Annotated in this window: 41 protein-coding genes and 1 tRNA gene (2 of these 42 only partly in view); 21 read left to right on the top strand and 21 right to left on the bottom strand. The window is 39.8% G+C overall.

Features of this window, described 5'->3' with window-relative positions; translation table 11 throughout:
- Both NSTC731_RS13400 and NSTC731_RS13395 read right to left on the bottom strand, forming a co-directional pair.
- Positions 1–1,707 carry the 5' portion of a toll/interleukin-1 receptor domain-containing protein gene (locus NSTC731_RS13400; protein ID WP_445631239.1) on the bottom strand. 153 nt of this gene lie to the left of the window's left edge, so 1,707 of the gene's 1,860 nt are visible here — the first part of the coding sequence; it begins with the start codon at positions 1,705–1,707; its stop codon lies beyond the left edge, outside the window.
- Positions 1,708–2,022: 315 nt separating this feature from the next.
- Positions 2,023–2,751: a Bax inhibitor-1/YccA family protein gene (locus tag NSTC731_RS13395; RefSeq protein WP_445631238.1), complete on the bottom strand. Its 729-nt coding sequence runs from the start codon at positions 2,749–2,751 to the stop codon at positions 2,023–2,025.
- A gap of 507 nt (positions 2,752–3,258) precedes the next feature.
- Between NSTC731_RS13395 and NSTC731_RS13390 the strand changes: the two genes are divergently transcribed.
- Positions 3,259–4,044 carry an RNA polymerase sigma factor SigF gene (locus NSTC731_RS13390; protein ID WP_445631237.1) on the top strand — a complete coding sequence of 262 codons (786 nt, stop codon included), beginning with the start codon at positions 3,259–3,261 and terminating at the stop codon, positions 4,042–4,044.
- 51 nt (positions 4,045–4,095) lie between these two features.
- Here NSTC731_RS13390 and bchD read toward each other — a convergent pair whose 3' ends face one another.
- Positions 4,096–6,120, bottom strand: coding sequence for a magnesium chelatase ATPase subunit D (bchD, locus tag NSTC731_RS13385; RefSeq protein WP_445631236.1), 2,025 nt, complete (start codon positions 6,118–6,120; stop codon positions 4,096–4,098).
- Between the two features lie 91 nt (positions 6,121–6,211).
- On the opposite strand from bchD, the gene NSTC731_RS13380 reads away from it, so the two are divergent.
- The 4 genes from NSTC731_RS13380 to rnc all read left to right on the top strand — a co-directional run bounded on the left by NSTC731_RS13380 (position 6,212) and on the right by rnc (position 8,980).
- The gene (locus tag NSTC731_RS13380; protein ID WP_445631235.1) at positions 6,212–6,799 is read left to right on the top strand and encodes a Uma2 family endonuclease; all 588 of its coding nucleotides are present in this window, start codon (positions 6,212–6,214) and stop codon (positions 6,797–6,799) included.
- 43 nt (positions 6,800–6,842) lie between these two features.
- Positions 6,843–7,451: a hypothetical protein gene (locus NSTC731_RS13375; protein WP_445631234.1), complete on the top strand. Its 609-nt coding sequence runs from the start codon at positions 6,843–6,845 to the stop codon at positions 7,449–7,451.
- Positions 7,452–7,911: 460 nt separating this feature from the next.
- Positions 7,912–8,202 carry an HNH endonuclease gene (locus NSTC731_RS13370; protein ID WP_445631233.1) on the top strand — a complete coding sequence of 97 codons (291 nt, stop codon included), beginning with the start codon at positions 7,912–7,914 and terminating at the stop codon, positions 8,200–8,202.
- A gap of 91 nt (positions 8,203–8,293) precedes the next feature.
- A complete protein-coding gene (gene rnc / locus NSTC731_RS13365; RefSeq protein ID WP_445631232.1) occupies positions 8,294–8,980 on the top strand; it encodes a ribonuclease III in 687 nt (228 codons plus the stop codon).
- Positions 8,981–9,130: 150 nt separating this feature from the next.
- Here rnc and ftsH2 read toward each other — a convergent pair whose 3' ends face one another.
- From ftsH2 to NSTC731_RS13320, 9 genes are all read right to left on the bottom strand, one after another.
- Entirely contained in the window at positions 9,131–11,017 is a 1,887-nt protein-coding gene (gene ftsH2 / locus NSTC731_RS13360) for an ATP-dependent zinc metalloprotease FtsH2 (protein WP_445631231.1), read from the bottom strand.
- 511 nt (positions 11,018–11,528) lie between these two features.
- On the bottom strand, positions 11,529–12,023 hold the full coding sequence (locus NSTC731_RS13355; RefSeq protein WP_445631230.1) for a hypothetical protein: 495 nt from the start codon (positions 12,021–12,023) through the stop codon (positions 11,529–11,531).
- A gap of 351 nt (positions 12,024–12,374) precedes the next feature.
- Entirely contained in the window at positions 12,375–13,820 is a 1,446-nt protein-coding gene (gene gltX / locus NSTC731_RS13350; protein WP_445631229.1) for a glutamate--tRNA ligase, read from the bottom strand.
- Between the two features lie 132 nt (positions 13,821–13,952).
- Positions 13,953–14,026, bottom strand: a tRNA-Asp gene (locus tag NSTC731_RS13345).
- Between the two features lie 110 nt (positions 14,027–14,136).
- A complete protein-coding gene (locus NSTC731_RS13340) occupies positions 14,137–15,651 on the bottom strand; it encodes a serine/threonine protein kinase (RefSeq protein ID WP_445631228.1) in 1,515 nt (504 codons plus the stop codon).
- 101 nt (positions 15,652–15,752) lie between these two features.
- Positions 15,753–17,375 carry a serine/threonine protein kinase gene (locus tag NSTC731_RS13335; RefSeq protein WP_445631227.1) on the bottom strand — a complete coding sequence of 541 codons (1,623 nt, stop codon included), beginning with the start codon at positions 17,373–17,375 and terminating at the stop codon, positions 15,753–15,755.
- A gap of 325 nt (positions 17,376–17,700) precedes the next feature.
- Positions 17,701–18,885 carry an esterase-like activity of phytase family protein gene (locus NSTC731_RS13330; RefSeq protein WP_445631226.1) on the bottom strand — a complete coding sequence of 395 codons (1,185 nt, stop codon included), beginning with the start codon at positions 18,883–18,885 and terminating at the stop codon, positions 17,701–17,703.
- A 209-nt stretch (positions 18,886–19,094) separates the two neighbouring features.
- On the bottom strand, positions 19,095–20,555 hold the full coding sequence (locus NSTC731_RS13325; protein WP_445631225.1) for a TM0106 family RecB-like putative nuclease: 1,461 nt from the start codon (positions 20,553–20,555) through the stop codon (positions 19,095–19,097).
- 704 nt (positions 20,556–21,259) lie between these two features.
- Positions 21,260–21,613 (bottom strand): hypothetical protein, encoded by a 354-nt coding sequence (locus tag NSTC731_RS13320; RefSeq protein ID WP_445631224.1) that lies wholly within the window; start codon positions 21,611–21,613, stop codon positions 21,260–21,262.
- A 558-nt stretch (positions 21,614–22,171) separates the two neighbouring features.
- Here NSTC731_RS13320 and NSTC731_RS13315 point away from each other — a divergent pair.
- The 3 genes from NSTC731_RS13315 to NSTC731_RS13305 all read left to right on the top strand — a co-directional run bounded on the left by NSTC731_RS13315 (position 22,172) and on the right by NSTC731_RS13305 (position 24,292).
- The gene (locus NSTC731_RS13315; RefSeq protein ID WP_445631223.1) at positions 22,172–22,567 is read left to right on the top strand and encodes a hypothetical protein; all 396 of its coding nucleotides are present in this window, start codon (positions 22,172–22,174) and stop codon (positions 22,565–22,567) included.
- A 657-nt stretch (positions 22,568–23,224) separates the two neighbouring features.
- On the top strand, positions 23,225–23,566 hold the full coding sequence (locus tag NSTC731_RS13310) for an NINE protein (protein ID WP_445631222.1): 342 nt from the start codon (positions 23,225–23,227) through the stop codon (positions 23,564–23,566).
- A gap of 21 nt (positions 23,567–23,587) precedes the next feature.
- Entirely contained in the window at positions 23,588–24,292 is a 705-nt protein-coding gene (locus NSTC731_RS13305; RefSeq protein ID WP_445631221.1) for a helix-hairpin-helix domain-containing protein, read from the top strand.
- Here the strand turns inward: NSTC731_RS13305 and NSTC731_RS13300 are convergent.
- Positions 24,289–26,934 (bottom strand): ATP-binding protein, encoded by a 2,646-nt coding sequence (locus NSTC731_RS13300; protein ID WP_445631220.1) that lies wholly within the window; start codon positions 26,932–26,934, stop codon positions 24,289–24,291. The genes NSTC731_RS13305 and NSTC731_RS13300 overlap by 4 nt on opposite strands.
- 625 nt (positions 26,935–27,559) lie before the next feature.
- Between NSTC731_RS13300 and NSTC731_RS13295 the strand changes: the two genes are divergently transcribed.
- The 6 genes from NSTC731_RS13295 to NSTC731_RS13270 all read left to right on the top strand — a co-directional run bounded on the left by NSTC731_RS13295 (position 27,560) and on the right by NSTC731_RS13270 (position 39,878).
- Complete coding sequence (locus NSTC731_RS13295; RefSeq protein WP_445631219.1) at positions 27,560–29,812, top strand: glycoside hydrolase family 65 protein; 2,253 nt, start codon at positions 27,560–27,562, stop codon at positions 29,810–29,812.
- A gap of 579 nt (positions 29,813–30,391) precedes the next feature.
- Positions 30,392–33,202: an ATP-binding protein gene (locus NSTC731_RS13290; RefSeq protein ID WP_445631218.1), complete on the top strand. Its 2,811-nt coding sequence runs from the start codon at positions 30,392–30,394 to the stop codon at positions 33,200–33,202.
- A gap of 829 nt (positions 33,203–34,031) precedes the next feature.
- On the top strand, positions 34,032–36,122 hold the full coding sequence (locus tag NSTC731_RS13285; RefSeq protein ID WP_445631217.1) for a hydantoinase/oxoprolinase family protein: 2,091 nt from the start codon (positions 34,032–34,034) through the stop codon (positions 36,120–36,122).
- A 126-nt stretch (positions 36,123–36,248) separates the two neighbouring features.
- Positions 36,249–37,076: a YwqG family protein gene (locus NSTC731_RS13280; protein WP_445631216.1), complete on the top strand. Its 828-nt coding sequence runs from the start codon at positions 36,249–36,251 to the stop codon at positions 37,074–37,076.
- Between the two features lie 124 nt (positions 37,077–37,200).
- Positions 37,201–38,016 carry a TrmH family RNA methyltransferase gene (locus NSTC731_RS13275; protein ID WP_445631215.1) on the top strand — a complete coding sequence of 272 codons (816 nt, stop codon included), beginning with the start codon at positions 37,201–37,203 and terminating at the stop codon, positions 38,014–38,016.
- A gap of 275 nt (positions 38,017–38,291) precedes the next feature.
- A complete protein-coding gene (locus NSTC731_RS13270; RefSeq protein WP_445631214.1) occupies positions 38,292–39,878 on the top strand; it encodes a hydantoinase B/oxoprolinase family protein in 1,587 nt (528 codons plus the stop codon).
- A 58-nt stretch (positions 39,879–39,936) separates the two neighbouring features.
- Here the strand turns inward: NSTC731_RS13270 and NSTC731_RS13265 are convergent, their stop codons facing one another.
- Together NSTC731_RS13265 and NSTC731_RS13260 are read right to left on the bottom strand one after the other, a co-directional pair.
- A complete protein-coding gene (locus tag NSTC731_RS13265) occupies positions 39,937–40,758 on the bottom strand; it encodes an alpha/beta fold hydrolase (RefSeq protein WP_445631213.1) in 822 nt (273 codons plus the stop codon).
- A 55-nt stretch (positions 40,759–40,813) separates the two neighbouring features.
- Positions 40,814–41,206 carry a carboxymuconolactone decarboxylase family protein gene (locus NSTC731_RS13260; protein ID WP_292782087.1) on the bottom strand — a complete coding sequence of 131 codons (393 nt, stop codon included), beginning with the start codon at positions 41,204–41,206 and terminating at the stop codon, positions 40,814–40,816.
- Positions 41,207–41,428: 222 nt separating this feature from the next.
- Here NSTC731_RS13260 and NSTC731_RS13255 point away from each other — a divergent pair, with 222 nt between their 5' ends.
- Complete coding sequence (locus NSTC731_RS13255; protein WP_445631212.1) at positions 41,429–41,845, top strand: hypothetical protein; 417 nt, start codon at positions 41,429–41,431, stop codon at positions 41,843–41,845.
- Between the two features lie 147 nt (positions 41,846–41,992).
- Here the strand turns inward: NSTC731_RS13255 and NSTC731_RS13250 are convergent, their stop codons facing one another.
- The 3 genes from NSTC731_RS13250 to NSTC731_RS13240 all read right to left on the bottom strand — a co-directional run bounded on the left by NSTC731_RS13250 (position 41,993) and on the right by NSTC731_RS13240 (position 49,483).
- Positions 41,993–42,655 (bottom strand): nuclear transport factor 2 family protein, encoded by a 663-nt coding sequence (locus NSTC731_RS13250; protein ID WP_445631211.1) that lies wholly within the window; start codon positions 42,653–42,655, stop codon positions 41,993–41,995.
- A 679-nt stretch (positions 42,656–43,334) separates the two neighbouring features.
- Positions 43,335–48,761: a trifunctional serine/threonine-protein kinase/ATP-binding protein/sensor histidine kinase gene (locus NSTC731_RS13245; RefSeq protein WP_445631210.1), complete on the bottom strand. Its 5,427-nt coding sequence runs from the start codon at positions 48,759–48,761 to the stop codon at positions 43,335–43,337.
- Positions 48,762–48,946: 185 nt separating this feature from the next.
- Positions 48,947–49,483, bottom strand: a complete 537-nt coding sequence (locus NSTC731_RS13240; RefSeq protein WP_445631209.1) for a nucleotidyltransferase family protein — start codon at positions 49,481–49,483, stop codon at positions 48,947–48,949.
- Between the two features lie 194 nt (positions 49,484–49,677).
- Between NSTC731_RS13240 and NSTC731_RS13235 the strand changes: the two genes are divergently transcribed.
- The 4 genes from NSTC731_RS13235 to cobO all read left to right on the top strand — a co-directional run bounded on the left by NSTC731_RS13235 (position 49,678) and on the right by cobO (position 52,018).
- Entirely contained in the window at positions 49,678–50,115 is a 438-nt protein-coding gene (locus tag NSTC731_RS13235; RefSeq protein ID WP_445631208.1) for a hypothetical protein, read from the top strand.
- A 56-nt stretch (positions 50,116–50,171) separates the two neighbouring features.
- Complete coding sequence (locus tag NSTC731_RS13230) at positions 50,172–50,405, top strand: IS1096 element passenger TnpR family protein (RefSeq protein ID WP_445631207.1); 234 nt, start codon at positions 50,172–50,174, stop codon at positions 50,403–50,405.
- A 138-nt stretch (positions 50,406–50,543) separates the two neighbouring features.
- Entirely contained in the window at positions 50,544–50,999 is a 456-nt protein-coding gene (locus NSTC731_RS13225; protein ID WP_445631206.1) for a GFA family protein, read from the top strand.
- Between the two features lie 341 nt (positions 51,000–51,340).
- Positions 51,341–52,018: a cob(I)yrinic acid a,c-diamide adenosyltransferase gene (gene cobO, locus NSTC731_RS13220; RefSeq protein ID WP_445631205.1), complete on the top strand. Its 678-nt coding sequence runs from the start codon at positions 51,341–51,343 to the stop codon at positions 52,016–52,018.
- Between the two features lie 346 nt (positions 52,019–52,364).
- Here cobO and NSTC731_RS13215 read toward each other — a convergent pair whose 3' ends face one another.
- The gene (locus tag NSTC731_RS13215) at positions 52,365–53,195 is read right to left on the bottom strand and encodes a peptidoglycan-binding domain-containing protein (RefSeq protein WP_445631204.1); all 831 of its coding nucleotides are present in this window, start codon (positions 53,193–53,195) and stop codon (positions 52,365–52,367) included.
- A gap of 438 nt (positions 53,196–53,633) precedes the next feature.
- Here NSTC731_RS13215 and NSTC731_RS13210 point away from each other — a divergent pair, with 438 nt between their 5' ends.
- The gene (locus NSTC731_RS13210) at positions 53,634–53,846 is read left to right on the top strand and encodes a hypothetical protein (RefSeq protein ID WP_445631203.1); all 213 of its coding nucleotides are present in this window, start codon (positions 53,634–53,636) and stop codon (positions 53,844–53,846) included.
- Between the two features lie 390 nt (positions 53,847–54,236).
- Here the strand turns inward: NSTC731_RS13210 and psaB are convergent, their stop codons facing one another.
- Together psaB and NSTC731_RS13200 are read right to left on the bottom strand one after the other, a co-directional pair.
- Positions 54,237–56,465 (bottom strand): photosystem I core protein PsaB, encoded by a 2,229-nt coding sequence (gene psaB / locus NSTC731_RS13205; RefSeq protein ID WP_445631202.1) that lies wholly within the window; start codon positions 56,463–56,465, stop codon positions 54,237–54,239.
- Positions 56,466–56,936: 471 nt separating this feature from the next.
- Positions 56,937–57,179 (bottom strand): hypothetical protein, encoded by a 243-nt coding sequence (locus NSTC731_RS13200; protein WP_445631201.1) that lies wholly within the window; start codon positions 57,177–57,179, stop codon positions 56,937–56,939.
- A gap of 455 nt (positions 57,180–57,634) precedes the next feature.
- Between NSTC731_RS13200 and NSTC731_RS13195 the strand changes: the two genes are divergently transcribed.
- Positions 57,635–57,671: the start of a M24 family metallopeptidase gene (locus NSTC731_RS13195; protein WP_445631200.1), read on the top strand. Its footprint extends 1,052 nt past the window's final position; only the first 37 of its 1,089 coding nucleotides appear in the window; the start codon lies at positions 57,635–57,637; the stop codon falls past the right edge of the window.

Raw genomic sequence — 57,671 nt, 5'->3', positions numbered from 1 at the left:
AAGAGTACGACCATCCAGACTGAAACTCACGCTCTTAACTTCACCACTATGTCCTGTAAAAGTAGTAAGTTTCTGGCCATTTCTCTGCCACAGCGTCACGCTGTTATCCTCATTAGCCGTGGCAAGGGTCTGACCATCAGGACTGAAACTGATGCTGTTGATGGGACTACTTTGTACTTTTGACGTGTTAATAGGTGAAAGCATTTTTCCATCAGTATTCCAAAGTTTCACCGTTCCGTCATAACCAGCAGAGGCGAGGGTATTGTCAGAACTGAAACTCACGCTAGTGACTGTATCGTTATGTCCTTCTAAGGTCTTAAATTCCCTACCGTCTTTGTTCCACAGTTTCACCGTTCTATCAAAACTGGCAGAGGCTAGTATCCGATCGTCACGGCTGAAACTCAAACTATAGACTGGGCCTGTATGCCTGTTGAGCATTTTGAGTTCCTGACCCTGTATGTTCCAAAGTCTCACGATGTTGTCGTCACCACCAGAAGCAAGGGTCTTGCCATCATGACTGAAACTCACAGCCCGAATTCTAGTATTCAGCTTTTTAAAGGTTTTAAGTTCCTTGCCATCTTTCCAGAGTTTCACTATTCCGTCTAAACTGGCAGAAGCAAGGATTTGACTGTCGGGGCTGAAACTTGTACTGACAACTTGATCTTGATGCCCTTTTAAAGTATTCAGCAAACGACCCTGTTTGTTCCAAAGTTTCACTGTTTTGTCTCCACTAGCGGTAGCGATCGCTTCTCCATCGGGACTAAAACTAACGCTTTTGATATAATCGCTGTGTCCTTGAAGGCGTGAGCGCTCTCTTACCCAGTAAAGAGCCTGCCCTAGCACAGTCATAACTTCCGCCCGTTCTTGATTTGGAATGTTGACTTTGGCTGTATCTAGTTCTTTGAGTTGCTTGCCGGCTTTTAAACCTTCTATCAGGGCATCAATCGTATTTCTATTCGAGGTAAAACGTGCGTCTGATGCTGAAATCAAGGCTCGGAGTTCCGATTTTTGTGCTGCTATCCGTTGATTAATAGCTACATTCCACCCTATTCCAGCAACAATAGCCAATCCTGTTGAAACTACAAATCCTGATGTCAGAGCAATAAATCTTGTTCTGTGACGTACCCTCTGGGCTTTACGACTTTCGCCGATGTACTCTTGTTGGAGTGGTGCGATCGAGGGTTCTTTCCCTGCTCCTTGGGTGAACCATTGCTCTGCTTCTTCTAGTTCACTACCTTGTAGTAAGTAACTACTGTTGCGTTTTTTCCGATCCCACTCCAAGGCTTGCACGAGTAAGCGGGTATGCTGTTTAACATAAACTAGATCAGTATCGAGTGCTTTGAGTAATGATTGCAAGGCTTGCTCAAAATTATTACTTTCTTGGAAGAAAATATAGTTAATTTTGGCTAATTCGGGATGAACGCCCTTAACATCCTGCAACACAATTGGCACTAAACGTTTATTATGCTTGAGGGCATATGCAATCTCTTCACCGCAGACTTTAGAAGTGACTGAATTCAGACTAATAATAAAGATAAAATTATCAGCGCCTTCAATTCCTTCATAAATTTCTTTCCGCCAATCTGCCGTGAACGGAATATCCTCCCAGTCCACCCAGACATCTCGCTTATGTTGCTTGAGTGCTTCATAAAGCCTTTTGACGAACTCTTTATCCTTGCGGGAGTAAGAAACAAACGCCTCAGCCATATAATTTTATAAAAACTTAATAACATTTGGATAAAATACTACTTTTATCCTGGTTTTAAAAAATCTATATCCTTTGGAAAAAGAATTAATTGAATGCAAATTTTATATATGATAAATTATTCCACAAATTTTCACTACAACCTTTTTTATCTATTCGAACCACAATTCCCTGTAGGTCTGCACATGTGTTAATGGTGTCAACCTAAGGTTAAAAGGGCGGTTGGAAATTAAAACGATGAAAAAACCGTGGTTGCTAAAAATTTAACCACGGTTTTTGCTTTATAGAACTTTACTTTTGTTAGTGCCTACAGGTAATTAATCACGACCATTGATGGCAATTAGCAACCGCAAGATAAAGACAAACAAGTTGATGTAAGTAAGGTACATCGACAAAGCAGCAGGCAGATATTGGTCATCGTTGTAAGTGCGGGGCAAGATGTAAAAATCGACAACAGAAACCCCAACAAACAGAAATACTCCTAAACCGGAGATGGCGATTTCTAACCAATTTGGCGTGTAAACACCAAACATAGCAAATCCGAATTGGGCAAGGCACACAACCACCAAGGCAATGACACCAAGATTGATGGTTTTCGTCAAAGCCATGCCGTCTTGTTCAGAAAGATTAGAACCAATCTGACGGGCAGCAATAAAGGTGACACCACAACCAAGGGCAGCCAAACCAATGCCTTGAATGCCAACACCTTGGGATCTCAAGGCGACAAATACCAAGCCACTGAGAGTATATCCAGACAACAGGCTGTAGGTTGCCAACAGGGGTAGTGCAAGACCTTTATTACCTTTTTGGGCAACATTTTGGGCAACAAAAAACAATATTAACTCCAAAATCACCGCACCAATGAAGGTGGGAAAGAATATTTCGGGGTTAGTACGGATAATTCCCAAACCGCCGTAGGTTCCTAATGCGGTTAGCACCAATCCACCACCGACGTAGGGGAGGGCGTTGGCAATCACGTTTGGGCCAACGAGAGCGTGAGATTTAGCCTCATGGATAGCTTCACGAAAATTACTGGTATTGCTCATATTGAAAAACTGTTTTTTAGGAAAACGTTCTGCTTATTCCTATTGTTACCAATCTTTGTGGTTAACAGCCAAGGATTTAATATAGTTGTCAAATCTGAAGCGTATTTGATTGCGTGAAAAAACTCAGTATACTTTTATTCCCTCTTCCCTGTTCCCTCCTTACGCAAATAATTTCTCCGAATCAAAGCGGATTCCTATACTTGCACTCAGTATGACTGATAGATATGAGGTCAGGAATGCATTGTTCAGCATAAATAGCTAGTTTTTGTTGCAAAAGCTAAAGATTATTTACCATTCAACAGTTATATAAAAGCAAAAATCACCTGTAATAGAGGGGTTCGCAAAATCATGCGTACAAATACTGAATTGTAGAGTTAGACCCCTAACAAGTTCAGTGAAACGACGATGGCTTATTCTTCCCTGACTCAGCAAAATAATAACAGCTTAGAAGAAAATATACGCAGCTCCATTTTCTCAGGAATAGGAGTTACAACAAAGGTAATTTATATGGCAACAAGTGAGTCCTCTTTACGAACTGATGGTATAGAATTATTGCACTTGTACCACCAGAATCCTTCTATTAAACTTCGTAATAAACTTGTACAGTTACATACTGGCTTAGTACGGAAAATGGCTCATAAATTCAGCCATCAATGCAATGAACCTTATGAAGATTTAGAACAAATTGGGTATTTTGGTTTGATTAGAGCTATTGAGCGTTTCGATCCTAGCCAAGGATATGCTTTTAGTTCCTTTGCAGTGCCATATATTCGCGGTGAGATGCTACACTTTTTGCGCGATCGCAGTACTTTATTAAAAATTCCCCGTCGTTGGCAAGAATTATACAATGAAGGACAAAAGATTCGCAAGGATTTGTCAATGTCTTTAGGTCGCCCGCCCAAGGATGCTGAAATTGCCAGCCAACTTCGGGTATCTGTACAAGAGTGGCAAGAAACCAAATTAGCTGCTCAAAACCGGATGCCTTTGAGTTTAGATGCAACCGCAGTTAACTATGTTGATTGTCAAATAACCTTGGGTGAGGCACTTCCTTGTCCTCGTTCTCATGTGCTTCTGCAACAAGAAGAAGAACGCCAACAGCTGCAAGGCGCAATCAATATGTTGGAAGAAAAGCCCCGCATGGCAGTTGAAATGGTATTTTTGAAGGAACTTTCTCGCAAGGATGCTGCTAAGAACATTGGTACTAGTCCAATGACAGTAACGCGCTATCTGCAAAAGGGAATTCAAGATTTGATTTGCTATTTACAACCACAAGTAATGCCCACTGGATCGTAGTCATAGCTAAGTCAAAAATCCAATGACTAATGACTAATGACAAATGACAAATTATCTAGATTTTAAATCAGCGATCGCACCTTTGGTCATAGCAGCAATAGCTCGATCTGTCGCTTTCGGCAAATGATAATATTTACCGCCTGCTGTTTGCGATAATTCTTTAGCAAACCCAGTAGACACAAATTTACTTTCTGTATCAATTACTAATAGTTGCATTCCCAAAGCACGGATTCTCGCAGCAATTTCTAATAATTCTCCTTTGATATCTGGCTTTTCTCCTGGTTCTAGCTGTTCGCCCAAAGAACGCGCTAAAGGAATATTACCTCGCCCATCGGTGATTGCTACAAGGACAACTTGCCCAATATCTCCACTTATCTGAGCATTTAAGCCGACGCGCACAGCCTGAGTTAAACCATGTGCTAAGGGCGAACCCCCGCCACAGGGCAACCTTTCCAAACGGTTACGCGCCAAAGCAATAGAACGTGTTGGAGGCAATAATACCTCGGCCTGTTCTCCTCGGAAGGGAATTAATGCTATTTGGTCGCGGTTTTGATAAGCTTCTGTCAACAGTTGCATTACCGCACCTTTAGCTGATTGCATTCGATTCAGTGCCATTGAGCCAGAAGCATCTACCACAAATACTACCAACGCCCCAGCTTTACGTACCAGGCGTTTTGAACGAATATCAGCTTGTTCGACAATAACTTTTCTATCTGGTTGTCTTTCTCTTCGCGCTTTTTGATAAGGAGACGCTGCTCTCAAGGTAGCATCTACTGCAATGCGTCGCGCTTTCCCCTTGGGTAACATCGGCTTAATGTAGCGTCCCCTGTCATCAGAAAAAATGACACTGCGACTACCAGATTTACCTTGCCGCTTCGCCATTTGAGTAAAGTAAAGCACGCTGTCATCAAGAATTACCCCTTCCGGATCGAAGATAAACTCTTCCGGGATGCTGGGAGGTTCTTGCTCTTGATTTTCTTCCTGTTCTTCTTGTTCTTCCTCTTCAGATTCGTCTGGAGGTTCTTCTTGATTCTGTGGTGGAGGCGGAGGCGGAGGTGGTGCTTGATCTGGTGGTGGTGTCTGCACAACTGTAGCGCGTGGTACAATTACCAGTTCCACCGCACGGCGCAAATCTTCGGCATTAACTGTTGTTCGTCCCTCCAAAGCTGCGGCGGCCTTGGCAACCCGCGTGGCGAATAACTCGGCGCGATGTCCTTGAACTCCGCCGCGAATGGACTCATCCACTAAATAGGCAATTTGTTCGTGGGTGATGATTACTTCTTTGAGCCATTCCCGCGCCAAGATGATTTGGGTTTTGAGTGAGTCTAAATCTTCGTTGTACTGTTGGAGGAAGTCTTGAGGAGATTTAGAATAAGCGATCGCTTGATCCACTGCTTCTACTCTTTGATCTAAGCCGAGTACACCGTCAGCAGAGAGGGCGATCGCAATTCTATCTAGCAAATGCTCTCGTAATCCACCTTCTTCTGGATTATAGGTAGCAATAAACAGGGATTTACACGGATGCTGAAAACTAATCCCTTCTCGTTCGATCTGGTTGCGTCCCTCAGATAATACTGTTAAAAGCTGATTTGATATTTGGTCATCTAATAAATTAATTTCGTCTACGTACAGTACACCCCGGTTTGCTGTAGCGAGTAATCCAGGCTGAAAAATAGTATCACCTTGCTTTACCGACTTTTCAACATCTACTGAACCGAGGAGTCGGTCTTCGGTGATACCTAGAGGAATTTGCAAAAAAGGCGCGGGGATAATTTCGACGGGAACATCTTGAATATCTTTGTCTGCGTACTCCGCCAAAAGTTGATCGTCCCATTCTTCTGGGTAGTTGGGGTCACAATTACTAATTGAACCTTTGACAACTTCAATCGGCGGTAGTAGAGCGTGGATAGCACGAGCCATTACAGATTTTGCCGTACCGCGACGACCTGCGATCGCTACTCCTCCCAAACCAGGATCGACTGCTGCTAAAAGCAAGGCTAATTTAATTGCTTCTTGACCGACTACGGCAGTCAAGGGAAAGGCAGTGATGGTGGGATTGATAGTAGGCGCAGGCATTGTTTTTTCAATAGCGAGTCTCGGCCTTTAGCATACCAATTTCTGACACATTTAGAATAAGGATTATGGCAATGAGATCAAAGGTAAGGTTATGAGTATTGCTCAGGCTAAACGCTTCACACTGGATGAATACCACAAGCTTGGAGAATTGGGCTTTTTCCATGAAGATGACCATATTGAATTAATTAATGAGGAAATTATTGAAATGGCATCCAAGGGTACGGCTGATGAAACTTGTTTGCGAAACTTGTTACGAGAACTTCCAAAAATTGTAGGTGATAGGGCAACTTTGCAATCTCAAGCTCCGATTGCTTTGCCACCGAATAGTGAACCTGAACCGGATTTTACTATTCTTCAAAACCGAGATGATAATTATCTATCTGGTCATCCTAAACCTGCTGATGTGCTTTGGGGAATGGAGGTTTCAGATTCTTCTTTAGCTTATGACCAAGATTTTAAAATACCTCTCTATGCTAAAGCGGGTATTACTGATTATTTGATATTCAATTTATTCGATAATTATTTGGAAGTTTATAGTAAACCATATCAGGATAATCAAGGCAGCTATGGTTATTCAAATAAGCGAATTTTCTTGTTAAATGAAGTAATAAATTTCCCCTATTTCCCTGATTTAGCTCTTGATTTAGCTAAGGTGTTTCCGCCAAAGCTGAATTTTTAAACTTTGTTATAGGATTCAGTCATAAGACAAAGGAGTAAGTTTTATGGCTTATAGCGATTTTAAACTTATTGAAGTTATTGATTTTTTTGGGTTAGTTATCCACGAGTCATCTGGGCTATTCGCAAATGTACCGGAGCAAGAATGTAGTGATTTATTATCTACTATTTTGAGTGAAAATATTGATTTAGCAGTAGCAATAAGCTCGGAAAAGGCTCGTAGTGAGATGATAATTAGTCCAATATTATTAGAAATTAGACGCAAATTTAATTATGAAATAAGCTTTTTTTCTGGAGTTGATTTCACTGTTGATAGCCAGCGAGGATTAAACGGATTTTGTGATTTTATTTTGAGTCTTTCTTCGGAGCAGTTGCTTGTACGAAGTCCGGTGATTGTCCTAGTAGAAAGTAAAAATGAAAATTTGAGGTCTGGTTTAGCGCAATGTATTGCCGAAATGGTAGCTGCTCAGTTATTTAACGAGAGAGGTGGAAATCAAATAAAAGCTATATATGGTGCTGTTACTATCGGTACTATCTGGCAATTTCTCAAGCTTGAAGGTAATGTAGTTTCGATTGACTTGAGTGAATATTATATTAAGGATATTAAGAAAATTTTAGGTATTTTGTATAGTGCGATCGCGCAAAATAAGCTGTAAATTATTTATTAGCTTAAATATTTTTTAAATAATCCCATAGAGCATTTTTAAAGTTCATAGATATGAGTGAGGGCTTTTACTAAATCTTCATAAATAACTATATTGACATCTAGGAACAGCTATGCCAATGTATATTTAAGACAGCAAAGTAACCGCACTCTAAAGCGCTGGTTTTTGGTAGCTGTCTTAGCAGCAGAATTCCTAGTTTCCTGTTGAGCTTCGTGTCATCCCTTCGGCTGAGTATTTAGCCCAATGTCAAGTTAACTGATTGACTAGACTTTCAAGAGGAAGACAAGATGTTTGGATGAATGTTCAGGGGAAAGGATGACGCGAAACTTGGTAGGAAGCCAGGAATTCTACGGCTAAGACTTAAACCAAACCAAAGCTTAGATAGCAAATTTTTTCATAGAGGAAGATTCATTTTTGATAATTTACCTCAAAACAAATTTGTTCAAGCTAGATGCGTGATATTCCAATGCTGTTGCACACAAAAGCAAAATGGAAAATCAACCAAATGAATCCTAAACAGAAGCGCAATATGAAGCAGCAACTCATTGATTTGTATGGTTCTCACTGTTGGTGGTGTTGTCAAAATTTACCACAAAAAAATTTGACATTTGATCACCTCTTACCTAAGAGTCGTGGCGGTTCTAATTTTTTTGAAAACTTACGACTTTCTTGTTTTCCATGCAATAATTCTCGTGGAAACAGTCTCTACCCCCCTGGCAGCAAAAAGCTTAACTGTTTCTAGTTACTGCCCCAATTGTATTAGGCTTTTCTCTTGTAAGGTGGGCATCTTGCCTGCCTTTTTCATTTAAATATCACAGAAAGTAGACATTAAAATGCACAAACTTCTAATATTCCATGATGAAAAACTTTTACGCCGTGCGCTTACTCACCGTTCTTATGTGCATGAAAATCCCGGAGAAGGCGAACACAACGAACGCCTAGAGTTTCTTGGTGATGCTTTGCTGAATTTCTTAAGTGGTGAATATCTCTATGGTCGTCATGCAGAAATGGGAGAAGATGAATTAACCCGGCGCCGTTCGGCGCTTGTAGATGAAAAGCAACTGGCAAAGTTCGCTGAAGAGGTAGGTTTAGACTTTAGGATGCGGTTAGGAAAAGGCGCAATTCGAGACGGAGGCTACCAAAATCCTAATTTGCTCAGTAGCACCTTTGAAGCAGTTCTTGGTGCTTACTATTTGGATCGTGATTCCAATATCGAAACAGTTCGCGAAATTATAGAACCACTATTTGATTCTGTAGATCCTAAGCATATAATTGTATCTCGTTCTAATGTAGACTCAAAAAATCGCTTTCAAGAATGGGTGCAACGCAATGTTACTCCAAATCCCCCCAAATATTTCACAGACCAAATAGGAGGCCCTTCTCATGCGCCAGAATTTATAGCCAAAGTATTGGTGGATGAAAAAATTTATGGAGAAGGTAAGGGACGCAATAAAAAAGATGCAGAAAAAGCTGCTGCGGAAGATGCGCTAGCTAAGTTGAAAAAACAAGGTTGGTTGTAGAGTTTAGGGGTTTATAAATTATGAGAATTTTCAAATTAGAATCTTCCTAACACTAAAAAATTGCAAAAAAATGAGGATGGTATACGCCATCCTCATTTTACTTTTTGTTACTTTACTTTTTTCCTGATGGTATCAGAAAAGAGTCAACTATTACAGTTGCGGTACGTACTGTTGCTTCTCAGGTACTTCAGTGTACTCAGCTACAATCTGGCGGAATTCTTCGCCATCAATGGTTTCTTTTTCAATGAGCAAATCTACTAAGCGATCGGTAACAGTGCGATGGTCACGGATGATCTTCTTAGCATTGTCGTAGCACTGCTCAACAATTTCCTTGACTTGTCCATCGATGCGGGAAGCAATAGATTCAGAATACTCAGATCGGGTTGTCCAGTCACGACCCAAGAATACTTCTCCCTGCTGGCTTTCTAAGGACAATGGACCTAAGTCGGACATCCCGAAACGAGTTACCATTTGCCGCGCCATTCCCGATAACTGCTGCAAGTCTCCACCAGCGCCAGTGGTAACTTCCGCAGCGCCAAAAATCACCTCTTCAGCGGCGCGACCACCCAAAGCACCAGTAATTCTAGCTTTCAACTGGGAACGGGAAATTAACCCCTGTTCTTCGTTGGGTGTAAACCAAGTTAAACCCTGTGCTTGTCCCCGTGGGATTAAGGTAACTTTCTGTACTGGGTCATGGTCTTTTAACAAAGTCCCCACTAAGGCGTGTCCAATTTCGTGGTAAGCAATTAAGCGCTTGCTCTTGCTGTCTACCAAGGGAGTGCCTTCCATCCCTGCAACTACCCGATCCACCGCATCATCAATTTCGCGGAGGGTGATGGCTTCTTTGCGTCTTCTAGCAGTGAGAATTGCTGCTTCGTTGAGTAAGTTGGCTAAGTCAGCACCAGTGAATCCAGGAGTGCGGCGAGCGATCGCATCTAAAGATACGCTAGGGTCTAGTTTCTTATTCCGCGCATGGACTTGCAAGATTTCCAAACGCCCTTTGATATCGGGTGCATCAACTGTTACTTGGCGGTCAAAGCGACCAGGACGCAATAATGCTGAGTCTAGTACGTCGGGACGGTTGGTAGCAGCAATAATAATGATGCCTGTGTTACCTTCAAACCCGTCCATTTCGGTGAGCAATTGGTTGAGGGTTTGCTCTCTCTCGTCGTTACCGCCACCGATACCAGCGCCTCGTTGCCGTCCTACGGCGTCGATTTCATCGATGAAGATAATACAGGGGGCGTTGTCTTTAGCTTTCTTGAACAAGTCGCGGACGCGGGATGCACCCACACCAACGAACATTTCCACAAATTCCGAACCGGAAATACTGAAGAAAGGTACGCCTGCTTCACCTGCGATCGCTTTTGCTAATAAAGTTTTACCAGTTCCAGGAGGTCCAACTAATAGCACTCCCTTGGGAATCCGTGCGCCCACAGCCGTAAATCTTTCTGGCTGCTTCAGGAAGGTGACGACTTCTTGTAGTTCTTCTTTAGCTTCTTCGATTCCGGCTACGTCGTCAAATTTAACTCCGGTTTTCGCCTCCATTTGGAAACGCGCTTTAGATTTGCCAAAGTTCATTGCTTGACCTGGGCCGCCAGGGAGGTTGCTAGAACGCCGGAACAAAAAGAACAGCCCAGTAATCAACAAAACTGGAAAGATGAGATTGCCTAACAATCCCCAAATTGCGCCATCATTCCGCATGGGGTGAGCATCAAAACTAATGGCTTTCTCTTTGAGCTTGCTAATTAACTCAGGAGCGTTAACAGGCAAATCCACACGCCACCTTTGGACACGATTTTCCAGGTCTGGATCGCGGGCTTCTATAATTGCTGTCCTACCGCCTTCGTACAGATCCACGCTGGTGACGCGATCGCTGTCCAAGTATTCTAGAAAGCGACCGTAAGTCATGCGGGTATTGGCTGCATTCTTACTCATGTCAGCAGGTGCGCCTGCAAACGCTCCTTGCCAGAAGAAAAAGCCAATTACCAAAGCCGGCAACGTCCAGAGTGCTACGACTTTCCAAGAGAATTTCATTTTAATTTGCCTCTAGATGCCTATACAACTTGTTAGCTCTAGTAACCGAATGTTCATCACTCTGTCACTTTAAGCTGTTAAACGGATGTTTATAAATCCATTTTGTTTAATTCGATCTCTTAGATGCACTACCATAAGGGGATTAGAGCATTATGGCGATGCCAACAAGAATCTTAATCAAAGTTAACTTAATTTTAATACAATATCGCACGAGAAAAGGGAGCGCAACGGTATGCAAAGACAGAGGAATTTCTCCAGAATGCCCCTTGTATCGTTCAAGCCGCTCTAAATCATGATTCTATTTAGGGAGACGCGATGAATCGCGTCTGTCAAGAGTGGGCGAAATGAGGGAGCAGGGGAGCAGAGGAGCAGGGGAGCAGGGAGATGAGGGAGTGAGGGAGTGAGGAAGTAAGGGGACAAGGAGATAAACAAAACTCCTAACTCTTAACTCAGCACGGACTAAACGCCCCGCTATCGCTAACAGCACTCCTAACGCCCAATGCCCAATACCCTACTTTACTTCTGTAATTTTTAGAGTGTAAGGGAGATACTTGCCTTTTTCGTAGGAACCAACCCAAATTTGGTAACTTCCAGCTAGCCATTCACCAACAATACCAGCATTTTTGCCATCAAAATCGTCATTGCACCAAGTACCACCGGGCCCTTTGATAATCATGGTGGTGTCTTCAGGACTTTGCACTTGCAACTTCAGGTAGTCAAATTTACTTGTTAACGCTAATGTGTGGTCTGGTGTTTCATCCACAAATCCGGTACAAGGGCCAGTGGCTGTTTCGCTTCTTCCACCTACTTGACTCCCAGATATTGAGCCACCACTCATCCCGCGAACTGTCAGAGGGTCTGGGGAAAACTGAGGGCTAAGGGTGACATCTCCAAATATCGTTGGCGCTTCCTGAGCATCAACCGCAGCGTTAACTGTCGATATGATGAAGAGCGTAACTATCATGAACGATAATCTCATCCCTCTATTGAGCGCTTTTGTCGGCATTGTAATTACGTTCGCTTCTAAGTGTTTTTGAAGACATGAATTTTACACACCAAGTTCCCAACATGAGGAGAATTGACTAACTATTTTAGATGTGAAATGGGGGATAATTCATTAGTAATTAGTCAATGATTTCTTGTTTCCATAGTTGCTTTACCTTAGACTTCTTGGCATTTGTCGGGTAAAGGGTAAGGGTTAAAGGGAAAAGGGATAGAATTAACATTCCCCTTTAACATGCACCCATTTCCCGATCTCTTGGCATTTGTGCCAAATGCCAAGAGGTCTCTTATGGATAGGGGCACACAAACGTGCGCCCCTAAAATCTCAAATATCTCTAAAATCTGCAAGTAATCGTTACTTAGCTTCCGTTATCGCTCGACTCAAGCGGGGCTTATCTAAACCAATCTGATTTAGTAGTAACCAAGATTGGATTAAGTCGGGGCCATGAACATCTCCAGTTAAAGCTGCTCGGAGCGATCGCATCACTAAACCTTTTTTGACTTTCTGCTCTTTGACAACTTGTTTAATAATCTCCTGGGCGGCGGCTTCCGAGAGTTGCGGCTGATTTTCTAAAGCTGTGACAATCGCTTCCAGAACAGCTGCTGAACCTTCTTGCTTGAGTTGTGTACTGCCTTCTTCGCTAAATTCAACTGTATCGCTAAAAAACAGTTGGCTTTGAGCTACTCCATCTACCAGGCGAGTCAAACTCTGGCTAATTAAAGTTACTAGCTGTTCTAACCAAGGGCGTTCTCTTCCACCATCAAATTTATAGCCAGCCGCTTGCCAATAGGGGATGAGTAAATCTGTGAGTTTATCTACTGGCGTGTTGTGGATATACTGACTGTTCAACCAATCCAGCTTGTCCCAGTCAAACTTTGCACCTGCTTTATTGACGCGCTCAAAACCAAATTCTTTAGCTGCTGTTTCTAAAGTAAATATTTCTTGCGTCGAGTCTGGTGGCGACCAACCCAGCAATGTCATGTAATTTACCAAGCCTTCAGCAGTAAAGCCCATTTGCTTGAACTCAGAAATGGAAGTGACGCCATCTCGCTTAGAAAGCTTGCGCCCTTCCATATTCAAAATTAATGGCGTATGGGAAAACTCTGGAATTTTTGCACCCATCGCTTCATACAGCAGAATTTGTTTGGCAGTGTTGGCGATGTGGTCTTCTCCCCGGATGACGTGGGTGATTTGCATATCAATGTCATCCACTACAACGACAAAGTTGTATAAAGGTTGACCGCTACTCTCTTCTGAGGCGCGGGCGATGACCATATCACCACCTAAATCACTACCTCGCCAAGACATTTTTCCCCTAACTAGATCGTTCCAGACAATTTCGCGATCGTCTTCGATTTTGAAACGAATTACTGAAGAACGACCTTCTGCTTCAAAGGCGGCGCGTTGTTCTGGGGTGAGGTTGCGGTGACGGTTGTCATAGCGAGGTGCTTCACCTCTAGCTTTTTGAGCTTCTCGGAGCGCTTCTAATTCTTCAGAACTGGTGTAGCAGCGATAGGCTAATCCTCGATCTAGCAGTTTTTCTACTGCTTCTTTATAAAGATCCAGGCGTTGGGATTGGAAAAATGGCCCTTCATCCCAGTTCAATCCTAGCCAACGCAGTCCTTCCAGAATATTGTCGGTGTATTCGGGACGCGATCGCTCTAAATCTGTATCTTCTATTCGCAGTATAAATTTACCGCCGTGGTGACGGGCAAATAACCAGTTGAATACAGCAGTTCTAGCTGTACCAATATGTAAATTTCCGGTTGGACTCGGCGCAATACGGACTCTAACAGTCACAGTTAATTCTCTCTTTCGCAAAGCATGATAAATGTAGCTTATATTTAAATCCTGAATCTGGGTCAACCTCTTTGGGTAATTCAGAATCTAATATCACCTAAGTTTAGTGATTCGCTACTCATAAATTTATAACGGGACTGACGGGGCTCGAACCCGCAACTTCCGCCGTGACAGGGCGGTGCTCTAACCAATTGAACTACAGTCCCTTGTTTGGCAACTTTGCTATTATCACTATTTTTTTTCTACTTGTCAAGTGTTTCGGAGTTAGGAATTAGTAATTATTTTTGTTACGTATCTCCAAGGTGCAAATTATACGTTAAATAGACCGCGATAACACAATCTGTGGCTCTGATTCGAGATGCTGCAATATTCGGGATTGCATTTGTTTATACTGCTGTTTCAATAGTTGTTTGCTCAATTGGGGTTGAGAAGTGGGTGGTAGACTATGGCTTTGTTGCACCCAAGTTTTTAACATTTGCCGCTGAGTTGACTCAATGCGACTGCTGAGAACCTTGATGCAGGAATGTGGTGCTTCCAGAGTAAAGAAAATCAAAGGATATTGTTCATTTTCAGCCAGGAAACTTACCATCCTCAGATTTTGGGGATTTTGCATATCTAAGTAGCAAGGTAGCCACTTAGGAGCGAATTGCTGATTATAGAGTACAGTTACCCACAACAACATTGGGTGAGGGGATGTCACAAAGACAAACTGGTTATAACGGGTAGAAACCGCATAGTTTTTAATTTCTTGTTTAGACAACATCAACCATAGCGCTGTTATAGATCCTTGAGGAGTGTCTAGAAGCTGGGGAAAAACAATTTCTTGAATTGGTTTATTTTGAGGCCACAAAAGTTGCCGATAGCTTTGTTCTACAGTGATTGGTAATGCAGAATTTAAGGAAGATTTAAAGTTCAAGTTTGTAGGTAAATTCGGACAATTAGACTTTTCTAGACTGTTTAAAACTTGTAAAATTTCCGCGATATTTTGAGGGCGATCGCTTGCTTTTTTAGCCAGACAAGCCATAATTAAATTATTTAATTTTTGAGGTATTTTAATAGTAGGTGTAACATCTGCGATCGTTTTTGGTGCTTCAAAATGATGTGCTTTATACCAAGCGCCAAAGTAATCAGTTTCTGTTTGCCAAGGTTTTTTGCCTGTGAGCATCTCAAACATCATCACACCCAGACTATAAATATCAGAGCGACTATCTAATTTTTCTCCATCTAGCTGTTCTGGAGAACAGTAGGGTAAAGTGCCATTAAATCCGCTACTTGTACTAGCTGTTGATGCATAATTCAAAAATCTAGCAATACCAAAATCAAGAATTTTAACTAACTGGCCCAATATCGGATCGGGAATAACTAATATATTAGCGGGCTTGATATCTCGATGAACCAACGGACAAATTTTGCCATCAATGTTAATTCCTTGATGAGCGCATTGTAAGCCCAAACAAATTTGGCGAGAGAGAGTCAAAAACATGGGCAGAGATAGCGGAATTAAATCCTTTAAACTCTTACCACATAAATATTCCATGACGTAGTATGGTTTTCCTTTCTCATTCACACCATAATCATACGCCCGCACTATATGTACGCTCTTTTGACTCAAGGCTGCACTCATTAAAGCTTCACGAGCAAAGTCTTGTTGCATTTTGGTATTAACAACAGTTTGAGTCAAAAACTTGATAGCAACTGGTATACCTCCTAACAAAACATCATTTGCTAAAAAAACTTCACCCATGCCACCGCTGCCAATTAATTGCTTAAGTTGATAACGATTGGCAAGCAAGCCCGTACTACTGGGAGATGTAGATAAGCTCTGATTCACTTTGTTCACCTTTGATGCTGAGTCCATTGAAAGTTAGCAATAAACACATAAAAATATTCTTAGTTAATGGTGGCAAGCATTTTGATTTTACTAGCAGAATCTCAACGACGTAATAGCATTTTCAAAAACATTTCCAAAAATTTATTTATCCAAGTTTTTAAAACTTCTGTCTCAGATTTTTGATGTGTGGCTAAGTTTCGTAATATGTCTAACTTCAGCTTTTCGTACTCTGCTTTTAGAATATTTTTGGCTTGACCAGGCAAAATCAATTCATTTGACTGTTGACTCATATCTAACCAATCTAAAAGTTGCTGACGCTGTTTAGCCGTGAGATTTAAAGTCGTTACATGAGAGCAATGAGTTGGCTCTTCTAAGGGGAAAAATAGTAAATGATAGTAGCCTACTTCTGCTAAACTACGTGCTATATTTTGACTCTTGTTATCTTTTAAATCCAGATAATAAGGTAGCCACTTAGTCGTAGAAGGTTGGGCGTCATATAGCACTGTTAACCACATTAGCATCGGGTATACATTCATTTTACTAATAAATTCAGTACTATGTATTTTATCCAAAAATTTTGCAATCTCTTGTTTGGGCAACATTGCCCAAAAAGTTGGTATAGGTCTTTGAGAAGTCTGTAGTAAATGGGGAAAACCAATTGGTGCAATTGGTTTATTTTTAGGCCAATTTTTTTGCAAGCACTCTTTTTCTGATAATAAAGTTGCGGGTACTAATTGAACTGGAAGTGAAACTTTAATAAGGTCTGTACTAGTGCTAGAAATAACATTATTAACTTGAAGACTAACTTTTTCTAAATCTTCTAATATTTGGTTGATATTCTGAGGGCGATCGCTTACTTCTTTAGCTAAACAAGTCATTAATATTTTTTCTAATATTTCTGGTATTTTAACTTGCGGATTTACTTCTTCAACTGTAGGTGGCATTTGAAAGCGATGGGCTTGATACCAAGTACCAAAGGAGTTACTTTTTGTTTGAAATGGGTGTTTACCTGTCAGCATCTCAAACATTAATACTCCCAAACTATAAATATCAGAGCGGATATCTAGCAGTTTACGCCCTTCCATGTGTTCCGGAGAACAGTAAGGCAAACTGCCAATAAAAGAATCTGTTAGGGTCATTCCACTTCGCTCTGTTAAAAACTTAGCAATACCAAAATCTAGAATTTTAACAATTTCACCTTTTTTACTATCTTCAGCAATAAATATATTTTCTGGTTTAATATCTCTGTGAACAATAGGGTAAATCTCTCCTTTAAGACTAATACCTTGGTGGGCACATTGTAAGCCTAAACAAATTTGATTACAAATTTCTAGAAACTTCGGTATTGTTAAGGGCTGAATTTTCAGAATTTGTTTGAGATTTTTTCCTTGGAGGTATTCCATTACATAAAATGGAGTTTTATCCTCAGTAACTCCATAACTTAAAATGCGAACAATATGTTTACTTTTGCGACCCAATTGAGCGCCAATAAAAATCTCTCTGGCAAAACGTTGGGACATTTGTTGGTTTGACAAACTAAGTGATAAGATTTTGATGGCGATCGGCATACCGTCTTTAGCAGTATCCTCTGCTAGATAAACTCTACCCATCCCCCCTTTGCCAATCAAATCTCTGATTAAATAGCGATTGTTTAAAAAATGTCCGATGTAATCGTCTAATTCTGCCTTTTGCCCTACCATACTCTCAATTTTATTTTCTGGCATAAAAATCATTTATAAAAAATGTTATTGGCAAAATACTTTAATAAGTCTAGCTAATTATTAAATTTAAATCTAAGAGATGTCCGAATTTTGAGAAAATTAATTATATGCTGTAAATATGCTTAAGCCTTCTGCAAAAGCTACTAAACATTGTGTAACATATTTATTAAGGAGTACGGTTGAGAAATTACACGTAAACTATAAATAAGCTAGATAAAATTACTTAGTATATTCAGTAAATACACAGGAATAATCAGAAATAACTAAATAGCAGTTAAGTTGCAATGTTTATGACGGGCTGCGCCTAAGCACCTTTATCTCTGTGCAATTAAAGCTTAAAATTTGGGAGTACCCGGCGTAATAATCTAATTAAGGGATTTTCAACTTTAAGTTTAAAGGCTAGTATCTGGGTGCGTTGTAGGGAGTTAAAATTATTATCACTGATGAGAATTAATGATTGTTGACCATTTGGTAGTTTTGGGCCAAGAGTTAAGCCTTCGATGTTGTCTAGCAGTACATCTAGTTTTCTCAAATCTAACAACAGTTTTTTCTTAACTGGTTTAATATTTTTGGAGTCAATTGCTAAAAGGCTATCAATATTATGAATATCATCGGCTTCTTCTAAAGAAACCTGAAATAAGGAAATAGCAAATCCTAAACCAGTAAAAGACCTTTCTAAACTTAAGAAGTGTCCTTGATTATCGAGAGCGAGTAAATCGGGTAATCCACTAGCGAATTTGCCAATCAGATTCAAAAATGGTGCAACTGGTTCAGTTTGGTAAAGAAATTCCTTTTCTGACTGGTTGTTGAGCAAGTTGTATTGTAAAATTCTGCAAGGACTACCAATATTAGGTTTCGCTGCGACACCATCTTGAATTAGAGCATTTTCGGTGGCTGTGAATAGATGCTTATTATCGGGTGTGATGGTGAGGCTTTCAAAAGCCAAATTGTTGCGGATACCTTTTTGATTAGTTTTATCTGGTAAAAATTTGTTTGGTATAGGGAGTGTTGCAATTTCTCTACCAGAAGATAGTGAGAACTCTTTAATAAAAGGATTAATTAATTTTGCAGCATCGCCTTCAGAAGATACAAACACAGTCGCTTTATTAGTTAATGCAATACCTTCTGTATCAGTTTCACCAGGGCGAAATCTTTGACCATTTTCATTTAATAATGTAGTAACGCTGACTGGAATAATTCCATCTTTTTCTAGTAAACCTTTGCTCAAATCGATTTTTAACGTGTAGAAACGAGCGGCAGCTTTTTGTCCCCGGTCATCTGAAATAGCATAATACAGGTTGTTTTTGGCATTATATGTAATTCCAGATAAACCTCCTACTTCAGTTTCTTTAAATATTAAACCTTTCTGTAAGGTTGCTTCTCCAATAAAATTTATACTACTAATTTCAACACTATTTGAAGGAAAATTTGTGAATACAAAGCTAATAATTATAATTGCAATCAACAAGTAAATAATTCGTGGAAATACGAAGATTTTTTTAAATATCTGCATAATTTTTATCAAATAAATATTTTTAGGAACAAACACTTATACATCCCTTCAAATAATATCAATTAAATAAATAATTTAATAGATACAAGCCTGAAAATCCCGCTAATCATTTTTTTTAAATTGGTGACAAGTCTGAGCAGATGTTTTTTTACTGAGACTTTTCAAAACGTATTTTTTAATTTGAAAACCTTTAAAAAATAATAAATTACTTAAGCTAATCGTAAGTCATATTCATCTTGGAAAAAGTTGACAAGCCAATTTTTTACTTTATGGGTGGCGCGGCAGTCATCTTCGTTGTAGCGTTGGATAATTTCTAGTAAAGTGCGATCGCCTGTTTCTAACCATCGATCGTACCAGTAAATACACTTGGCACCACTAGCTTCTTTATCGCGCCACTCAAATCCTAGCCAACGAGCAATCGCTTTCAAGGCATAGCTTTCTACGGGCAATGCTACACTTTGGGTTAATTGCTCATACACATCCACAAATCGATTCAGTACAGGACGCACTAAGGAATGTGGAGTGCCGTAAAGTTTTGCCAACCGTTTGACTGTATCAAACTCGTAGACACAAAAATGATAAATTGGCGCTTCGGGATATTGCCAAACCAAATCCAAAAATTGCTGCCAAACTAATTCTTCGTCTTCTGGTTTATCTGCTAAAAAAGAATAAAATTGTTCTGTATTAGTTTGTCTATTAACAACCAAAACCCCTAAAAGATAATCTAAATCTAAGTCTGGCTGGGCTTCAATATCAAAATAAAGCTCTATGGGCGCTGTAAATGTAATATCTTCTGTTGGTAGCGGATATGGTAGAATCAACGGCCGTTTTTCTAGTGCAGATTGAGCTTGTACTACCAATTTGGGCGCTACTTCGGTGTCAAAACCAAGTAGCTTTTCTAAGCTGCTGGGACTGGTGTTAGCAAGAGACTCCAGTGTGGTAATGTCTAAGGCTTGGAGTTGAGTATAGCGCAGCGGTGTTACACCTGGTAGCAGTGAGAGATGTTTTTCAGATTGAGCGATCGCATAACATTCACTATACCAATGGCAAAAATTGCACTTTTGGCGAGAAATAAATACCTCTGGCGGATTCGGTAACTTTAATACTTGAATAAACTCTTCCAAAATCTGCTGCATCCGTATTGTCCATTTGCACAGATCCACTGCATAATTTGTATTTTTGGTTCGCAATATGAGCAAAGCTGTTTCAGGTGCAACTCCCTGCACTGTTGCCAATACTTGGGCATGAAATGCAGCAACAACTTGATATTCTTGCTTAGGGCGCTTACCCAGTTCAATACTAGCTGGGACGTAGATCCAATCTCCAAAATTTGATTGTCCCGGCTGTTTCACAAGTAAATCTGGACGACTTAGCAGGGTGTGTGCTTGCGAATAATTTGCTAACAGTACTCCTTTATAGATGTACTCAACCCCACGCTGCATCAATTCTAAAGTTGCTTTCTCTCCCTTTTCCCAGTTTCCATAAGCATAATCTGGTTGATAATAAGTCATCTGTGCTAAAGCACTCAACTGATGAGCGATTTTATCCTGTTGCAGTTTCTGTAGCAACTCATTGGGAGCATCGCGCTGACTTGTGTCACCGTGGATATCTAGAAAAGGTCGGCGTTTACAGCGTTGATATTGCAGTAGGAGTTCAGCATTAATTATCATCCTTTTAAGTTAACAATAATTAGCAGAATCTGGGAGTAACTGTGACAATTAAAATCTGGAAGTGGCGATACATTCTCTGCAAGACGCTTTGCGTAGCTTGCTTCCCTGTAGGGATAGGGTGCGCTACGCCAACGCGTCCACGCTTAATTTGCCGTTTATTTTATACTGTCAACAGCTAGAGCGTTTGCTTTTGTGCCAAATTACAACTAAAAGAGAGTAAAAATCACAATTTGTCCATTATTACAAGGTTACATAACAAAACAACATGAGCCGGATCTCATCTGTAAACGTGTCACACCATGATGACACGAGTCATCGCAAAGCTCTCCTCTTATCTTGACGATTAATTTTACTGCAAAACGATTGCATAATTATCGACTCAGGAAGGCGGATTGAGTCAGGTGCAAAACTTTATTCTGCTAGAGGAGGCTGTAAGAGCGGTTAAAATTGCGATTGTCTGAACGATATTTTCTAATAAAACTGTTTTGATTTAAGTAAAAATAGTAAGAGTGAAAATAATCTGGAAATAATTTTTAAGTTGTGCTTAGTACAATGTCTAACCTAGTAATGAAAAGTTCGTAGTAAGCACTAAAGTGCTTACTACGAACTTGTTGACCTTACTAATTTAAACTTAACAGACTATTAGCAAGGATTTTGGCCAACGCATAATTAATTAAAACTACACCGTCAGCTTTTATCCCTGCTTATTTTCTCCCGATATCTAACTGTACTTGCAATCCATCATTGTCACTGCCTGACTGAGCCGGTGTTAAGAAAACTGAGGTGTCTGGCTGTGATAATGATTCGTTAAAGCGAATTTGGGTTGGAGTTTTATTTTCTCTTCTATTATTGTTGGAAAGGCTTGCTGGATTAGTTTGCTCAAAAAAACTTCTAAAGTCATCTTGGGCTGTTTTCCGATCGATTCCAAGTAGAGAATCACCACTTAATCGATATTGTCCGGGATTTGAGTTTGATGCTGGTGATTGAGCGTAGACTTGGCTTCCTAAGCTTACAAAGGCTGCCGTAATCCCCAAGAAAGCAATAATTTTGGCGTTCATTTGCTCGATCCAAATTATTTTTAATATTGCTCGTCTATTATTCTCTGGGAAAAATATTTTGATTAACTCTATTGTTAGGTTCTACTAAAATAATTTTATTGCGTATATACTTAGCGTGTCAATGATTTTTGCTATTTTAGGGATTAATAAGTTATCGCTTTGATATCTCTTGATAAGTTGGATTATCTGGTTAAGTTTATGAGCGATCGCAGTTAAGTTCGTTGAGATATGCCAGGATGAGATTAAGGATGTTTAACAGTGGCACAAGAGCGATCGCTTGGCTGAAGCTGTGTTTAATTACCAACCACTACAATTTTTGTTACAATCTGACAAATTTGTTACTAAAATAACGAGTTTAGTTACCATCACTACGATTTTCGTTACAATTTTACAAATTTAGTTACTCTCACTACGATTTTTGTTACAAACATCATAGCTTTAGTTAACATTGCTGAGTAGATTGTTGTAATAAACACCAAATACTGTGGATTATACTCAACCAAAATTAGGCTTTAGTAAGGCAAGCTAGCTCTAGAACACCATCAAAAGAACATCATTATGCCTCGTCAAAAGCGTACATATCGCGTTCTAGAAAAAGCTGAATTGAGAATCGCTGGACTCAAAGCAATCGATCCCACTATGGATTTTGGGGATACTCGTAACTTGCAAAATGTCGCACAAGTTATTCAACAGTACCGCAGTAAAATAGATGCTTATAATACGACTCTGGCTGTGATTGACTCTTATAAAAGTGAGATGAAAGAGTTGGAAAAAACTTTGAGCGATTTGAGTGAAAAAATGCTCCTGGGAGTTGCTTTTAAGTACGGCAAAGATAGCCATGAATATCAGATGGCGGGTGGTGTTCGCAAAAGCGATCGCATCCGTAAAAGCAGAGCAACCCGATTGAAATCGGCTTCAGAGGAAGCAGTTATTAAGGATGCTACGGCTGTATAAAAGCGCCCTGAGATTAAAGTCTGCTGCTACTGAAACAAAGCTTGTTTTTAGCAAGATTTTAGCATGAACAAGAACTTCCGATCTGTCATGCTTGAATGTTGCATTGTTTTGTTGTCTCAAAAAGCAAAGAAAGCAAAACAAAACTTCAGTGATTTTTATGCTGTGCATTTTACTTTAGTCATCAGAAACTTTACGTAAGTCTATTGATGGAACTATAAGCAAACTCGGTAAAATTCGTGAGGTTTAACAGATAGAAATTAACTAAGATTAGCTTGAAATAGCAGTCAACATCTGTTAAACCAAGCAAATTTGTAATAACTGCTTAATTGTCGATCGGCAACTGTTGTTCAATATAACTTTATCTACTGATGAGCGATTTGAATAACGAAAGACTAAAACTTAAACTTCATCAGTTGCGTTTAATTCCATATTTAGCAATTGGTTCTTTGATTTTTTATTTCAATTCCAACCTAGATTTAAACTACATAGTTAAAGGATATTTAGTCTTAATGGAATCTCAGCTAGGTATAATCGTTATTTATTTTTTGACGGCAAAATTCACTAACAAAGCACATAAATAATCAAAGCAGGTCAAAAAGTTTGGTTGGATTATATGCCAATAGATATTTATGAGAGTTAATTAAGGAAGTAAATGTTATGAAGACTAAATCTACAGCAATTATACTTTGCTTTTTTGGCGGGTGGCTGGGAATCCACAAATTTTATTTAGGAGAAAATGTAGCAGGTATTTTGTACTTATTGTTTTTTTGGACTTGTATTCCATCTTTAATAGCTTTTGTTGAATTCTTCGTCTTAGTTTTGATGTCAGATACCGAATTCAATACAAAATATAATCAAGCGATCGCCAGTTCAGGTGGAGCCGTCTCTGCAAAAGATGCAACCAGCGCGCTAGCTGATTTAAAAAATCTTTTTGATTCTGGGATAATTACCGCAGAAGAGTATGAAGAAAAGCGCCAAAAGCTTCTGAAATCTTTGTAAATTAAAATTATTAGTCGATTTATGATGTCACAATCTAAATCTTGGTTTCAACAAACTCCTGCTTGGGTGTGGTTATCATTAATTCCAACATTAGGGGGATTTGCGATTGTCTATGCAGGTTATAAATCCAAGACTAAAACTTGGGTTGTTCTAGGGATTAGCATCTCTATATTAGCTTTAGCTTTATCAGCTAGTAGTTTAGCATTTGCGCCCTGGATAGCTCAGATTGGCGTTGCATTTTATCTCAAGAAATTTTATTTAATCAAAACTTATCCAAAGAATTTACCAATTCCCGAAGAACAAGAGTTAGCAAAATTAGTTGCGAACACTCGTGAAAAAGTAGATATTAATGAATGCTCAAAACATGAACTAGTTAACTATTTAGGACTACCGATAGTTTATGCAAATAACATCGAATCATTGATGAATGAGGGATATGTTTTTACTCATGTAGAAGAGTTAATCGAAATAGCCGGAATTCCCGAAAAGCAAGTAGAGCGAATTACACCACTGATTACTTTTAGCTACAACTACAAAAAAGAAGCTGATTGTTCTTGGAAACGATTAAACACACATTCAACTGATGAATTGATTACCTGTGGATTAGATGGTGCGATCGCAGAGCAAATTGTTGTTGAAAGGCAGCAACGAGGTGAGTATAAATCGTTGATTGATGTCAAGCAGCGCACTGGATTACCGTTTAATACTTATCGTCACATCGCTTAGACTCCCCACTCCTTGGCCTTTTTCCAAGGAAGCTTCACAGTAAATCGACTACCTTTGCCTAACTGACTTTCGGCGTGGACAGTTCCACCATGCAACTCGACAATTTTTTGCACCATTACTAATCCTAAACCTGTGCCTGAAGAACTACGATCGGGAACAGTTTCAACTTGGACAAAAGGTTGAAATAATTTAAAAAGGTCATCGGAAAGCATCCCAATCCCAGTATCTACCACGCTGATAAAGATATATTCATTGGTGGAACTTGGCTGGACTTCAATCCAGACTTCGCCTCCTTCTTTAGTAAACTTAATGGCGTTAGTTAATAAGTTGATAAATACTTGGCGAATGCGGCGCTCATCGACTTGGACGGGTTCGAGTTCTTCAGGTATTTGTGCCGTCAGCCGGATATTTTTCTGGAAGGCTAAATGTTTGACAAAACTCAAGCAGAAGTCACATATTTCTTGAATCGAAGTAGTAGCTAGTTGCAGTTCGATCTTGCTCGATTCGGTGTCGGTAAAGTCAAGGATTTGGTTAATTAATTCTAGTAAGTTCTTACCGCTAGATTCGAGCATATTTAAAGACTGGCGCTGTTCTTCATTTACAGGGCCGTAGACTTGCTCTTTGAGTGCCTCTGTGATTCCCATAATTGAGTTTAAAGGAGTCCTCAGATCGTGGTTAATGTTTCTTAAAAAGGTGCTTCTAGCACGATTTGCGACTTCGGCGATTTCTTTAGCCTCACGTAGAGCCGATTCTGCGCGTTTGCGATCGCCTACTTCTAAAGTTAGAGCGACAATTTCCGCGATCGCTCTAACGAAGTTTTGCTCGCTCAGTTCCCATTTCCGGGGAAGATCGACTTGCTCGTACAATACTGTTCCTACCATTTTGCCCCCAACCCAAAGAATGGTATCAATTAGGGATACAATATTATTTGGTTCGAGCAATTTATCCGATAATTCTTGTACCCGTGGATCGGTACGAGTGTCAGAGACGGCAATAGTACCAGAAGCTAATAGGGCTTTAAAGTAGATGAAATAATCTGCAAGGTTGCGTTCTAAACCTGCCGAATATTTGTGATTGCTACGTTCGTAAAGACTTATGCATTGTAGCTTGGTGCGCTCGTTATTGAATAACCACACACTGACTCGTTCTACTTCTAAGGCATTGGCTGCTTTTTGAGCGATCGCTTTGAATGCTGTTTCTAAATTTCCTTCAAAAATCGCTTTATGATTTGTTAATTCTGTAAGTACTTGATGATGCTGTTCCTGTTTTCGCTCGCTGTTAATGCGTTCTTCAACCTCGTGCTGTAATTCTTGAGTTCGCTGTTTAACTTGCAGTTCTAAATCCTCATTTTTACTCATCAGTGCAATAAAGGTTTTGCGTAAATTCTGCGCTACCTCATTTAAAGATCCACCCAGTACCTCTAGTTCTTGAATTCCTTGTACTTTCACCACTGAGTTTTCACTGTTGGTAAAATCAGTTAAATCTTTTGTCGCCTTGCTGAAGTGCAAAATTGGTTGAGTAATCCACCGAGCGGTGAGAATTCCCAAGATAATAGCTAGCACCAACGCTCCTAAACCAAGAAAAATTGTAGTTTGAATGTTGCGATTAATTTGTCCCATAAAGTCTGCTTCTGGGACAGCTACTATTATCAACCAATTGACATTTGCTTCGCCCTCGAAGGGTCTAACTTCTAAAAATTGCCGTTTGCCGTCCCAGGAAAAATCTAGTTGCTGTAAACCTTGAATTCGATCAAAGTTACTAAATTTAGTTGTTAAGTATTTAGCGGTTGCTTGAGTCAAAGAATTGCCGCTTTGGGAAGCTGCTAATCTAATAGGTTTACCATTTTGTAAGCGGAATGGTTCTTCGTTTGTAGAACTTGCAACTAATAGCCCCGATCGCTCGATAATAAAAATTTGCCCAGATTTGCCAACTTTGATGTTTTGCAGCAAATCCCCAATTTGTGATAAGTGAGTGAGAGTGCTGTTGACTCCGAGTAGTTCGCCTTGGGAATTATAAATGGGAAGAGAAGCACTAATTAAGAGTGTTGGTTCAGTGCGGGGTGTAAAAATCTGACTAAAGCTGAATTTTTTGGCGGTAACTGCTGTTTGATATTCAGGACGCGATCGCGCATCATAGTTTTTAATCACCTCTGGTAATTGAGTACGTTCACCTTGAGAGTCAATTATGTAAGTGTAGAGGTCGTACCCAGTTGACTTATCGGCTTTTCTGAGTAAAAATTGGCGATCGTTGAACTTCTCCACCGCTAAATATTCTTGCTCATTGCTTGCAGTTATTGCCAACGCATCTGGAAAAATCTTTAACTGCTCTATTAAGTATGACTCCCAGTTTGCCAGATTTTCTATCTTCAGCAACCCCATGTCGATCGCATTTTGATTACTGCGTAGTACCTGACGCCCAGTTGCTAAGTAAGTTTGTAAATTCTGCTCGACTCGATTGCCAACTTCATGACGTAATTCGTTAACTACCTCATTGACTGCCTTTTGCCCGTTTCCGATTGATAAGTATGCAGTCAATCCCACAGCTAGCAAGATTTGCAGCACAAACAACGCTACCAAAATGCGACTTAGAGGTACGCCTTTAAACAGGGAAAAAACATTACCTTGCCCAGTATTTTTGTTCATCTGCCCACTCCCCCTTCCTGTCCTATATTACTGAGTACAACACTTCGAGTTTGCTCTCCTGTGGGCTTATGCATAGTTTGTACTCGGTCAGGTCAAGTGCCAATATACCACTTCTGTTAAAACAACAAAACGTTACTTAACTGCACCTGTAGATTTTACCAGCCAAAATATGACTAACGTTCATCACAAAGACTGATTATTGTAGAGACGGCGATTCATCGCGTCTTGCCTTCAGGATTCATCGCGCCTTGCGTTAATTGTAAATATGAAACAAATTGATGAAAAGCCGAATCAATTCGTAGCTAGTTGAGATTTATGAGTTATAACTGGCAGTTTTAAAGAAATCTAACTGTAGACAGATGAAATTTGAAACGCTACTGTTATCAGAAGCGTGTTTTTTAGCGTTCAGATTATCTTCTAGTCTAGGCGTTAAAGAAAAAGAGTTAATAAACCTCTTGCAAAAGTTACTTTTGCAAGAGGGGGGAAAGGGTTTTTATTAGCCCTTTCCCCTTTACCCCTTACCCTTTTCCCCACTTCTGCAAGAAGTCTAATCATTTAAAGATTCGCTTCCTAATTTTACTTCATCCTGCCCACAGCAACCCCCAAGACATAGGTTTTATCACTCATGCTCAACGTGTCCACTTCCAATTCTCAGCAAAATCAGCAATTAATTGACAATACTGACTGGAACGTTATTGAAACGGAGTTTAACCCGACGCAGTTACATCACAAAGAAACTGTTTTCACTCTTGGTAATGGGTTGTTAGGAGTGCGGGGTACATTTGAGGAAGGATATCCCCAAGATTTTCCAGGCGTACTCATCCACGGTGTTTATGATGATGTGACAATTACTCATACCGAATTGGTAAACTGTCCCAACTGGCTGCCATTGGTGGTGAAAGTAGCAGGCGATCGCTTTAGTATGGACAGTGGTGAGATTCTCAACTACGAACGTCGGCTCGATTTACGCTTAGGTTTAGTTAGCCGCGATGTGCGGTGGCGTAGTCCTAATGGTCATACCTTAGATTTTCACTTCGAGCGTTTCATTAGTTTAGCAGACCAGCACGTTTTGGCGATTCGCGCTCAAATTACATCGGTAGATTTTGAGGGTGAAATTACCGTTGAAGCTGGATTTGACAGCGAACCCCATACCCAAGGCGTCAAACATTGGCGAACCTTAAACCAAGGTGGCATAGATCGAATTATCTGGTTAAACAGTACAACTCTTTACTCAAATATTCAACTTGGGATGGCAGCTAAGTTAGTGGTAGATGGTGACGAGACTGCACTCGTGAACGTCGAAAACGCTTCTACTTCTCCCACTTTGACAACTACCTTAGAGTTATATCCCGGAAAAACGGTGACAGTAGAAAAAATTGTCACCCTGTTTACTTCACGAGAAACAGAAATCCCCATTGCCACCGCCTTACAAAGACTCGCTGAGGAACCGAGATATACTACCCTATTGGCAGCTCACATTACTGCATGGGAGCAAGTGTGGCAAGACAGTGACATTATAATAGAAGGCGATCGCTTGGCTCAATTGAGCGTCCGTTACAATCTCTTTCAATTACTAGCTGTAACACCGCGTCACGACAGCCGAGTAAGCATTCCTGCCAAAACTCTTTCTGGTTTTGCCTATAGCGGACATATCTTTTGGGATACAGAAATATTCATCGTACCTTTCCTCACCTTAACTCAACCAGCTCTAGCGCGTAACTTGCTCACTTACCGCTACCACACCCTACCAGGAGCCAGACGCAAAGCTCAAGAAGCTGGTTATCAAGGAGCGATGTATGCTTGGGAAAGTGCTACTACTGGCGATGAAGTCACTCCGCGTTGGGTTCCGGCTCCCAATGGTGAATTAATGCGTATCTGGTGCGGTGACATTGAAGTGCATATCACCGCAGATATTGCTTATGCAATTTTGCACTACTGGCAAACTACCAACGATGATGACTGGATGCGCGATTATGGCGCAGAAATTATTCTTGATACGGCTGTTTTCTGGGAAAGTCGAGTGCAGTGGAACCAAGAGCGCCACAGCTATGACATTTTAGATGTAATTGGCCCGGATGAATATCACGATCGCGTCGATAATAATGCCTTCACCAATCTGATGGTACAGTGGCATTTGCAGTCAGCTTTAGCGCTGTGGGATTGGCTCAAACAAGCTTATCCTGAAACCTCAGCCCAACTAGTGCAAAAACTCAACTTAACTACAGAGCGTCTGCACCATTGGGCGGAAATCCAAGAGCGTCTATTTGTCAATGAAGATGCTCAAACAGGTTTAATTGAGCAATTTGAAGGCTTTTTCCAGCTAGAAGACGTTAACCTCGCTGATTACGAACCGCGCAGCAAATCTCTGCAAAGTTTGTTGGGAGTTGAAGCTACAAACCAAAAGCAGATTCTCAAGCAGCCAGATGTTTTGATGCTCTTGTATTTACTGCGCGAACGTTATGACTATCAAACTCTCGCCACCAACTGGAACTATTACACCCAACGCACCGACCACAGTTATGGTTCTTCACTAGGCCCAGCCATTAACGCTATCTTAGCTTGCGACCTCAATCAACCAACTGAAGCTTATACACACTTTCTGCGATCGGCCTTGGTAGACTTAGAGGATGTGAGGCTGAACGCCGCCGAAGGAATTCACGCCGCCAGTGCTGGAGGAGTATGGCAAGCAGTAGTTTTTGGATTTGGCGGCATTCGGATGACTCAATTTGGCCCCGTTGCCTGTCCCAATCTACCACCCAACTGGACGCGTCTGAAGTTTCGCCTGCAATGGCGTAACGAGTGGTATGACTTTGACTTACAAGCCGAAACAGAAGTCAAAGTTCCCGCCTTGGCAGATACACGCTCGAAATTTATCTAATAGACTTGTTGCGTGAATCAAAATAAATTCCTCTCCCAAGCTTGGGAGAGAGACTTTGAAATTAGCTTTCCTTCTCCCAATTTAAGAGAAGGGGTGGGGGGATGCTTTCTGGGGCAGGTTTTTTTGATTAGACAAATTTTTGGGATTTTAAAACCAAAACCATTGTCTGAGAACTTAAAACTACGTTCAATAATTGAGAACATTCTCAACTATTTATCGAAAGCCTAAAAGCCTGCCCTTGAAAGGTGGGGGGATGAGGGCAATAAATACTGCTGTTGTAAAGTGAATTTTATCTGATGTATAGATGTATTAAACCTCATCTACGTTGAAACCTAGAGTTTTTTTAAACATATATTTTTGTAGGTTGGGTGGAGTGAAACGCAACCCAACATTATCACCAAATTTTATGTTGGGTTACGCTATCGCTGCACCCAACCTACAAAACTACGGTTCTCAAGGTAGACGAGGTTTAACATCTTAAGTATTATTCCTGACAGAAAGTTTTTATTCAGAAGATTTACGAGATGGGAACTCTAGCTAATAAGCTTAATTAGAGTATCCCATCGAACACCGCTAATCATGTCCCATTTTGCTCATTCCACATTGGGCCAATCTTCTTCCCCTCGCTTAACTAGAAGCTTGAGTGCTGTTGAAAGTTGGGGCTTTGGTTTGACAGCTCATATTTCTTGGACAGCATTGGTTCCAGCGATTCATGCTGCTTTAGGTTCCCAAGCTATTTTTGTCTGGATACCTGCGGTAATTTTTGGAATGCTGCTCAACTATCAAGTAAAACGCTTGGGTATGCATTTCATCAATGTAGCAGGAGGAACACCTAACTATGCTACCAAGCTACTGCAAAACTACCCAGCACTTGCTCGCTATGCAGCAATTGGATACCTTCTCAACTGGGTTTCTTACCTATCAGTGAATACAATCGTACTCAAAGATTTAATTAAAGTAAATTTAGAGGCGTTGGGTATTGCTTGTCCAGACATATTTCTGGATATTAGCTTTACACTCTTGCCTTTTGTTGTGGCTTTTAGTGGGACTCGCGCCCTGAGTATTTTACATTTGTTTTTTGTCATTCCAGCCTTTGCACTGCTAATGACCTTCTGCGTCCAAGGTCTTGGCTGGTTAGCGTTTTCTCCCGTTAGTCCGGGGTTTTTTCCTAGCAGTTGGTCATCTTTGAGTTTTGTAGATTGGGCAAAGTGGTTCTTTTTCGTCACTTATGCAACCTACAGTTGTGAAACGGCTTCTTCCTTTGTCGCCGATAGCCGCCACCCCACCCAGACGCTACGGTTTCTAAACGTTGCCGCCTGGATGATGCCACCCATCTTTTTGGGAGGGTCTTGGGTAGTCATGCGGTTGGCAACAAATCCCAACCTCAAAGATAATGCTTTTCTGAATCTGGTGGCGGCTTCCCAGCCCTTTTGGGGAAAATTAGCTGGTGTAAGTATTTCTTTTTTGTTAGTAGCTGCTTGTCTACTCGGTTCGGCAACGGTGGTTTCTAATTGCCCGCGAATTTTGTATCAATTGGCGTTAGATAATCACATTTCACCAGTATTTTCTGTTGTTTCACGTCGGGGTGTGTTTGTCCCAGCATTGACATTGACACTGGTATTGTGCTTAATCTATCTGATTTGGGGAGATGTGGCGCGAATCGTCGCTGTTGGCAACATCGGTTGGTTTGTCTCCTTTATGTTACTGCATCTGGGGCTTTGGCTTCGGCGCGATCGCCCGGAAGTTTTATTTCCTCGCATATCTCTGGCCATTCTACTGTTAGAAGTTGTGGTGCTGTTCGTGGGCGGATTTGCCTGGGGTTGGCTCAACTTGTTGATTGGGCTATTATTTCCCATTGGTGTCATGGGCATAGATGCAGTAATTCGCCGGGTGAACTTTCCGGCTTTCCATCCTGATTGGTGGATGCAGCGATATCGCACCCGCCCTGTAGTAATTATCAAAGATTCAGTAATTCTTCAGGTGAGTATCCTGATTTTTTTACTGTGCAGCGCCGTGGCAGTTGGCTGGTTATTTGGCGTTAAACTCAATAAAGTAGCGACTGCGGGCGGTGAGAATATATTTGTGGTGCTACTGATGAGCGTGGCATTTGTAGGAGTAGCGATCGCTTGTTGGACAAGTTTACCGCAAGTGGTAGCGATCGCAGAAGCCAGAGTTGCTGCCGAACACCTGTTTACTGTCGCCCAGGATGGTATTTTAGTCGTTGATAATCGAGGTATTATCCAGCAAGCAAACCCAGCCACCAAATCATTCTTTGGTGTCAACCCATCAGAGTTGCGGGGAAATCATCTGAACAAATGGCTACCCGCATTAGTCTACTATCCAGAGCAGTGGACAAAGCGTAGCGAACAAATTCTCATCGGCAATGGGAAAAACAGAACTCTGGAAGTTTCCATCTCAGACCGACCCCATCGGGATTTTCAGGAATATGTTGTGATTCTCCACGACATTACCCAGCGCAAACAAGCAGAACAGATATTGCGATACTCAGAAGCACAATTGCGCCAAGAGGCAAAGCAGCTAGTATCTCAACTGGTGCATAGTGAAAAAATGTCTAGTTTGGGGCAGTTAGTAGCAGGTGTAGCGCACGAAATCAATAACCCAATCAATTTTATTTCTGGGAATGTCGGCTATGCCAATCAATATATCCAAGATTTATTAAGATTGCTGCAATTATACCAGAAAAACTATCCTAATCCACCAAAGGAAATTCAACAAGAAATAGAAGCGATCGACTTAGATTTTCTGATTGCAGACTTACCTAATTTGCTAACTTCGATGACAGTTGGTGCAGAACGAATCACAGAAATTGTCTTATCTCTGCGAAACTTTTCTCGGTTAGATGATGCAGAAATGAAAGCTGTGGATATCCATGAAGGTTTAGATAATACGTTAATGATTTTGGAACATCGCCTCAAATCTAAATCTAACAATCTAGCAATTGAGGTAATTAAAGAGTATGGTGACTTGCCATTAGTAGAATGTTATGCTGGACAACTGAATCAAGTATTTATGAATCTTCTGGCAAATGCGATCGATGCTTTAGAAGAGGCAGTGGAAAATGGTGAGTGGGAAGTAGGAGAAAAAGCGCTTTCTACTCCCCAGATACGCATTCAGACTAAACTCACGAGCGAAAATCAGATAGTTATTAGTATTGGTGACAATGGTATAGGCATTCCAGAAAAGATACAAAAACAATTATTTGAACCATTTTTTACGACTAAACCAGTTAATAAAGGTACTGGGTTAGGTTTATCTATTAGTCATCAGATTATCACCCAAAAACATCAGGGAAAATTAGAATGTATTTCTGCTCCTGGGCAGGGAACAGAATTTGTAATTGTAATTCCGCTAAATCAGCAAGCTATCTAATTACCAATATCATCTGACGTGGTTAACTTTTTAACCAAAATAAAATAAATATAGCGTTTCTCGTTTGTATGTAATACACTTTGACCTCTCTCCAAACCTCTCTCCTAAAAGGAGAGAGGCTTTAAGTCTTATATCATTTCCGCCTAATTAGTTATAATTCCCACATCTGTGCAAAAGGAAACCCTCTTTCCCCCAGCTAAGAGCTCCCTGCTCCCCTGCCCTCTAAATGATAAGTCTTTAACCAGACACGATATTACTCCCCAACGCTAGCAGGGAAGTGGCTGGGGGTTAGGTCTGTATTTCACGCAATTGAGAACCACTAGAGGTACAGTTTTGCGTAAAAGCGTAGCATTTTTAATGCAAGCCGATGTATTAACAAGGCCGCGACCGCATTCACAATACAAGCCGATGCATTAACAAGGCCGCGGCCGCATTCACAATACAAGCCGATGCATTAACAAGGCCGCGGCTGCATTCACAATACAAGCCGATGTATTAACAAAGCCGCCGCCGCATTCACAATGCAGAATATCGCCAAATTTAATTCGCTATGAATTAATGAAATTCTGTACTAAGCTGAATCTACCGCGACTTTTCCAATATCCTCTTAGGGACTTCCAGAAAATAAATTATCCCATTTCACCCTTATCAATACGACTTTCTCTCCCGCTGCTCCCCTGCCTCTCGGTCACTGAGCGACTTGCCTTGAGCGAAGTCGAAAGGAGCCGAAGTGCTGCTCCCCTGCCTTCTAAGCGACGGAATATTTTTTTAATTGGAAGTCCCTTAGAGCTATTGCGTAATTTCTCATGATTCTACAGGAAACAGAGTAATGTTGAAGGTTTTTGCTGACCGAGGTGGTACATTCACAGATATTGTTGCTGTTACTAATAATCAAGCAATTATCGATAGACTTTCACAACATCCCGAACGTTTTTTAATTGTGACTCTGCCTAATCAGCAATGGATTATAGTCTACAAACTACTTTCAGAAAATCCCGAACAATATGAAGATGCAGCCATCCAAGGTATTCGAGATATCATGGGTATTGCTAGCAACGAACTCATTCCTACTGAAGCCATAGAAGTAGTAAAAATGGGGACAACAGTAGCAACAAATGCTCTGTTAGAAAGAAAGGGAGACAGGGTTGTTCTTCTGATCACCAAAGGATTTAAAGATGCGCTGCGAATTGGCTACCAAAACCGTCCTAACATCTTCGCGCGCCAGATAATTTTACCAACGATGCTTTACGAACAGGTAATTGAAATAGACGAACGCTATGATGCTAATGGAAATGAATTAATACCTATAAATATTGAACAAGTCACTTTTGACTTGCAAGCAGTTTATCATACAGGAATTCGGAGTTGCGCTATTATTTTTATGCACAGCGCTCGCTATCCCGAACACGAACAACAAATAGCCCAGCTTGCCCAAACAATCGGCTTTACTCAAATATCCGTATCCCATCAAGTTAGTCCTTTAATGAAGTTGGTTAGCCGAGGAGATACAACAGTAGTCGATGCTTATCTAACTCCTATTCTGCGCCGCTACGTTAATCAAGTCGCGAATCAGTTACCCAGCGTCAAATTAATGTTTATGAAATCTGATGGCGGTTTAGTCGCAGCCGAACAATTCCAAGGCAAAGATAGTATTTTAAGCGGCCCGGCTGGCGGAATTGTTGGTGCAGTTCAAACTAGTAAAAGAGCAGGTTTTGAGTTAGTTATTACCTTTGATATGGGAGGGACAAGTACAGATGTTGCTCACTTTAAAGGAGAGTATGAACGACAACTAGATTCAGAAATTGCTGGGGCGCGGATGCGAGTTCCTGTATTAGCAATTAATACCATTGCTGCTGGTGGTGGTTCAGTTCTCTTTTTTGATGGTTCTAGTTATCGTGTCGGCCCTAAATCTGCTGGTTCAAATCCTGGCCCTGCTTGTTATCGGCGTGGCGGGCCATTAGCGGTTACTGATGCCAATGTGATGTTAGGTAAAATTCATCCACAATATTTTCCTTCAGTTTTTGGCATTGATGGCAATTTACCTTTAGATAAAGATATTGTTATTCAAAAATTTACCCAATTAACCCAAGACATTCAAGCTGCTACATTAAATGATTGTACTCCCGAACAAGTAGCTGCTGGATTTATGGCGATCGCAGTGGAAAATATGGCGAATGCAATTAAAAAAATCAGTCTGCAACGGGGTTATGATGTCAGCCAATATGTGCTTTGTTGTTTTGGCGGTGCAGGTGGGCAAGTTGCTTGCTTAATTGCCGATACTTTAGGAATGAAACAGATATTTCTTCATCCTTATGCAGGAGTTCTCTCTGCTTATGGAATGGGATTAGCTGATGTGCGAGCAATCAGAGAAGGAGGAGTTGAACAACCTTTAACTCAAGCATTAATCCCTAAATTACAGCAGTTAATGGAATATTTAGAAACTCAAGCTAGAAGTGAAATAGATGAAATACCAATTCAAGTAGAAGTAATCCGAAAAGCTAACTTAAAATACGAAGGTACTAACTCTATCTTGACTGTTAATTTTGCCAATGATGTGGTAGATATGAGACAAGAATTTGAGAGTGAACATAAATTACGCTATGGTTTCATTCAATTAGATAAAAACTTAATTGTCGAATCTGCTTCAGTGGAAGTAATTCAGAAAATGGATACTCCTGAAGAACCTTTAATTATTCGTACTCGTTCTTTAGATGAAGCCCCCGTATGTGTTGAGACAATCAGGATGTTTACTGCTGATAGATGGCATAATGCTCCTGTTTATCGACGGGAAGATTTACAACCAGAAGATACTATTAATGGGCCTGCGATTATTGTCGAAAAAATTAGCACGATTGTAGTTGAACCTAATTGGAAAGCAATACTCACTGAACGCAATCATTTAATGTTATCTAGAAGGTAAGGAATGAGGGCGGCAAGTAAATCTAAAATAGGAATGATGCTATACTGCGATAAATTAGCATTTCAAAATTTTTGTATACATCCTCATAGCAAAAGTTGGTCAAATATTGATATTGATGAATAGTATATGAATTATAAACCGTACATTCCCATTCCTCTAGAACTAGAACCTTATCGGGACAGAATTGAAGCGACGATACGGCCTTTTATTGAAATCACAATTGAAAATAATGACCGGGTAGATTGGTGGCAAAGTAAATTTGGTGGTTTGCCTTATTTACCAAAAGGTTTTGATTATCCAAAAAGTTCCGAAGGTGACTATTTATTTTTTATTGCACAGATTAATTTTGCCGAAGTACCTCTCTTGGAAGGTTTCCCAAATGAGGGTATCGTACAGTTTTATATCAGTTATGAATTTCCGTATGGTTTGAACTATGACAATCAAACAGACCAATCTGGATTTAGAGTTTTATATTTTCAAGAACCAGACTTGAATGTAGAAAATATAATCACAAACTTTGATTTTTTGCCTAAAAGAGAAACAAATCTTATTGATGGTTGTTGTAGTTTAAATTTTACTCAAAAATATGCACCAATAAGTCACAGTGGCATCAATGAAATTGTTGGGGATGATTATTTTGAACTATTAAATACGAATGAAGGAATATTGGACGAGTATATAAATCTATCATATTCTTGGCGTAGTAAGATAGGTGGTTATCCAGATTCTATTAGAACAAAATTAATTTATACTGTTCATCCGGAAGAAAAAACGACAGAATTTTTACGATATGCAATTGAGCAAGACACAGAAATTCTTTTGTTTCAAATGATTAGGGAATCTAATGAGGTGTTAAGTATTAACTGGATAGCCGATGTATGTAATTTTCACATTTTAAAAGATGACCTTAAAAAATTAGACTTTAGCGATATTATCTATGACTGGGAATGTTAAAAATATAAAGAATACATGGTAATATAGATCGCAGTGAAGTTGATGTCTGCGGTAAAGTTTCCGCAATATTTCATGCTAATTCAAGTTTTGTATGTAGAGAGCCAAGTAGCTCTGCTCAAGGAGGATGGCTGGTGTTAATAGTTCCAGCCATGAACGGTTAGATGTTGAGGCTACGCTAACCGAAGTTAAAAGGCTCCAATTTGACCGCGCACATCGTAACGCCTCTGGATTATTCTATATCGAAGGTGTGCGTAACTTTGTAAAAGTAATTGACAACGGTTTTGATATTTCAGCGATCGCGTTTAGTGAGAAACTGCTAACAGCACCTCTAGCACGGAAGTTAGTTAGGCAATCTCGGCGTTCTGGTATTCCTTGCATCAGCCTGACACCCGAACAGTTTCGACGTGTTTCTCTGAGCGAACGCGCTTCTGGAGTTGGTGCAATAGTTCGTCAGCGCTGGTTCAAGCTCCGTGATATCTCGCCACAACCTAATTTGTGCTGGGTGGCTCTTGAAACTGTTCGCTCGCCAGGAAACCTCGGAACCTTGATTCGCACATCAGAAGCAGTTGGCGGTGCTGGGTTTATTTTTATCAAAGATAGCGTAGATCCCTATGCTCCCGATGTTATTCGGGCATCTATGGGTTCGCTTTTTAACCAAAAGGTTGTACGTACAAGCTTTTCTGCGCTCCGTCACTGGGTACAGAACCATCGCTGTCTTGTTATTGGTGCTTCACCAGATGGAATGTCTGAATTTCATCAGTTTAATTATCCCAATTCTACTCTTCTTTTCCTGGGCGAGGAGCGCCAAGGTCTAACCCCAGAACAACGAGACTTATGCCAGCATCTTGTTCGGATTCCGATGGTAGGTGCGGTTGACTCTCTCAATCTTGCTGTAGCAGGTAGCCTCTTAATGTATGAGGTTTATAGGTCGAGAACATAATATGTGAAGTGACACCCAACATGAATCAATTTTTGTGTTGGGTTGCACTTTGCTGAACTCAACTTACATCAACGTGAGTTCGACAGACTTCTCCCGGACAGCCTCCCTCTTCTAAAAGGCGAACGCGGGTGCGTCTGGGTAAGGAGAGGGAGGAGTAACCAGTAAGGAGGGTTTTTACTCCCCTCTCCTGGTAGGAGAGGGGCTGGGGGAGAGGTCAAAATAGCACTCGTCGAACTCACGTTAATTCATTGAATTTCAACAAATAGGAATTAAAAATGCACATAACATCTCAACCCGATCCAGTTCGCTTAGAAATCTTTAAAAATCTCTATCAATTTATCGCCGAACAAATGGGAATTGTGTTGCAAAACACCGCCACATCAGTGAATATTAAAGAAAGGCTGGATTTCTCCTGCGCAATTTTTGACTCATCGGGATTATTAGTAGCAAATGCTCCACACATTCCGGTACATTTAGGCTCAATGAGTGAAAGTGTCCGCAGTTTAATTAACGATAAAGGCAACACTCTAAAACCAGGAAATGTTTATCTATCTAATAACCCCTACAACGGCGGAACCCACCTTCCTGATGTTACTGCAATTACCCCTGTTTTTTTAGAAAGTAGTGAAAAAAATCCATCCCCAATGCCCCATGCCCAATGCCCCATGCCCATCTTTTTTGTTGCTTCTCGCGGACATCAAGCAGATATTGGTGGAATTACTCCCGGTTCTATGCCTCCACACAGTACCACAGTAGAAGAAGAAGGAATTCTTTTTGATAATTTCCTCTTGGTTGAAGAGGGAAATTTTCGAGAAACCGCAGTCAGACAGCACCTTGCAAATCATACTTATCCTGCTCGGAACCCCGATCAAAATATCGCTGATTTTAAAGCTCAAATTGCTGCAAATGAACGGGGAGTTCAAGAACTTTCTAAAATGGTTGCACAATATGGAATTGATACTGTTCAGGCTTATATGACATTTGTGCAAGCTAATGCTGAGGAGTCTGTTAGGCGTGCGATCGCAGTTCTCAAGGATGGCTCATTTACTTATAAAATGGATGATGGGGCGCAAATTAAAGTTAAAGTAACTATCCACCCAAAAAACCGCAGTGCTACCATCGATTTTACCGGAACTTCTTGGCAACTAAATAGTAATTTTAATGCTCCTAAAGCTGTAACTCAAGCAGCAGTCTTATATGTCTTTCGTACTTTAGTTGATAATAATATTCCTCTCAATGCCGGGTGTCTTAATCCTTTAGAAATTATTATCCCAGTTGGCTGTATGCTCAACCCAACCTATCCAGCCGCAGTAGTCGCGGGTAATGTCGAAACTTCTCAAACTATTGTGGATGCTTTATATGGTGCTTTGGGTGTTATGGCTGCTTCTCAAGGAACGATGAATAATTTTACTTTTGGTAATGAGCAATATCAATATTATGAAACTATCTGCGGCGGCTCTGGCGCGGGGATTAATTTTGATGGCACTGATGGTGTTCATTCTCACATGACTAACTCTCGTTTGACCGATCCAGAAGTTCTAGAAACTCGTTATCCTGTACTTTTAGAAAGCTTTAGTCTTCGTCCCGATAGCGGTGGCAAAGGAAAATATTCGGGTGGTAATGGAGTTGTCCGCCGCATTCGATTTCTTGAGCCGATGACAGCTAATATTCTCTCTGGTCATCGAGTTATTCCCCCCTTTGGATTAAATGATGGGGAGGCAGGAAAAGTAGGACGAAACTGGATACAACGTCAGAATGGAATTGAAGAGAATTTAGACAGCACAGCAACAGTAGAAATGAAAACTGGGGATGTTTTTGTAATAGAAACTCCTGGCGGTGGTGGATTTGGTAAAATCTCTTAGTTAGTATTATTTGAGATTCTCGAAACAAGGTTTTAGGAAGTAATCTAAAATCCAAAATCTAAAATCCAAAATTGCTATAAGTTGGCTTAAACTTCCCTAAAAAATTGAGCATGGCTGAAACTACAGCATCCGGCGACTCAATCAAGAAGCCGTGACCACCACGTTCAATGACTACAAGTTCAGCATTGGGAATACCTTGAGCAAGTTGTTGAGAAAACTTTAGCGGAGTGAGAATATCTTGTTTTCCAACCATAACTAAGGTAGGACAATGAATTTCTTGGAGGCGGTCTATTGTGTCACTGTTAAGGATGGCTTGGCTGTGATGATAAAGTGAATGAGTTGCAGGCGGGAAAGGATATCTGATCGCAAATTCAATCAGACCTTCGATCGTGTCAGGAATTGAGTAGAAGGTATCTGTAAATATCCAGGGCAATATGACTTTTTCATAAAGTTTTAAGTCTACATGACTAGGAAGTTCGCCCCAAGTCTCGATGATGCTGTTGAATAATGCATCACCTTTTGCCAAAGATGAGAGTAGCATCAGACTTTTTACCTTTTTAGGGTGTGCTAACACTAGCTCTTGAGCTATTTGACTACCCATTGAATGACCTGCCAAATGCACCCGATCGATGCCGATGCGATCGAGCAATGCTGCAACGTCACCAGCCATCTGCTTCAGACTATAGGGGTTTTTGGGAGCAGAACTTCTCCCCATACCTCGGTTATCCAAGCGAATGACTTGATACTGCGAAACCAGCGATGGCATAATCAGCGACCAATAAGCATGATCGCAAAGAAAGCCAGCTATTAATAGCAAAGGCTCACCCGTTCCCTTAATGTCGTAGAACAAATCAATCCCGTTAATCTGAACCTTGGGCATAGTAAATAATTCTGCTAAACCTTATTTTTAAGTAGGGATAGACAAGGCTAAATTCCTACGTCTTGAATTTCTCGTCCACCGGAATTTGATAGCCATTGGCGAGGCGATTGGTCATATTAGCAGTAGCTGCGATCGCCATTAGTTCCCCGAACATAGTATCATTCATACCCTTGGCACGCGCTGCCGCTGTGTGCGAGGCGATGCAATACTCACAGCCATTCGTCGCACTCACGGCAATATAAATCAGTTCGCGCATCAGTGGATCGATTTCACCAGGGCTAACCATCACTTCCTTTACAGCTTGCCACGTTCGTTGCAGGGTGGGAGGATGGTTAGCTATGGCTTTCCAAAAGTTATTGATGTAGTCATTTTGACGTGTAACGCGGATGTCGTCATACACTGCACGTACTTCGTCGCTGGCTTCTTCGTATTCAATCAGCTTAGTCATGTTTTAATTCCATATACTTTCCCCAGCGAGTGGGAACCCCTAGATTGTAATACTGAGTTGCAATTAAAGATAGTAATATCATGTCCTTTTAGCGTCCATAAGTGAAAATTCTACATCGTCTACAAACGACTTGGCATAGACTAGCATTTCTTGGGCGTTCTAACAGAACAGACTAAACAGGAAATTTACACTATCTTGTCAGAGAAATAAATAGGGTAGTCCATGAAAAAATTCCTACAGCGTATTAAAGCATTACTCAAACGTATCCTCAAGAGGTTTGCATCCAATTCTCAGCAACCATCGCCCCTAATAAATTCTCGATTAGAAACTTCTATTCCAACTGTTTCTCCCCGATGGAAATCTGGTTTAGTGCTTGTGTGTTCGCAATGTGCAAACGAGCAGTTAGGCTCAACCGCTTTTGAAGATTTAGAGAATTGGTTGAAATCTCGTTTAAAGTTTGAGGGATTATGGGGTGATTTTCGGGTAGTTAGCACCAGTTGTTTAGGAGTTTGTCCCCGGATGGGCATTACTGTAGTTATTGTCAGTAATGGAAGTTACGGAAATAGTCCATGTTTAATTGTAAATCCTGGGAGCGATCGCGAACTTCTCTATTCATATATCAAGCAGAATAAAGACTGACTGCAAAGGTTGTTTATCTTGCACTATATTTTACTCAAGTGGCAAATAAAAAAGGGCGTGAATGTTTTAATTCACCCCTTTTTTCAGCCATCAGGGAGGTAAAGAATACTTATCCAACCCGTATTAGTGTTATTCCAATCTCAATAATTATTCTTTTAAACGAGGTATATTTGGTCTGACAAAGGTAGCTGAGGAATTAGCACTTCGAGCATTAGTGCTTGAAGAAGCAGTAGTTGGCGAACTGAGATTTAAGAAATCGATGAGTTTAAGGGTACGATTACGAATTTTCCAGCGTCCATTTCTATTGACGACTTGATCTTCATAAGTGCCATTAGCTACATCAATGCTGGTTTCCGAGCGTTTGTGAGTCGCATGGAGATAAGAAGTCATCGTTGCTTGATTATTTTGAATTGAAATGTTTATCGTACCCATCAAGTGTTGAGTAGCTGTATAACCATTTCCTTGGAATACTGAATAGACAAAATCTGCCCAAGAATCTGTCCCATAATTTGTTTGAGTTGCCCCATCAGGAAAAATAGCAGTGAGGACTGAATCTTGAGTAAAACAATCCCGATAAATATTCTTTCCTTCTTGGAGATTTCCTCTACCAATAGCGTCAGTTCCCAGAGCGTAACACGATGTTAATTTTTGAATTTCTAATTCTGCATTAGGTTGAGTTGCACTTGCTACCTCAAACTTACCTCCAACAAACAGCACAAGAGTAACTGCAAGCGCAATCAAAGTTATACGATTTAACAAAAACGAAATAGCTTTTGAAACTATTCCCCCATTTTCTCTTCTTTTGTCCACAAGATGACTCCCTTAATTATTTACGATTTTTGCATCTTGTACTTGACTACAAACTAAAGTTTGGGCTAATAATTTTAGCCCATCAAAACTGTCTAATTTGCTTGTAGACTTCACTAGTAATTGACTTTTATATCTGCTAGAAAATCTTTTTTCTAGTAAATGATAAAGCTAGTACATACAAGAGTTGATGTATACAATTAGTTATAACAGTTAATTAGTAAGTTACAAGTGTTAATTGTGACTTACTATGTGTTGATTTGATTAAGTAATAAAGTAACTACTTACATACAAGACTTACGCAACCATCACCTTTGAGGAACAGTAAATTTATCGAAAATTCACTTGCTCAAAATTGACAATGCAGATATAAACCAATTTAATCAAGAATACTGCAAACCGTCCGCACCCATACCAAAAGTTGAGGAACAAAACCCAACACATACCAATACTGCACGCTTTGTGCATTCTTAACTCGGAATTGGGTTTGGGGAAAAGGTTAAAGGGTAAAGGTTAAAGGTTTTTTCTTTCCCCTTTCCCCCTTAACCGACAAGTATTGCAACACATACTCTCTATTAACACTAACTAGATTGATGAAGCGAATGTGAGGTGGTTTTTTAAGCACCTCATAACCTATATTTAGAGCGATCGAGAGTGTTAAGCTAAAACTATCAAAAATTCCTTATTCTCCCAAAATTGGAATAGAAATTATAAATTGTGTTCCTTCTCCCAAGACTGATTCACAAATTAAATTTCCACCATGATTTTCAACTATAATTTGCCGACTAATAGATAATCCTAATCCCGTACCTTTTCCGACACCTTTGGTAGTAAATAGGTTTTCAAAAATGCGCTCTTTAACTGCTTCAGGCATTCCTTTAGCATTATCTTGAATCTTAATTACCACCTTGTCAGTATCTACTTGTAGATAAGTCTCAATAGTAATAATATTAGGATACTTTTCTTGAATTTCTAAAAAATCACGACCGATATTTGCTTCTTCTAAAGCATCAATTGCATTTGCAATAATATTCATAAACACTTGATTCAATTGTCCCAAATAGCATTTTACAGATGGAATATCTGCATAGTGCTTAATAATCTTAATTGCTGGGCGATTACGATCGGCTTTCAGACGATGTTGTAAAATCATCAAAGTACTATCAATACCTTCATGGATGTTAGCTAATACTTTAGAGGTAGTATCACCACGAGAGAAAGTACGGAGAGAGGTACTAATATTACGAATGCGCTGTGTCCCTACTGTCATCCCATCAATCATTTTTGGTAAATCTTTTAACAGGAAATCTATATCTATCTCTTCGGCTTTTTCTTCAATTTCAGCACCAGGATTGGGGAATTTTTCTCGGTACATTTGCAGATAGTCTATTAAATCTTTAACAATATCTTTTGCTTGGGTAATACTACCTATAATAAAACCAACAGGATTATTTATTTCATGTGCTACGCCTGCAACTAAATTACCCAGAGAAGACATTTTTTCACTTTGGATAAGTTGTAGTTGTGCCTCTTGTAAATCTTTTATCGATTGTTCTAATTCTTTAGATTTATCTTGCGCCTTTGTGTACAAACTGGCATTTTCTATGGCAATAGCCATTTGAGAAACTAAGACTTTTAATACTTCTACCCTTTCTAGAACAAAAGCTCCTGATGATAACTGGTTTTCTAAATAAATAATACCAGTAAGCTGTGATTGGTACATAATCGGCAAACAAAAGATTGATTTTGTTTGAGATTTTTGGATATAGATATCAAAATTAAAAGGTTCCGTATTTATTGCATCATTTAATACAATATATTGCTGAGTTCGGAGAACATAATTAATTACAGACAGCGGTAAATCTTGATAGGTCTCAACCGGAATAGAACGTAAAACCGTCACTACATCGTCAGTAGCATTTCCAGAAGCTTCAATATACAGGTGATTATCTTTAAGTAGGAGTAGTGCTGCTTTTTGTGCGGCAGCATTTTCTAGTAAAATTTGGATCAACTTACCCAATAAATTTTCTAAAACAATTTCATTAGTAATCGCTTGTGAAAATTTGATGAATGCATTAAAATCTAGAAAATCGCTTAAGCTGCTATTGGTAGTAGTGTTAGTGGTAATATGAGTTGTATCTATTTTTGAACTAGTGTTTTCTATGGTAGTAGTTTGTCCTACTAGAAAAACATACTTTGATTCTAAGTGTTTAACTTTAGCGATCGCACCCCAGCGAATATAGGCATAATAAGCTTTAGTTATATAAGTTTGATGAATTAATTCTTTACCTAGAGACTGATAAAATTTTCCAGCTAACTCATAGGCTAAAGCTTCTTCTTGGAGAAAACCGTTTGCTTGAGATTTGGCAATCGAGTTTTCATAATAATCCATTGCTTCAAGCTTTTGACCCAAAACCTGATACCGTTCTGCCTCCACGAGATAAAATCTGTGTAAGTGATTGGTGGGAGCATGAGTAGCCCAGAGTTCCATCTTTTGCTGATTAGCTTGGACTTTTTCTAGAATTGCTTGCTTCTCAGATTCTTTAGCAGTATGATATATTGCCAAGTGAGCTAAAGAATCGTAGAAATAAAACACTGGGACAACAAACAATCCTGTAACACCACCTAAAGATTTTTCTGCGATCGCAGCATTTTCTACAGCTTTAAAATACTCCCCAAATATGTAAGAGAGCATTAGCTTATTAACAAATAAATGGTTAATTGTGTAAAGGTCATTTACTTGCTGATGAATTGGCAGCATACTTTGCTCATCGTAAGCTTCTCCAATTAAACAGTCGACATTTTCAAAACTTCCTTTCAAGTTCAGAACTGTTTGCAAATACACTGAGTTCCAAGTGAAAGCTACTTGTTGCTTGATTTTTTTCAGCGACTCACAATAAGCTATCAGTTCTTTTTCTAGAACCCAAAGTTCCTTACCCAGCCAAAATGAATGATAGGGATAAATATAACCACAATAACCAGCATATTCTAAATCTCCAGTCTCCAGACCACTAGAATATCCTGACATTGATGATGTTAATGTCTCTCTAATATGCTCTTTCCAATGCATAACATGGGCACTAACAACCGTCAGAATCTTAGCCTTGAGTTCTTCAGCATTAAATTGTGACACTAGACGTGAAGCTAATTTCCCAAATTTATAGCCAGAATCAATTTCTCCTTGAACTCCACAAAGAAGTAATCCATAAAGACTATAACCATAAGCAGATACAGCTGTATTTCCATAGCTTAAGGATAAATTGACCATTTTACAGACAATAATTGGCATCATTGCCGGAGCAGTTTGAAAAGCCGCAGGGAGAACTCCCATTAAGATTCTCATAGCTGCAATCTTGTTAGGATCGGTCATTAATGGTAAGTTAATTAAATCTGCAATGGCTTTCCCTTTCAAAGAAACAGCAATTTCATCCATTCCCTGTTGAATATCAGTTGATGTCGGTTCGTCTGGAAAACTTATTCCTAACAATTGCAGAATTGATACTGCGGTTTGAATAGCTTTCAATTGCTTGCTTTGAATGATACAAGCGATAATCTGTACTTCATAAACTTTAACTTTATCTAAAAGAGTTTTTGCTTCTTGCTGCACTACCTCAGCCCATTTTTGCATCTGCTCAAAATCACCACCCAGATAGGCTGCTTCTGCGGCTCCTTCATATAAACCGATGGTTAAGGTATATTCCGTTTGCCAAGCGTCTATATTTAACAGTTCTATCCCATTTGTGAAATATTTAAGAGCAGCTTCGTAAGCTGTAGAAGCTTTAGCTTTTCGTCCTGCAATTAAATTTAATCGTGCCAATTCAGTTTTTTCAGATTGCTCTATCAGGTTAACAATACCTACATTCAACTGATTGACAATATCAAAAATATTAGCTTCTATTTCCTCTTTAGGTATATTTTGGAGAAGCAATTGCCCAATTCTTAGGTGAGTAGATTTCTTGAGTTCTTGTGGAATTAAGGAATATGCTGCTTGTTGTACTCTATCATGCAAGAATTTGTAACCCACCCGTGAAGTGTCAAAATTTAAATGTACCGCTTCTTCTTGATTAAAAACTAAAGGGATGCGGTAAGCTTCACTTAAAGGCAGAATTAATCCCGCTTGCAAAGCTGAGTGTAAATCATTTGCTGTCAAAGAAGCTGATTTTTCATTGACTATCGATAAAACATCCAGACTAAATCTGTCGCCTACACAAGCTGCTAATTTTAAAACATCTTGGGTGGATTTTGGTAATTTTTCAACTCGGCTGGCAACTAACTCAACTACATTTTTATCGGTAATTCCAACTGCTTGAATATCCTCTAGACTCCATTGCCATTTAGCATTATTAAAGTCAAATTTTAAAAGTTTTTCTTGATGAAGTGCCTGAATTAGTTGTGTTATAAAAAATGGGTTCCCACCTGTTTTGTTACAAATCAACTCAGCTAGCTTAATAATTTCTTTGTTAAAGACTCCTGTTTCTTTATCCTGTTTCACCTCTATTTCTTGAAGAGTTTCGGCAACTAGTTGAATTACATTATCTAAATTTAAGGGTTGCAATACAAGATTATTAACAACCGTGCCATTATTTTTAATTTCTTCTATTTTTTGGATTAAAGGATGTGCTGAACTAACTTCATTATCCCTATATGCCCCAATAAATAAAAAGTATTTGCTATCAGGATCGGTTATGAGCAGTTGAATTAAATTTAAAGTAGCTGAATCTGCCCATTGTAAATCATCTAAAAATATAACTAATGGGTGCTCTTTTTGAGTAAAAACTTGTATAAATTCTTTAAAAACATGATTGAATCGATTTTGTGATTCTGTTGCACCAATTTGGGCGACTTCCGGCTGTGTACCGATGATTAATTCTACTTCTGGAATTACATCAGTAATAACTTTTCCATTTGTTCCTAAAGCTGATAATATTTTACTACGCCATATTTCTATTTTTTCATTATTCTCTGTCAGCAGATACCGCATTAAATATGCAAAGGCTTGAATTAAAGAAGTATAGGGTATATTCCGTTTTAACTGATCAAATTTACCAGAAATAAAGTACCCTTGTCTGCGAGTAATGGGTTTATTAACTTCGTTGACTAGAACTGATTTGCCAATCCCAGAATAACCAGAAACTAGCATCATTTCACTAGTTCCAGATGTAACTCGCTCAAATGCAGCTAAAAGTTCATTAACTTGTTCTTGACGACCATATAATTTTTGGGGGATTAATAACTGGCTCAATATATCCAAACGACCTGGCACAAAATCAGTGATGATTCCCTTTGTTTCTAACTGCTTGAGACATGATTCTAAATCTGCTAATAATCCTGTAGCACTTTGATATCTGTCTTCCGCATTTTTTGCCATCAACTTCATCACAATTTCAGAGATAGCAGTAGGAATTTGTGAATTTAATGATTGCGGGTTTCTCGCTTTAACTGCAATGTGACTATAAACTACTTCTAGGGGATCTTGGCTAACAAATGGTGTTTTCTCGGTGAGCATTTCATATAAAGTCACACCAAGGGAATAAAAGTCAGTACGATAATCAAGAATGCGATTCATTCTCCCAGTTTGTTCAGGAGACATATAGGCAAGTGTGCCTTCAACGCAGTTAGGGTTATTAAATTGGGGATTTTCTTTATTGAGACGGGAGGCTATACCAAAGTCAGCGAGTTTAACAATACCTGTTTGGGAGTTAATTATGATATTATTAGGTTTGATATCTTTATGAATAATCTGATTATTATGCAAATAATCTAAAGCTTTAGTCAGTTGAATAGCAATCTTTAAATGGTTAATTAAGTCAAGCTTTTTTATTTGGAGCAGTTGAGATAAAGACTGACCACCAAAGTCTTCTAACAATAATCCCACACGGTTTTCAAAGGTTTCAAGACTGATAGCTTTAATTATATTTGGATGGTCTAAACCTTGCTGAATTTGATACTCATTTTTAAGGCGAGTAAAGGCTTCAAGGGTCGGATATTCATTTTTAAGCAGCTTGAGGATAACTCGCTGTTGCGTCTTTGGAGTTTGTGCTTGATAAATAATTGTTTGGATTCCTTCGTGGAGAGTGGAGTTAATTTGGTATCCAGTACGATTTGGCATTGATTTTTGCCTATAAAGTTATAAAATTAGCATCATCCCTGTTCTATTGTGAAAGGGGTTCTAGTTTAATTATTCCCAGTACGTAGAAAATTATTAACATTGCGCTTCGGTATCCAAGGGTTGTAAATCAAAAAGTGATTATTTCCTGGTCACGGAAACTAGCGGCTAAAATCTGACTGTAACTTTTACGCCAACCGCAGATAAGGACACTTCTGTAAAAATCCAGATGCCTTATTATGGGCATCTAAATTATGAGTATGCGTTGGTGTAGGTCGAATAATGCCAGCAAATAGGTCATCCAACCCGTAAGGTGTAAAAAATTGCCATTGTCTTTGAGCATTTAGTCGAACTCCTACAGCGGTAGCGGTGTGTAGCCAATCTGTGATGCCATCCTCTGTACTAGTATAAAGTTTGCTACCAAGACGCCAACGAGCAAAACTGGCTTGATTTTTGACATCAAACTCGTCATCAGGAAATTGTTCTGTGAGAGTCGCTTTTGCTGCTAGTTCTTGGGAACGGTTCCCTTCTATATCAAAGAATGCAATATCGAAATCTTTAATACCTAACCCACAGCCATTGCCAAAAATTGAAGACCAAACGGTGTTTCGGACTGCACCTCCGGCTAACCACCAGTTAGGTAGATTTAGTTGAGCGATCGCAGGTAATACTGTATTAATACGTGTATCAGCTAAAATCATCTGTAGGCGAGTGTTACTATTCATATCAAATTCCTGGGATTGTCAAGTAGAAGATGAAAATATTATCATTCGCATTTCATTAAATTTACGGTATTGATAGTCCTGTTGTGACACTTTGCAGGCCAATGTTTATCAGGATAACTTCTGTAGTCATAGTATAAAGAAAACAGGTTGAACAAAAGGTTAAATTGTGAATTTAGAATTTAGAATTTTTCTTTATGGAAGATTTATTTGCGCGACTAGAACGCACACTCAATCCTGAACTGCCTTCCTTAACAGAGTCACAACAAAAACTCCTCCAAGAACTCAGTATTGATGAAAATCAACCCGGTACGATTCTGCATGACTTTCAAACTCTGATAGATTTCTTACAACCAAATGGAGTGGAAGTTAGTAGTATTAATAATCTTCTACCGCTAAAAGTCATATCAGAAGTTAATTCTCAGTTAAGTTACCCAATTGAAACTAAACTCAAACGCCCCGTACAGAAATCATACCCCTACATTAATGGACTATATCTGTTATTACGCAGTTCTGGAATAGCCCAAATTAAATCCCAAGGAAAGAAGCAGGTTTTAGCTTTAGACGCCGCAACTTTACAATCATGGTCAAGCCTCAATTTAACAGAACGCTATTTCAATTTATTAGAAGCTTGATTGATTTGGGGAAATAATGAAGTTTTGGGCGCATCATAAAAATTGGTCATGCTTATATGGAAATACCCCCATTTGCAGACCAAGTGCAGGTTGGTGATTTGTCTCTAGAACCAGGTGGTAAAATGACCTATCTTTATGATTTTGGTGACAACTGGAAATTTGATGTGCAGTTAGAAGCAATTAATCCACCTGATAATAAAATCAAAAAACCGAAGATTTTAGAAGTTTGCAAAAATGCACCTCAACAATATTGGAGTGAGGATGATGAATCGGATGAAGATGAAGGATGAAAAGGATTTAGGAAAGTGCAGAGAATGAAAATATATTCATATCCACATATTTTATATTTTTGTTTAATAAAACCTGCTTTCATATTAAAGTAGTTTTAGTTACAATAAAGCAATACAAATTGTTAGGAGGTAAAACCTGTGAATCTTCCATATACTGGAGGTTGTCAATGTGGACAGATTCGTTATGAAATTCATGCCCAACCTTTAACACTTTATCTATGTCACTGTAAGGAGTGTCAAAAACAATCGTCTAGTGCTTTTGGAATGTCTCTTACAGTATTACGAGATGCTGTTGTAATTGTTCAGGGGAAACCGAAAGCTTGGACTCGGAAAAATGATAGCGGGCGTGAAGTAAATAACCTGTTTTGTGGCGACTGCGGAACGCGATTGTTTCACGAAAGGACTTACAATGCAAATACTATCAATGTCAAAGCTGGAACCTTAGATGATACAAGTTGGTTGCGCCCAGTGGGTAACATTTGGACACGCAGTGCCCAGTCATGGGTGATAATTTCAGACCAATTGCTCAACTATGACGGGCAACCAGAGGATACGCAGGCTTTATGGGAAAAATGGAAACAACAACATCCATAATTGCAAAACTTATGATACTAGATAGACATCATACTCCTGATACTTAAAGTATCTAACTCATGACTGTACCAAAAAAGATAATAAAATTTTACTGGTAAAATGCTTTAATGAACATATTAGATTATTTAAAACAGTAATAGTAAACTCAAATTATAAGTTCAGCTTGTGTATCATATATAGTTTCACGTGTCTGTAAAACATTAATAAAGCTAACGCACTATTAATATTTAACATGAAAGCTTACTGGACATTTCCAATCAAGTAATGTAGGTAAAATTGGATAACTAAGGCGATTTTGGTTCATTTTCAACACTTTTAACAGTTATTTCTAGACAAGCTTAATGAAACACGATACACCACCAGAATTGAACCCAGACCAAGAAATTGGGCGCTTAATTGATGAGGTAATGTCTTCATCTCTGACTGATGAACAGTACCGGAAAAAAATGCAGCGACGCAAAGAAGTGCAAGACAAGCGCATAGCAGAAGCTGTACCAGAAAAAGGATTAATTATTGTAAATACTGGTAACGGTAAGGGTAAAACCACTGCGGCTTTGGGGATGGTGTTGCGATCGCTCGGTCATGGGTATAAAGTAGCGATCGTCCAATTCATCAAAGGTAGCTGGGAACCTTCCGAAAAAAGGGTTTTCAGCTATTGGGAAGATCAGATAGAATTTCACGCAATGGGCGAAGGCTTTACCTGGGAAACTCAAGACCGCGATCGCGATCTTGACAAAGCTAGCGCCGCCTGGGAAAAATCCTTAGAATACATTCGCAACCCAGACTTTCATCTAGTGTTGTTAGACGAAATCAATATCGCCCTCAAAATGGCTTACTTACCAGTAGAAGACGTTTTAGCAGGTTTGGCGCAAAAACCCGCTAACAAACACGTTATTCTCACAGGTAGAGGCGCACCACCTGCTTTAATTGAGCGTGCTGATTTAGTAACTGAAATGACTCTAGTTAAGCACCCTTTCCGCGATCAAGGTGTAAAAGCACAACCGGGAATTGAGTATTAAATCAGAATTCAGAATTGTTAAAAAACAGGTTTCCTACTCCCCAGAGATTAGAAACCTGGTTTTTAATTTTCATATGTCATACCAATTTGAAAAAAGAATGCAACACATAGATAATAGATATCACCAACCCTACCCTTACTAAAGAGTGCGCGTCAGCGTGGGTGGGCTGATCTGTCGCAAACATTTTTTGAATTGGTATCAGATGTAAAAAAGCAGATTTCAAGTTGATGAGGTATACAAGCTAAATCTGTTATCTAGGTAGAAAGCGTGTTTTACTTCTGTTAGCGCAGCCAGGCGTAGCCCATTCTGAATTCTGAATTCAGACTTCTGCTATCAATCCCATTTGTTACTTCTTATTCCAAAGACTTAAAAATGCTTGAGAGATAGCTGGGGTAATCTGACTTTGTAAGTGATTTAATGCATCACGATGATTTGCATTATTGTCATCATAATAAGTAAACAGATTTGTCAGCTTGACAATCTCAGGATTTTGATCGTTTGTCCCCCTCCATTTGTTAGTAACTTTGTGTAAAACGTCCTTGGGTAGATTTTGTTGTAAGTTATTTAACGCTGCGATGTAAGAAGGATTTTGAGGATTCTTTTGGAATTGAAAGCATAAATCTCTCAGCTTTAGTTGTGACTGAGGCGGAGTCTGGGGCTTATCTGTGAGACTAGATTGTTGTAGAATTTGACGCTGTTCAATAGTAGCAATACCATTTTCAGTTAAACCCTGAGATTTCTGAAATTTTCTGACTGCTGTATAAGTAGCCGGGCCATAAAAAGGCTTGTTTGGAGGAATTTCAGCATTGGTTGCAAAACCATGAAACTTCAATCTGTTTTGAAGCCCGATGACTGTTTCTTCCATTACAGTTCGAGTCTCTGCATCAGCATTACCATTAACCACAAGTTTTTGTGAGTACTGTTTCTGAAACTTTTTAATCGCTTCTTCAGTAGGATCGTCTGTCAAGGAGTTGTTATTCCGCTTCCAGGGAGCAAATTTAGTCAGATCCGGCTTAGGATCGATCTCAGGAGCTAAATATCCCAATCCGATCAATATATGACGGATAACTTCAGGGCTACTAACGGCCATGCTTTTTGGTTCCTTTGCGATTAAACTACCATTTAATGTATCTTGTTTTACAAAAATTAGGTAAGTAGAAATAAATAAATCTAACATTTCTTGTTTGCAAGGCGTTCTGAAGGATAAGCGAAGTGTGACTACAAGCTGCAACTCTTTGAGACGTTAGACGTATACGACTACAGATAGTGAAAAAAAAAGAGATGCGATCGCTCATTCTCAACTATTAATGATACTACGTGTTCAGGGCACAGTATTGCTCATTGGTGTCAACTTAAGAAGATGAAGCCCAAATTTGTTGGGTGTAAGCGTCAGTAGTATTACCACGTAGGACGACTTGGGAAAATGGTATAAACCGCGAAACACCATTTCTGTAGAAATGTTGACACCAATGAGTATTGTCTACCCTAACGAGAAATCTATATCACTCCAGACTGGATTCTGATAATTTTGCTATAAGCCTTCTGATAGTGTATTTCTCTAAACAAAAAAGTTTAGTCTGGGAATGTTTAGTTATAAAAATGAGAGGTAATAGTTATGCCTAGTGGACATGCTAACCATAAAGGAACTTCTGATAAACCCAATGTTAATGCCAATGGAGTAATTGATGATGCTGCTGATAAATCATTAAACCCTGACGATCTCCTGTCGGAAGAGCAAACTAACACAGAAGTCCATAGAGTCGAAGAAAGTGTTAAGTTTCCTCCTGCTACCGAACGTCCAAGTGAAAAATCAAATACTAGTACCTGAAGTAACTATAGTACTCATATTTGATTTTTGAAATACGCGTAGTGGCATGGCAAGGTTAAAATATTACAAAAAAATTGTAGGTTGGGTTGAATAATTCTGTTAATGATTAGATTTTAGTTTTTGTGAGTTTTTTAAACCCAACATTTTAAGCATGTCACGCTACTACGTCTAACTTTGCCCCGCTACGCTAACGCAATTAAAAAACTTAGAGATATCAAGTGTTTCAGGGTTTACATCTGTTTCATAATTTTAGTGAATTGGTATTACGCTTTTAGCGCACCTCATATAATCAATCTCTTTTTTGGCGAAGGTATTGAATATACAAAAATCCCCCTTTAACCGGACAGGATAAAGGGGGAGATGGCTAAGGTCAGAAGCTTTTTATGGGTTTCAACCGAATTTACCGGCGGTTGAAGCTATGAGGAATGCTCCGTATGTAAGGATGTAGCCAACTGTGAAGTGAGCTAGACCTACTAACCAACCTTGGACAATGGACAGAGCAACAGGTTTATCTTTCCAGCGAGCTAAGTTAGCCAGCGGAGTACGTTCGTGTGCCCAGACTAAAGTTTCAATTAACTCTTGCCAGTACCCACGCCAGCTAATCAAGAACATGAAACCGGTTGCCCAAACCAAGTGTCCAAAGAGGAACATCCAAGCCCAGACAGACAGGTTATTGACGCCGTAGGGGTTATAACCGTTAATCAACTGAGCGGAGTTAGCCCAGAGGTAATCACGGAACCAACCCATCAGATATGTAGAGTTCTCATTGAACTGAGCAACGTTACCTTGCCAAACACCGAGATGCTTCCAGTGCCAATAGAAAGTCACCCAACCAAGGAGATTCAGCATCCAGAACATAGCGAGATAGAAAGACTGTTCCCAAGAGGAAGTTTGGCAAGTACCGCCCCGACCTGGCCCATCGCAGGGGAAGGTAAAGCCGAAGTCCTTTTTATCAGGCATCAATTTAGTACCACGAGCATCCAATGCGCCCTTAACACAAATCAAGGTGGTGGTGTGCAAACCTAAAGCGATCGCATGGTGAACCAAGAAATCGCCAGGCCCAATGGTCAAGAACAAGGAGTTAGTGCCAGCGTTGATCGCATCTGTCCAGCCTGGCAACCAGACGTTAGCGTAGTTAGGCCAAGCTGTATAGGCAATGCTATCTGGGTTAGATAGTAAAGCATCCATGCCATACAGTAGTTTCCCGTGAGCAGATTGGATGAATTGAGCAAACACTGGCTCAATCAAAATTTGCTTTTCAGGAGTGCCAAAAGCAACTACAACATCATTGTGGACGTATAACCCCAGAGTATGGAAGCCTAAGAATAACGATACCCAACTCAGGTGAGAGATAATCGCTTCTTTGTGCTGAAGTACGCGCTCAAGAACGTTACCTTTGTTTTGTTCTGGGTCGTAATCCCGAACCCAGAAAATACCAGCATGGGCGAATGCACCAATCATCAAAAACCCAGCGATGTACTGGTGATGAGTATACAGTGCCGCCTGTGTTGTGTAGTCCTTACCAATGAAGGCGTAAGGAGGCATCGAGTACATATGCTGTGCCACTAACGACAAGGCAGTACCCAGTGCTGCCAAGTGTATAGATAACTGGAAGTGCAGCGAGTTGTTATAGGTGTCGTACAGCCCTTGGTGCGGTAAATTGAACTGACCTTCGGTTTGAATACCAAAGAATTTTCTAGCGTTGAGCATCTCTTTGATGCTGTGCCCAATCCCGAAGTTAGTCCGATACTGATGACCGGCAACGATAAAGATAACTGCGATCGCTAAATGGTGATGAGCCATATCAGTCAGCCATAGCGATTCAGTCTGGGGATGGAAGCCACCCAAAAAAGTCAGAATAGCTGTCCCTGCGCCTTGAGATGTGCCAAACAAATGCCCTGGTGTATCAGGATTCTGGGCATATACACCCCAATCACCCCTCCAGAAAGGTGCTAAACCTGCTGGGTGTGGCAAGGTAGTCAGAAAATTATTCCAACCAACGTGCTGACCGCGAGATTCGGGAATGGCAACGTGAATAAGATGTCCAGCCCAAGCCAGAGAGCTAACACCAAACAAACCTGCCAAGTGGTGATTTAGGCGAGGTTCAGCACTCTTGAACCAAGCCAAGCTAGGACGATACTTAGGTTGCAAGTGTAGCCAACCAGCAAACAAGAACAATGCTGCTAACAGCAACAAGAACACTGAACCTTGATAGAGGTCATTATTCGTCCGCATCCCAATGGTGTACCACCAGTGGTAAACACCAGAGTAAGCAATGTTAACAGGATTAGTAGCACCCCCTTGAGTAAAAGCTTCTATTGCTGGTTTACCAAAATGAGGGTCCCAAATTGCGTGAGCGATTGGGCGAATATGCAGAGGATCTTTAATCCACTGTTCAAAATTACCTTGCCAAGCTACGTGGAACAATAGACTAGATGCCCACAGAAATATGATTGCCACGTGACCGAAGTGAGTAGCGAAAATCTTTTGGTAAAGATTTTCCTCGGTCATCCCATCATGGCTTTCAAAATCATTTCCCGTAGCGATCGCGTACCAGATCCGACGCGTAGTTGGGTCTTGTGCGAGATCCTGGTTAAATTTAGGATATTTTGTGGCCATGCAATTTAATTACATCTCCTTAAACGCTAATCCAAGTTGCTAGTTCTAACGAGTCAGCAACTTTTTACAATTGAATCAGCACCCTTTCAGCCTTGGATTGGAGGTCAATCTAAATAGCAAAAGCTGATGAGTATTGAGGATAAAACAGCCTTAATTCTTAGACTTACATCATTAGACGGTATGATGCAATTCATTTCCATAGAAGTAATAAACTAATTAATGACTACCATTTCCATCTAACTATCGGACGATATTTGTATTAAATGAATTTGTAGTCTTAAATACAGTCTCATAGCTGGAAATTTTAATAATTTTTTTATTAAAATGAGCTTAAAATTTTGTATATACGTGACATGATGATAGTTTTTTAGCAAAATAAAACAAAAAATTAAGCTCAAGTTTAAGTAAATATTGGTAAGCTAAAATGCCAAGTATTTCTACTTTTTTTGAAACCTAAGTTAGGTAAATTATTTAGGGGTTAATAATTCCGTAGTAAAGAGCGACAACAAATAAGAAAGTAGCCAATATAAGCACGGTAAACCCATAGCGAGCTAGTGGATTGGGTAAGTCATGATTGGTGATTATATTATCCTTTTGTACCTGAGTCATCTGCTCAGCTCGATCGGGTTCTTGAGCATTCATGTTGTTAGGTGGGTTCTCTGACAGAGGAACATTATTTTCTGTTATCTTGTTTTGAGTCTCTTGGGATTTCATGGGCTTTTTTTGATGTCTTTGTAGCTATTGCGCTTTTATAATTTCAAAAATTTACTAACACTTACATCGTTCTTGAGAATTACCTTGGCTTGATGTGCGGTTCGCCTAAAGGAGTTAGTCGATGTAAAGTCGATCTGTAATTGTCAATACACAGCAAAGAAAGAAGAATTCAGAATCTATTAGTAGATGTAGGGTATGTTATGCAGTAGGTTAATGTACCGTTAATTGAAGGTGCTAATATCAATTATTTTAGTAAAATTGATAACTTACAATTAGAGAACTGGTTAGAAAATCAGATATAGATTAATACAATTAATACACTGCCATATCAGGATTGTTGAGTAATCCGACGGTAATAGCGATCGCTAGTGTACCATTTGGAATACCAACCTCAGACAGACGCAGACAGACCTAGATAAACTTGATAATTATCTCTATCTATCTGTATTTTCCCTATGAATGAGGAAGTCTCCAAAAAGCTAGAGTTAATCA

It is taken from the genome of Nostoc sp. DSM 114167, assembly GCF_052692655.1.
The sequence above is the reverse complement of the archived record's forward strand: the minus strand, read 5'-3'. Positions and strand labels throughout refer to the sequence as shown.

Excerpts from the sequence above, each read along its gene's own strand:
- psaB (WP_445631202.1), bottom strand. The coding sequence starts at position 56,465 with ATGGCCACAAAATATCCTAAATTTAACCAGGATCTCGCACAAGACCCA.
- NSTC731_RS13370 (WP_445631233.1), top strand. The coding sequence starts at position 7,912 with ATGCGTGATATTCCAATGCTGTTGCACACAAAAGCAAAATGGAAAATC.
- NSTC731_RS13375 (WP_445631234.1), top strand. The coding sequence starts at position 6,843 with ATGGCTTATAGCGATTTTAAACTTATTGAAGTTATTGATTTTTTTGGG.
- NSTC731_RS13320 (WP_445631224.1), bottom strand. The coding sequence starts at position 21,613 with ATGAACGCCAAAATTATTGCTTTCTTGGGGATTACGGCAGCCTTTGTA.
- NSTC731_RS13305 (WP_445631221.1), top strand. The coding sequence starts at position 23,588 with ATGATGTCACAATCTAAATCTTGGTTTCAACAAACTCCTGCTTGGGTG.
- ftsH2 (WP_445631231.1), bottom strand. The coding sequence starts at position 11,017 with ATGAAATTCTCTTGGAAAGTCGTAGCACTCTGGACGTTGCCGGCTTTG.
- NSTC731_RS13210 (WP_445631203.1), top strand. The coding sequence starts at position 53,634 with ATGCCTAGTGGACATGCTAACCATAAAGGAACTTCTGATAAACCCAAT.
- NSTC731_RS13265 (WP_445631213.1), bottom strand. The coding sequence starts at position 40,758 with ATGCCCAAGGTTCAGATTAACGGGATTGATTTGTTCTACGACATTAAG.
- NSTC731_RS13230 (WP_445631207.1), top strand. The coding sequence starts at position 50,172 with ATGGAAATACCCCCATTTGCAGACCAAGTGCAGGTTGGTGATTTGTCT.
- NSTC731_RS13215 (WP_445631204.1), bottom strand. The coding sequence starts at position 53,195 with ATGTTAGATTTATTTATTTCTACTTACCTAATTTTTGTAAAACAAGAT.
- NSTC731_RS13240 (WP_445631209.1), bottom strand. The coding sequence starts at position 49,483 with ATGAATAGTAACACTCGCCTACAGATGATTTTAGCTGATACACGTATT.
- NSTC731_RS13335 (WP_445631227.1), bottom strand. The coding sequence starts at position 17,375 with ATGCCAGAAAATAAAATTGAGAGTATGGTAGGGCAAAAGGCAGAATTA.
- NSTC731_RS13380 (WP_445631235.1), top strand. The coding sequence starts at position 6,212 with ATGAGTATTGCTCAGGCTAAACGCTTCACACTGGATGAATACCACAAG.
- NSTC731_RS13200 (WP_445631201.1), bottom strand. The coding sequence starts at position 57,179 with ATGAAATCCCAAGAGACTCAAAACAAGATAACAGAAAATAATGTTCCT.
- NSTC731_RS13275 (WP_445631215.1), top strand. The coding sequence starts at position 37,201 with ATGGCTGGTGTTAATAGTTCCAGCCATGAACGGTTAGATGTTGAGGCT.
- NSTC731_RS13395 (WP_445631238.1), bottom strand. The coding sequence starts at position 2,751 with ATGAGCAATACCAGTAATTTTCGTGAAGCTATCCATGAGGCTAAATCT.
- NSTC731_RS13235 (WP_445631208.1), top strand. The coding sequence starts at position 49,678 with ATGGAAGATTTATTTGCGCGACTAGAACGCACACTCAATCCTGAACTG.
- NSTC731_RS13310 (WP_445631222.1), top strand. The coding sequence starts at position 23,225 with ATGAAGACTAAATCTACAGCAATTATACTTTGCTTTTTTGGCGGGTGG.
- NSTC731_RS13280 (WP_445631216.1), top strand. The coding sequence starts at position 36,249 with ATGAATTATAAACCGTACATTCCCATTCCTCTAGAACTAGAACCTTAT.
- NSTC731_RS13355 (WP_445631230.1), bottom strand. The coding sequence starts at position 12,023 with ATGCCGACAAAAGCGCTCAATAGAGGGATGAGATTATCGTTCATGATA.
- NSTC731_RS13255 (WP_445631212.1), top strand. The coding sequence starts at position 41,429 with ATGAAAAAATTCCTACAGCGTATTAAAGCATTACTCAAACGTATCCTC.
- NSTC731_RS13300 (WP_445631220.1), bottom strand. The coding sequence starts at position 26,934 with ATGAACAAAAATACTGGGCAAGGTAATGTTTTTTCCCTGTTTAAAGGC.
- NSTC731_RS13390 (WP_445631237.1), top strand. The coding sequence starts at position 3,259 with ATGGCAACAAGTGAGTCCTCTTTACGAACTGATGGTATAGAATTATTG.
- NSTC731_RS13315 (WP_445631223.1), top strand. The coding sequence starts at position 22,172 with ATGCCTCGTCAAAAGCGTACATATCGCGTTCTAGAAAAAGCTGAATTG.
- bchD (WP_445631236.1), bottom strand. The coding sequence starts at position 6,120 with ATGCCTGCGCCTACTATCAATCCCACCATCACTGCCTTTCCCTTGACT.
- cobO (WP_445631205.1), top strand. The coding sequence starts at position 51,341 with ATGAAACACGATACACCACCAGAATTGAACCCAGACCAAGAAATTGGG.
- NSTC731_RS13290 (WP_445631218.1), top strand. The coding sequence starts at position 30,392 with ATGTCCCATTTTGCTCATTCCACATTGGGCCAATCTTCTTCCCCTCGC.
- NSTC731_RS13260 (WP_292782087.1), bottom strand. The coding sequence starts at position 41,206 with ATGACTAAGCTGATTGAATACGAAGAAGCCAGCGACGAAGTACGTGCA.
- NSTC731_RS13325 (WP_445631225.1), bottom strand. The coding sequence starts at position 20,555 with ATGATAATTAATGCTGAACTCCTACTGCAATATCAACGCTGTAAACGC.
- NSTC731_RS13330 (WP_445631226.1), bottom strand. The coding sequence starts at position 18,885 with ATGCAGATATTTAAAAAAATCTTCGTATTTCCACGAATTATTTACTTG.
- NSTC731_RS13245 (WP_445631210.1), bottom strand. The coding sequence starts at position 48,761 with ATGCCAAATCGTACTGGATACCAAATTAACTCCACTCTCCACGAAGGA.
- NSTC731_RS13285 (WP_445631217.1), top strand. The coding sequence starts at position 34,032 with ATGTTGAAGGTTTTTGCTGACCGAGGTGGTACATTCACAGATATTGTT.
- NSTC731_RS13295 (WP_445631219.1), top strand. The coding sequence starts at position 27,560 with ATGCTCAACGTGTCCACTTCCAATTCTCAGCAAAATCAGCAATTAATT.
- NSTC731_RS13270 (WP_445631214.1), top strand. The coding sequence starts at position 38,292 with ATGCACATAACATCTCAACCCGATCCAGTTCGCTTAGAAATCTTTAAA.
- rnc (WP_445631232.1), top strand. The coding sequence starts at position 8,294 with ATGCACAAACTTCTAATATTCCATGATGAAAAACTTTTACGCCGTGCG.